This is a genomic window from Streptomyces sp. NPDC059989 (genome assembly GCF_042736975.1).
GTDB lineage: Bacteria > Actinomycetota > Actinomycetes > Streptomycetales > Streptomycetaceae > Streptomyces.
In genome coordinates, this window is sequence record NZ_JBHWUO010000009.1 from 56,458 (window position 1) to 105,022 (window position 48,565).

Below are 48,565 nucleotides of genomic sequence, written 5' to 3' on the forward strand. Positions count from 1 at the left end.
CCAGGAGGGAACGGCGCGGACGGTCGAGGTGGCGATGGGGAAGTCGAGCGGAGTGCCCGAGGCCAGGTTGGCCGCCCGGCGGCGGCGCTCCTTGAAGAGCTCCAGCCGGCGCTCGCCGAAGGCGGCGTCGAGACGGCCGATGAACTCCAGCGCCTCGGGGGTGAGGATCTCCTCGTGACGGTCGCCCGGTGCGCCGAGGACCTGGACACGGCGGGTCAGTGCGTGGGTGGACATGCGGTCTCCTGAGGGAGAGGGCGGTCGCGGAAGGGGCGGGGGCCGGACCGGGACGGTGGTCCGGCCCCCGCCGGGTCGGTACCGGTGGACGGCGCCCGTGCTAGTGGAACTGCTCCTCCTCGGTGGAGCCGGCGAGCGCGGTGGTGGAGGAGGCGGGGTTGACGGCGGTGGAGACGAGGTCGAAGTAGCCGGTGCCGACCTCGCGCTGGTGCTTGACTGCGGTGAACCCGTGCTCCTGGGCGGCGAACTCGCGCTCCTGGAGGTCGACGTACGCGGTCATGCCGTGCTCGGCGTAGCCGCGGGCGAGGTCGAACATGCCGTGGTTGAGGGAGTGGAAGCCGGCCAGGGTGATGAACTGGAAGCGGTAGCCCATCGCGCTCAGCTCGCGCTGGAACTTGGCGATCTGGTCGTCGTCCAGGGCGGCCTTCCAGTTGAAGGAGGGCGAGCAGTTGTAGGCGAGCATCTGGTCGGGGTACCGCGCGTGGATCGCCTCGGCGAACTCGCGGGCCTGGTCGAGGTCCGGGGTGCCGGTCTCCACCCAGATGAGGTCGGCGTACGGGGCGTAGGCGAGGCCGCGGGCGATGACCGGGGCCATGCCGTTCTCGACGCGGTAGAAGCCTTCGGCGGTGCGCTCGCCGGTCACGAACCGCGCGTCGCGCTCGTCCACGTCGCTGGTGATCAGGTTGGCGGCGAGGGCGTCCGTCCGCGCGATGATCAGGGTCGGGACGTCGGCGATGTCCGCGGCCAGGCGGGCCGCGTTGAGGGTGCGCACGTGCTGGGAGGTGGGGACGAGGACCTTGCCGCCGAGGTGGCCGCACTTCTTCTCGGAGGCGAGCTGGTCCTCGTAGTGGATGCCGGCCGCGCCCGCCGCGATCATGGCCTTGGTGAGCTCGAAGGCGTTGAGCGGGCCGCCGAAACCGGCCTCGGCGTCCGCGACGATCGGCGCCAGCCAGTCCGTCCCCCCATCGATCGAACCTGTCGTGCCGCCCTCGGCGGTGGCGATCTGGTCGGCGCGCAGCAGGGCGTTGTTGATCCGGCGGACCACCTGGGGGACGGAGTTGACCGGGTAGAGGCTCTGGTCCGGGTAGGTGTGGCCCGCCTGGTTGGCATCGGCGGCGACCTGCCAGCCGGAGAGGTAGATGGCCTGGAGGCCGGCCCGTACCTGCTGCACGGCCTGGCCGCCGGTCAGCGCGCCGAGGGCGTGGATGTAGTCCTGCTCGTGCAGCTGCCGCCACAGCCGCTCGGCGCCGCGCCGGGCCAGGGTGTGCTCCTCACGGACGCTGCCGGAGAGCCGCACCACGTCGTCGGCGCCGTGGGTCCGCTCGATGCCCGCCCAGCGGGGATCGGTCGCCCACCGCTGCGCGAGGTCCGCCGCTGCTGCCGTCGTCTCTGCCTGAGCCATGACGTCACCGTCTCCAAGAGTCGTAAAAGGTGCCAACGAATGGCACTTCGTGCCGTGGAATGGGGTGCGGCCGCCGGATCCCGCCCGCTTCGGTCGCCGGTTCCGGCGGCCCGCAGCACGACTCTCCCAGCGGCACCCAGTGCCAACAACCGTGGACGGATGCCAACTTCTGCGAATCTTCGGAAGCGGTTTTGCCAATCTTGCCAAGGCCGGAGCGGCGGGATCCTCGCGTAGGCTGACGGCTGTCCGGACGGGCAGGGGCGAAGCGGCGAGGGGGCGAGGGGCGCGGTGAGCAAGACCTACGCGGGAGCGCGGCTGCGGCGGCTGCGCGAGGAGCGGCGGATGAGCCAGGCGGACCTGGCCCGGGTGCTCGCCATCTCCCCCAGCTACCTCAACCAGATGGAGCACGACTCGCGGCCGCTGACCGTGCCGGTGCTGCTGCGGCTGACGGAGGCCTTCGGCGTCGACCCCGGCTTCTTCTCGGAGCGCGACGCGAGCCGGCTGGTGGCGGACCTGCGCGAAGCCCTCGCCGGAGAGGTCGCCGAGGCCCGGGTGTCCCCCTCCGACCTCGCCGAACTCGCCTCCCGGATGCCCGCCGTGGCCCAGGTGCTGCTCGACCTGGGCCGTCGGAGCCAGCTGCTCGCCGAGCGGCTGTCGGACGCCGCGGAGAGCCGGGACGCCCTCGCGGGCGCGCCCCGCTCGCCCCACGAGGAGATCCGCGAGTTCTTCTACCGCCGCCAGAACTACCTGCACGAGGTCGACCTCGCCGCCGAGGAGCTCGCGCGCGGGATCGGCATCCGGCCGGGCGATGTCCTGCACGCCCTCTCCCGGCGGCTGACGGAGCGCCATCAGGTGCGGATCACCTCCGACACCGAACGGCTCCACCACTACGATCCCGCTGCCCGGGTCCTGCACCTCTCGGCCCGGCTGCGACCGGGCCAGCAGGCGTTCCGGATGGCCACCCAGCTGGCCCTCCTGGAGTACGGCGACGAGCTGGACCGGCTGGCCGCGGAGGACTTCCCGGCCGGCTCCACCGCGCACTCCCTGGCCCGGATCGGGATCGCCAACTACTTCGCCGCCGCGCTGATCCTCCCGTACCGCGCCTTCCACACGGCCGCCGAGGAGTACCGGTACGACATCGAGCGCCTCACCGACCACTTCGGCCTCGGCTACGAGACCGTCTGCCACCGCCTGAGCACCCTCCAGCGGCCCCGGCTGCGCGGGGTCCCGTTCTCCTTCGTCCGCGTGGACCGGGCCGGGAACATGTCCAAGCGGCAGTCGGCCACCGGATTCCACTTCTCCCGGGCCGGCGGCACCTGCCCGCTCTGGAACGTGTACGAGGCCTTCGCCGCGCCCGGCCGGATCCACGTCCAGGTCGCCTCCATGCCCGACGGGCAGCGGTACCTGTGGACCGCCCGCGCCGTCACCCGCCATCGCGGCGGCTGGGGCGAACCGGGCAAGACCTTCGCCATCGGCCTCGGGTGCGAGATCCGGCACGCCGCGCGCCTCGTCTACTCCGACGGCCTCGACCTCGACAACACCGCCGCCGCCACCCCCATCGGCATGGGCTGCCGGCTGTGCGAGCGCCTCGACTGCCCGCAGCGCGCGGTGCCCCCGCTGGGCCTGCCCCTGGCCGTCGACGAGAACTCCAGCACCTTCGTCCCGTACCGGATCGACGGCCAAGCGCGGTAACCCGACTGCCTGTTGAATGGGGTGATCACCTCTCTGACCAGAGACGAAGGAGTCACCGCTCGTGATCGTGATCGCCCACCTCAGCGATGTCCATCTCGACGGCGGCACGCGGGCCGCCGACCGCACCCGCGCCGTCATGGAGTACCTCGACAGCCTGCCCCACGACCTGGACGCCGTACTGGTGAGCGGGGACATAGCCGACCACGCCGCCCCCGCCGAATACGAGGAGGCCGCCAAACTGCTGCGCTCGCGGCACCCGTTGGTCGTCTGCCCCGGCAACCACGACGAGCGGACCGCCTTCCGGCAGGGGCTGCTCGGGGAGGGGGCCGCCGCGACCGCCGCGCCGGTCGACCAGGTGCTGCGCGGGGACGGCTTCGTCCTCGCGGTGTGCGACTCGTCCGTCCCCGGCCAGGACCACGGACTGCTGGAGGAATCCACCCTCGACTGGCTGGACGGCGTACTGGCCGACACTCCGCGGGAGACCCCCGTCCTGGTCGCCTTCCACCACCCACCGGTCCCGCTGCACACCCCGTACGTGGACGAGATCCGGCAGTTCGGCGAGGAGCGGCTGGCGGCCCTGGCCGAGCGCCACCCGCACCTCACGGCCTTCCTGTGCGGGCACGCCCACACCGCGGCCGCGACCACCTTCGCGGGTCGGCCGCTGCTGGTGGCGCCGGGCGTGGTCTCCACCCTGCGGCTCCCGTGGGAGATCCAGTCGGCGCCCGACCACCACGTCCACCTCGACGAGCCGCCCGCCATTGCCTTCCATGTCCTGGGCGAGGACGGCCGGTTGACGACCCACTACCGGGTGGTCGTCGCCCCCCGGTAGCCGCTGCCGTCCCGGATCCGGGCGGCCCCTCGGTCTCGGAAAAGTGACGGTCGTTCATCTTACTGAGTGGTAGTTCCCGCCAGTACCCTCCCCGTGACCGGTTCCTGCCCCCCACGGAGGAGCACGCATGCGACGTCCCACCGCACGTATGAGAACCGTTGTGGCCGCCGGGATCCTCGCCCTCGGCGCCGCGCTGCTTTCCCCCCTCGCCCCCGCGGCCGTCGCCGCGGACCCCGTACCGCTCCCCATCGCCGACTACTGCGGCGGCCGGTGCTCGGACATCCTGCCGCCCGGCCAGAACGGCAACGCCACCCTCGCCCAGATCCTGCTGCACAAGGCCTTCGGCACGATGCCCGCGCACGCCTCCGACCAACTCGCCCGCTACGACTCCCTGGTGGCCGGCTACCCCGGCCTCACCGACGCCAAGGTCAACGACTTCTTCAACGACGCCTCCTTCGGCGTCCCCGGCGACCAGGTCGAATCCACCGCCAGCCCGCGCCCCGACGTCACCATCACCCGCGACAAGAAGACCGGCGTCCCCCACATCAAGGGCACCACCCGCTACGGCACTTCCTTCGGCGCGGGCTACGCCGCCGCCCAGGACCGCCTCTGGCAGATGGACCTCTTCCGGCACGTCGGCCGCGGAGACCTGACCCCCTTCGCGGGCGGCGCCCTCGCCAACCAGGGCCTGGAGCAGCAGTTCTGGCCGCAGGCCCCGTACACCGAGGCCGACCTCCAGGCCCAGGTGGACCGGATCCGCACCACCGAGGGCGAGCGCGGCCGCCTCGCGATGGAGGACGCGCAGGCCTACGTCGACGGCATCAACCTCTACCGCACCCAGTCCAAGAACGGCCGCTACTTCCCCGGCGAGTACGTCCTCACCGGCCACATCGACTCGATCACCAACGCGGGCGAGATCCAGCCCTTCAAGATCACCGACCTGATCGCCCTCGCCTCCGTGGTCGGCGGCCTGTTCGGCGGCGGAGGCGGCGGCGAGGTGCAGGCCGCGCTGTCCCTGCTGTCCGCGCAGCAGAAGTACGGCCTGGAGGAGGGCACCCGGGTCTGGGAGTCCTTCCGTCAGCGCAACGACGCCGAGGCCGTGCTCACAGTCCACGACGGCACGGGCTTCCCGTACGCCCAGAAGCCCGCGAACCCGCAGGGCACCGCCCTCCCGGACGCCGGTTCCGTCGTCCCCGAGCAGCTCGTGTACGACCGTACGGGCGCGGCGACGGCCAAGGAGGCCCTCGACCCGCCCAAACCCGTCAAGCAGAGCATGTCCAACGCCCTGCTCGTCTCCGGAGCCCACACCGCGAACGGCCACCCGGTCGCCGTCTTCGGCCCGCAGACCGGCTACCTCGCCCCTCAACTCCTCATGCTCCAGGAGCTCCAGGGCCCGGGCATCAGCGCCCGCGGCGCCTCCTTCGCGGGCGTCAGCATGTACGTCCAGCTCGGCCGCGGCCAGGACTACGCCTGGAGCGCCACCTCCGCCGGCCAGGACATCACCGACACCTTCGCCGTCGAGCTCTGCGAGCCGGGCGGCGGGGCGCCCACCACCTCCAGTTCCGCGTACCTCTACCGCGGGACCTGCACCCCGATGGAGAAGCTGGAGCACACCAACGCCTGGAAGAAGTCCGTCGCCGACCCGACCCCCGACGGCTCCTACCGCATGCAGGTCTGGCGCACGCACTACGGAATCGTCACCCACCGGGCCACCGTCGCCGGCAAACCCGTCGCCTACACCGCGCTGCGCTCCACCTACCGCCACGAGGCCGACTCGATCATCGGCTTCCAGATGCTGAACGACCCCTCGTACGTCAAGGACGCCCGCACCTTCCAGCAGGCGGTGCAGCACATCGGCTACGCCTTCAACTGGTTCTACGCCGACGCGCGCGAAGCGGCGTACTACAACAGCGGGTTGAACCCGGTCCGCGCGGCGGGGGTCGACGCGGCCCTGCCCGTGCACGCCCGGCAGAGCCACGAGTGGCAGGGCTTCGACCCGACCGCGAACACCGCCGCCTACACCCCGCCCGCCGAACACCCGCAGTCCATCGGGCAGGACTACTACATCAGTTGGAACAACAAGCAGGCCAAGGACTACAGCGCCGCCGGCTTCGGGATGGGCGCCGTCCACCGCGGCGACCTCCTCGACCGGCGCGTCAAGCCGCTCGTCGCGGCCGGCGGGGTCACCCGGGCCAAGCTCACCCAGGCGATGGCCGAGGCCGCGGTCACCGACCTGCGCGCCGAGAACCTGCTGCCCGAGCTGCTGGCCGTCCTGCGCAGCGCACCGGCCGGCGATCCGGCGGTGAGCGCGGCGATCGACAAGCTGGCCGCGTGGCAGGCGAGCGGCGTGCAGCGCAAGGAGACCGCCAAGGGGTCGAAGACGTACGCGCACGCGGACGCCGTCCGGATCATGGACGCCTGGTGGCCGCTGCTGGTCGAGGCCGAGTTCAAGCCCGGCCTCGGCGCCCCGCTCTACGACGCCCTGCGGGCCTCGCTGACCGTCGACGAAGCGCCCAACGCGGGCCACGGGCCCACTGGTTCGCATGCCGGGTCGGCCTTCCAGTACGGCTGGTGGAGCTACGTGGACGAGGACCTGCGCATGGTGCTGGGGCAGCCGGTGGCCGATCCGCCGGCCCGCGTGTACTGCGGCGGCGGCTCCCTCGCCGCCTGCCGTGACGCGATGGCCGCCACCCTGAAGCAGGCCGCGGCCGCCACCCCCGCGGCCGTGTACCCGGCCGACGGGATCTGCGCGGCCGGCAACCAGTGGTGCGCGGACGCGATCGTCCAGCGGCCCGTCGGCGGCCTCGCCCATCCGCAGATCAACTGGCAGAACCGGCCCACCTACCAGCAGGTGGTGGAGTTCCCGGCCCACCGCTGACGGCGCCGTGGGCACACCGGCGGCCCGCCGCTCCGGACACGCTCCGGGGCGGCGGGCCGCTCGTACGCGGGGTCAGGGCCCTACGGTGATCTGCTGCGCCGGATCGGTCGAATCGGCGACGAGGTAGACCGCGTTGAAGACGGACGAGGTCGCGCTCGTCGGGCAGCCGAACCCGCCGGTCACCTTGACCGGCACGGAGGCGTTGGTGAAGGTCAGGCTCGACGGCGCGCCGTTGGCCCAGGTGCCGCCCACGTTCGCCGCGGCCGTGGGCGCCGCGGTGACGGTGCAGGAGGCGAGCCCGGTCGTCTTGAGCACCAGCCCGCCGACCGGCACGGTCATCGTCGCGGTGATCGGGGAGCCGTCCTGCATCGACACCGACCAGGCGCCGCTGGTGGTGACCGTGGGGGTCACGCCCGGCAGGCTGGCGGTACAGGAGCTGTACGTCGGCGGCGAGATCGGCGAGGAGACCGGGCCGGCGGCGTTGTGGTTGCCGGGAGCGGCCGGCACCGTGCCGGTGGAGACGGAGACCGAGCAGGTCACCGTCACCGAACCGGCCTTGAGGGTGGCCTTCCCGCTGAGGGTGGCCTTGAAGGAGTGCCCGGCCGGGGTGACGGTGGTCGACCCGGCCAGGGGCGAGGGCGCGGCGGAGGCGGTGACCGAGGCCACCGACAGGGCTCCGGCGGCGGCCATCCCGAGGGCGAGCGCGGTGCGCGTACGGCTCATGGCTGTGCTCCTTGGGGATCCTGGTGCAGGGTGGGGGAGGAGCTGGGGAGCGGGGCGGCGTAGGGCTGCCAGGCGAACATCAGGCCGCCGCCGAGAATCCCGAGCAGGGTGCCGATCAGGAACCCGCCCAGGTTCGACATGACCAGGGCGGCGGTGGCGATCAGCGTGGTGAGGACACCGGCCAGGTTCCGCTGCGGGGGCGAGAACCAGGCGGTGAGCCCGAGCACGATCATGACGATGCCCATCAGCACGGAGGGGATGCCCGCCACCCCCTGCTGGAGCATGACCTTCAGCGGTGCGAGGGGCAGGAGGCAGATCTCGGTCCCGGCGAGGACGGCGAGGAGCCCGCCCCAGAACGGCCTGCTGCGCCGCCACCGCCGCCAGCGGGTCAGAAGCATTCCTTCTTGCCCTTGCTGATGTTCATGCTGAGCCCCGACAGCTTGAAGGTGCCGGCGTTGGTCGCCCACGCCGTCTGCTGGAGGTTGGTGATGCTGACCCTGTCCGCCTGCTGGGCGAAGAGGTCCTGCATCCCCTGCGCGTCGGCCGGCCCCTTGTCGAGGGTGGAGGCGTCGCGCCCGATCTCGATGTTGCTGAAGACGGCATCGCCGGAGAGCTGCGTCGCGTCGACGAACAGATTGCTCGCCTCGACCGGGGTCTTCTGGCCCGCGGTGAGGTTGAGCGAGATGTCCCCGATCACCGGGAGGGTGGTGACCACCGACTGGCAGAGGCTGTTCAGCTTCGCCTCCCTGATGGCGGTGACCGCCACCGGGATGAGCTCCTCGCGGGCGTTGACGTCGACGCTGCCGTACTGGGCGAAGCCCTCGCCCTCCAGGCTCTTCGCCGACACCTTGAACTGCTGCCCCGACACGGCGAAGGAGGCGGCGAGAACGCCCTGCGCGAGGGCGATGCCGAGGCCGGCGGTGACGGCGACGGCGGGGACGGTCAGGACGGCGAACCGGCGCCAGCGGACGTGGCCGTCGCCTGAGGGGGGTGCGGGGGGTGCGGGGGGCGCGGGAGGGCCGGGAGGGCCGGGAGGCTCGGGTAACTCGGGGGAATCTGCCATGAGATCGTCCCTTATTTCGGCTGTGCACCGTTGTTACCGACGAGTTGAATGTAAGAGTGCCAATGGTGGTTGGCAAGGTTGTGCGAGCGCGCCCTTTCGGCCGACTCCTACTGCTCCGTACGCAGCAGTTCGGCGACCTCCGCGTCCACCCGCAGGGCCATCGCCCGCGCGAACTCCGTGGCCACCACCTCACCGGCCACCGGCCGCAGCGCCGTCACCGCCGCCGTGATGTGCTGGAGCTGCGTGGCCGAAAGTCGCTCCAGCCCTTGCGCACCGATCACATGCCGCCGGAACAGCCCGACGAACCGGTCCGCGAGCGCGGCCGCCTGCGCCTGTACGAACTCTCCGGCGTCCAGGATCTCCGCGAGCGGCACGCCCTCGCGCACCAGCGCGAGCGTCGCGTCCAGCAGCCGGGGGCTCCGGTGGGTGACGAGGTCCCCGTCGACCGTGACGTAGCCCAGCTCGGCCGCCCGCCGGGTGTCCTCGGCCGTGGCCGTCGGGCCGAACAGCTCCCGCAGCTCGGCCCGGGACATCGTGACCGGCTCCTCCTGCACCCAGTCCCGGGTCATCTCCCGTTCCAGGCCCAGCAGTTGCGACAGGCCGCCGCCGTCCTCCCAGGCGTGCAGGAGCTCGGCGATGCCGTTGACCGTGTAGCCGCGCCCCAGCAGGTCGCTGATCAGGCGCAGCCGGGTCAGGTGGTCGTCGGAGTACCAGGCGATCCGGCCCTCCCGGCGCGGCGGCGGCAGCAGCCCGCGCTCCTGGTAGTAGCGCAGGTTGCGCACCTTGACGCCGGCCGCCCGGGCCACGTCCTCGCGGCGGTAGCGCCCGCCGCCGATCCCGTCCTCCACCTGGCTGCTCACGCGGCCGAGTGTAGGACGTACCGGCAGGTCACAAGGCTGCGTACCGGCAGGTCACATGGGCCGGGGGCGATCCTGCTTGACCGCGCGCAGAACCACGAACTTCGGCTCGCTCGCGACGACTTCGCTGTTGCCGAACAGCCGGCGCAGGTGGGTGTGGTAGCCCATGTGCCGGTTGGCGACGATCCACAGCTCGCCGCCGGGCCGCAGCACCTTGCGCGACTGCGCGAACATCCGCAGCGCCGTCGCGTCCGTCGTGGCCTGGTGGGAGTGGAACGGCGGATTGCTCAGCACCAGGTCGACGGAGGAGGGGTCCAGCATGGCCACCCCGTCGCCGACGTGGAACTCGGCGGTCCGCAGGCCCTCGCGAACGTTCGCCCGGTACGTCGCCCGCGCCGAGGCGACCGCCTGGTAGGACTCGTCGGTGAAGACGACCTGGGCGTCGGGATCGTGGACCTGCACCGCCGTACCGACGACGCCGTTGCCGCAGCCCAGGTCCACGACCGTGGCCCCGTCGGTGTTGGTCGGCAGGTTCTGGAGGAAGAAGCGGGTGCCGACGTCGAGCCGGTCCGCGCAGAAGATCCCGGCGTGGTTGACGACGGTCAGCCCGGAGGCCGAGCCGGCCTCCTCGTCCACCGTGTACGTCAGCGGCCACGGGTCGGCGGCCGTGGGACGGATGGCACCCGGGGTGCCCGGCGTGCAGAAGATCAGCCGGGCCTTCTTCTCCGCGAGGGAGGTCTTCGTCGGGCCGAGGATCTTCTCGAAGAGCCGCAGGGTGGAGGTGTGGATCTCCTTGACCATGCCGGCGCCGACGACCACGGTGCCCGCGTGCACGTGCGGGGCCAGCCGGTACAGCTGGTCCTCCAGCAGCGCCAGGCTCTTGGGCACGCGCACCAGCAGGACGTCGATCTTCTCGGGCGGCGGGTCCTGCGTGGTCAGCAGCGTCACCGTCGCCTTGGACGTCCCGATGCCGGCCCGGTCCAGATTGGCCGCGGTGGCGGAACGGGAGAGGGAGGAGTCGGTGATCTGCGTCGGGCGGTACGCGGCGAGCGCCGTCGTCAGCGTTCCCCAGCGGTCCCCGAGCACGGCGATCCGGCCGGCGGCGGCGGCCAGGTCCACCGGACCGCGCTCACCGGTACCGGAGTCGAGGTGGCGCAGCAGGTACTCGTCGGCGGCGTCCCAGGCGCGGAGCCGGTCGCGCGGATCCTCGGGGAAGCGGGTGAGCTCGTAGGAGCCGAAGGGCGTGGTCAGGCGGTTCATATGCGACCCAGGCTAACCGAGCCGGAGCCCCGCCCCCGCACGGACGGGCCCCGGCCCGCCCGCGAGGAGGGCCGATCGGCCCTATTCGGGGAGATCCCCGGCCATCGCGGCGGCCGTCCGCAGGTACGGACGGGCCTCGTCGGCCCTGCCCAGCCGCTCCAGGGTGCGACCGAGCATCAGCTGCGCGTAGTCCTCCACCGGCCAGCGCTCCAGGATGGCGCGCAGCTCGTGCTCGGCACGGGAGAGCTGGGCGGAGTGGTAGTAGGCGCGGGCCAGCAGCAGCCGGGGCGCCAGCTGCTCGGGGACCTCGCCCGCCAGGGTGTCGAGGACGCGGGCGGCGGTCGCATACTCCCTCGCCTCGAAGAAGAGCAGGGCCCGGTCCCAGCGCTCGGCTGCCGTCCCGTGCTCGAGGTACGTCGTAGGCCCGTTCATCGAGTCCCTTCCTTACGCCCGGTGTCCCCCGCTCGAACACGCCCGTACGGTGGAACATTCCACCCGCCGCAGCCTCCCCCTCGGGACTAGGTTGTCCGCATGAGCAATCTCGATCGCCAGCCCGCTCTCTCCGCCTGCGGCGGCCGCGGTTTCGTCGTGGCCGAACCGGTACGCGAGCTCCTCAGCCCGCGCACCGTCAAGCTCGGGGAGTCCACCGAGGTACGCCGACTCCTGCCGAACCTGGGCCGCCGCATGGTGGGCGCCTGGTGCTTCGTGGACCACTACGGCCCGGACGACATCGCCGACGAGCCCGGCATGCAGGTCGCTCCCCACCCCCACTCCGGACTCCAGACGGTGAGCTGGCTGCACGAGGGCGAGGTGCTGCACCGCGACAGCGTGGGCAGCCTCGCCACGATCCGCCCGCGCGAGCTGGGCCTGATGACCTCCGGCCGCGGCATCAGCCACTCGGAGGAGAGCCCGCGCCCGCACGCCCGCTTCCTGCACGGCGCCCAGCTCTGGGTCGCCCTCCCGGACGCCCACCGCGACGTGGAACCCCACTTCCAGCACCACGCCGACCTCCCCCACGTGACGGCCCCGGGCCTGACGGCGACGGTCATCCTGGGCACCCTGGACACCGCCACCTCGCCCGGCACGGCGTACACCCCGATCGTCGGCGCCGACCTGGCCCTGACGGCAAGCACCGAGACCCGCCTCCCGCTCGACCCGGACTTCGAGTACGCGGTCCTGTCGATGTCGGGCGAAGCCCACGTCGACGGCGTCCCGGTCCTCCCGGGCTCGATGCTCTACTTGGGCTGCGGCCGCACCGAACTCCCCCTGCGCGCAACCTCGGACGCGGGCCTGATGCTCCTGGGCGGCGAGCCGTTCGAGGAGGAGATCGTCATGTTTTGGAACTGGATCGGGCGCAGCAACGAGGAGATCGTCCAGTTCCGCAAGGACTGGATGGAGGGCACCCGCTACGGCGAAGTGAAGGGCTACGACGGCCCTCCGATCCCCGCGCCGCAACTCCCGCCGGTGCCGCTGAAGGCACGTGGGCGGGTGCGCTGAATGTTGACTTTGGTGACAGTTCGTGAGGTCCGCTGGTGTCCCGCCACGCCTCGGCGGGGTTCGTTCCATGGCGCGCACCCGTACCGGTGCGTTTGACAGTCTCGGGGGTGCGGCGCCTACTGAGAGTGAGGCCCCGGCCCGGCATTTTCTGTTGCCGCCTGCTTGCGGTGGCGGTGCCGCTGATGGGCCGTCGCTGCCCGTCCGTCCGGCGGGCGCCCTCACCCTGGCCTCGGTTGTGCAGCGGCCGGTCCGGCCGTGGAATACCTCGCGAAGGGTGCGCAAGATGATGCGTAATGTGCGTATGCGCGGCTGGATCGAGGCGATCGCCGCCGCGATCAGCGGAATCCTTCTCATCGTGACCCTGCTCTGGCGCGACTGGATCGAAGAGGTCTTCGGGGTCGACCCCGACCAGCACAGCGGGGCGCTCGAATGGGTCATCGTCGCCCTCGCCGTCTGCGCCACGCTCACGTTCTCGCTTCTCGCGCGCGGTGAATGGCGCAGGGCCAAGGCGCTGCAGCCGCGCACGGAGTGAGCTGATCAGCAGGAACCGGAGGCTGTCAGATGTCGAACGAGAAGCGGACCGAGGGTCCCCCGTACGTGGCGCAGGAAGCGAATGTGGGGCATGCCCGCAAGCCGAAGTCCCTGGCGAAGACCGGAAAGCGGGCCCGGGCGCTGGCCGAGTCGGCGGAAGGTACGCCGACACCCGAGGAGCTCGACGCCCGCGAGGAGAAGGTCAGCCGACGTCGCAAGCCGATGGGCCCCGCTCAGGACCAGGTGCCCGAAACCATTCCCCAGGAGCTGGACGAGCCCGAGGAACAGTGACGGAGGACAGCAGTCATGGCCCAAGTCCGCCTCATCAAGAACATCGGCCTCGACGACAACGCCACCGGCGTCCAGACCGGCACCATCCACGAGCCGACCGTCGCGACATCCCACGACAACATCTTCATCACCGGCAACTGGTTCGCCGGCCGCAGCACCGACAACGGCGCGGGATGGACCCTGGTCGATCCGTTCACCACGCTGCCCTCTGCGGCGGGCGGCTTCTGCTGCGACCAGATCGTCCTCTACGAACCCAGCCGGGACCTCTGGATCTGGATCCTCCAGTACAGCGCCAAGGCGGGCAGCAACGTCTTCCGTGTGGCCTACGCCCCTGGTGACGACCCGACCGCATGGAAGTGGCAGGACTTCAGTCCGCGGGACCTGGACCACTCGTGGACGGACATGTGGTTCGACTACCCGGACGCGGCGGTGAGTTCGAACCACCTCTACATCACCTTCAACGCCTTCAACGCGGCAGGGAACTGGCAGCGCGCCTTCGCCTTCAAGGTGCCCCTCGATGCGCTCAAGGCCGCGACCGAGCTGACGTACCAGTGGTGGACAACGACGCAGAACGGTTCCCTGCGGCTCACCCAGGGCGCGGTCGGCAGCATGTTCTTCGCCAGCCACAACGGCGGCCGGACCTTGAGGGTGTACGGCTGGCCCGACGCCTCGAACACGGTGGGCTCGTTCGATGTGCAGGTGAGCCAGTGGACCCGCGATCCGTTCTCCGCTCCCGGACCCGGCGGCGTCGAGTGGCTCACCCGTACCGACTCGCGCATCACCGGCGGCTGGGTGAGCGGCACCCGCGCGGGATTCCTGTGGACGGCCGGGCCCCGGTCCGGACGGCCCATGCCGTACGTCAAGGGCGCGGTCGTCGACGTGACCACGCAGGCTCTGGTGGAGGAGCCCGACATCTGGAGCCAGGAGTCCGCGTACGCCCAGCCGGCGGCCTGCCCGAACGCCCAGGGAATCGTCGGCGTCACGCTGTTCCTCGGCGGTGGTCCGAGGCATCCCTCGCACGTGGTGGGCTTCCGCGACGGCGGCGAATGGCGGCTGGCCATCACCAGTACGAGCACACACGGCCCCCTGGGGGGAAAGTGGGGTGACTACCTCACCTGTCACCGCCATGATCCGAATTCCTCGGATTGGGTGGCCTCCGGCTACACCCTCCAGGGCGGCTTCGACCGCCGCAACGTGGAACCGCGGTACGTGCACTTCGGCATCGGCAGCTGATCCGGCGTGTGCGCAGCACTCCGGCGGCGCACACGCCGCGCCGCTCGGCTTCCCGGACGCATGCCGGCCCGTCACCGGCAGGGGATAGGCGAAGTCGTCGACGGCATCGATCCGGGTCTTGCCCCGCATGTGGTCCAGGAGGGGCGACTACGTGGACGCGGAGAGAAGGTCGTGGAGGGTCGCCTTCCGGCTGGCCCAGAGCAGGAGGGCACTCCTGTCGATGGTCGGAATTCGGTGGCGCCGCGCGAAGGAGCGGGCCTCCTTCGTGAAACCGCCGTTGGTCACGACCAACGCCGCCGTGGCGCCGTGTTCGGCAAGGGCTGTGCCGTTCACCTGGTACATGGTGGGTGCACCGACATTGCTGCCCCTGCCGGTGCTGGTGTGCTTGCACTGGACGGCGACGTAGACACCCTCCCGATCCACAGCCAGGACGTCCGCCGCGCGGTCGTTCGAGTGCCCGCCTCGCCGCACGATGCTCCAGTCGCTGTATTCGAGGAGTGAGGCCACAAACAGCTCGAAGTCGGCCGGCGAGAGTTCGTCGATCTGGTCGGCGGTCAAGAGCAGCGAGTCGTAGGTGGGGAAGCGGAAGCCGGCCGGAGCCAAGGCTCGCGGCGCAGTGTTCGCCTGGTCGCGAAGCCGGTCGAATTCGGTGGCCTCGGGGACGAGGAAGAAGTGGGCGTAGTCCAGATATACCGGCGCCCGGCTGATGGCGTGGAGTCGGTAACCGCGGGTGAGCGGAGTGCACTCGTGCACGACGTGTGGCCGGCCGTCCGGACCCAGGATGTGGTCTCCCTTGGACAGGGCGACGAGGGTTACGGGCCTGGGGACGATGCCGGGGACGCAGGTGGTGGTGTCGCTCGTGAGGTGCCATGCCAGAGGCCAGCCGTGTTGCGAGCCCAACGTGACGAAGCGATGCCGGCTGGGGATCAGGGGTTTGCCGCACAGCGAGCAGTCAGTGGTGAACTTCTTCGGCGGCGTTGCCGGGTCGTCCGTGACGGGCTTGACACCCGCGTGGAAGGTGGCTGGTATGTCGGACACGAATTTCCTTGGTGTTGAAGAGACTTGTGATGAGTGAACCATCTCGCGGAGCAACCGCCGGTTCGGCCGGCAGGCGTGAGTCGGAGCCGGATCAGTGCCGCAGGTAGTAGGGGCGGTTGTGGGCGGCGACCGGGGATGACTGGTAGGTCCAGGCTCCCGCCGGGGCGGTGCCGTTCAGCAGCCGGGTGAGGTCCTGGCCGACGTCGGCGGTCGGGTCGAGGACGGCGAGGTGGGCCCGGTCGGCCGCGATGTCGGCAGGGGCGTACCAGAGGTAGGGCTGGTACACGTTCATGGGGCCGGCCAGGGGGCGGCCGGTGTCGTCGGTGCCGTAGCCCGTGATGGGGGTGTTGTTCACGGGGGTACCGGTGAGGCCTGTGAGGTCGGCGGCGAGGGTGAAGAGGCCGGTGGGGTGGCGCTCGATATCGCCCTCGGGTGTGAGGCCGGCCGCCTTGCAGGTCACGTGCCAGCTGTTGCCGGCCGGTCCGTTGAGGGACGGCATGGCCGCCTCGAACCATCCGGGGTGCTTGGGTTCGGCGTAGAGCTTGCGGCCGGCGTCGATCGCGAGCGGATTGTCGCACAGCACGTGGATGCGGGCGATGCCGAGGAGTTTGGTCTGGTCGTAGCCCTGCGCGTACTGCTCGTACGACAGGTCGGGCAGGCGGTCGGCCGCGTCCGTGGGGAACGCGATGACGTTCACCTCGACCTCCTGGGTGATTCCCGCGCCGAACTGGTATTGGGCGAAGTACAGCTGGAAGTTCACCGACACCAGGGCTCGTCCGCCGAACTCCGCGGCGCTCAGGGCGGGATGGTGTTTGGCGAGGACGTCCCGAGCCACGGCGGGATCGACCAGGAAGTCCAGGCCGAGGTTGTGGAGAGCGCCGTAGTGGAAGGGGAGTTGGTACGGGGCCGGTACGGGCGGCAGGGGCATCGGGCTCACGAGGCGTCTCCGGTGATCGTGGCGGGTTCGGTGCGGTGCAGGGCGACGGGCCGGTCTCGCTCGGTCAGTTCGCCTTCCACGCGTTCGGCGCTGCGCAGGACGAGCGCGGCCATCGTCAGCGTGGGGTTGGAGGTGGCGACCGAGGGCAGGCTGCCGCAGCCGATCGCGTACAGCCCCGGGTGGTCCCAGCAGCGCTGCCACTCGTCGACGACCGAGGTCGTGGGCGAGTCGCCCATGATGTGGGTGCCGGCGCCGTGCCCCGCCCCGCGGAAGGCGTAGGAGCGGCCGTGATGGACGAAATGGCCGGGCTGGCCGGGGCCGGGTGCGTAGTCGCTGTGGTCCTCCGCGCCCAGCAGCGCGAAGATCTGGTCGGAGACTTCCTTTGCCGCCGCGATGCCGTCCCTGACGTGTGCGGAGAGGTTGTACGTGGCGACGGGGCGCGGCAGCCCGAGGGCATCGCTGCGATGGGGGTCGAGGGTGATGCGGTTGGCCGGATCGGCACCCTGTTCCATCTCGAACTGCAGGGCGAACTGCCTGCCCACCCGGTCCGCTACGGAGGCTCGCAGTGTGGCGCCGCGCAGGCCGCCGCCCCCCTGTCGGCCGGCGGGCCCCAGGAGCGCGGCGAGGTCCGAGTCGGGGCCTCCCGTGGCCCAGACCCAGCCCCAGTTGCCGATCTCGATGCGGAACGGTGCCCGTCGGCGGCGGGCCCGGCCGAAGCGGAAGCCCTCGATGCCCGAGGTGGAGCCGGGGCCCCGGTACGGACCCACCTGTTCCGGCATGAGGCCCCAGGCGAGCAGCACCGGGTGGTCCATCAGGTTCCGGCCGACCTGCCCGCTGCGGTTCGCGAGACCCGAGAGCAGCAGCAGTTTGGCGTTCTCCACGGCGTGGGCGGCCAGGACGACGACGTCCGCGGCAACGCGATGCCGGGTGACCCCGTCCGCGTCCCCGCCCCCGTCCCCGCCCCCGTCCCCGTCCCCGTCCCCGTACGAGAGGTACTCGACTCCCGTGGCGCGGCCGGTGCCGTCCACCAGCACGCGGCTCACGACCGCCCGGTCGACGAGCTCCACCGTGGGGCTCCAGCGTGCCTGGGTCTTCAGGGGCGTGTACTTGGCCTGGGAGGGGCAGACCGGGATGCAACTGGCGTGACCAACACAGCGGTTGTGCGGGTCGGACCGTCCTTCGGCGCCCACGGGCACGTACCCGGCGCCGCCGTCGTACGAGGGGTGCGGAACCCCGTTGCGGGCGTGCGGAGTTCCTGCGACCCGCAGCTCCACCGGATCGTCGGCGCCCGGGTCCTTCACACACCGGCCGTCCAGCCGTCCCGCCATCAGGCGGTCCAGGTGGCTGGGCGGCAGCGCGCGCATGGGGAAGACGTAGCCGTGGGGCAGGGGCAGCCCGACGTGGGCGCGTTGCTCGTCGGCGTCGGCCGCGACGCCGATCTCCCGCTCGGCGGCCCGGTAGTACGGCTCCAGGTCGGCGTAACCGATGGGCCAGGCACGGCCGTAGCCGAAGAGGTCGGTACGGAAGTCCTCCGGGTGCATCCGCGGGGTGAGCCCGGTCCACACGTTGCCGGTTCCGCCGTTCGCGCGCACGTATCCGCTGGCGTAGGGGAGTTCGCCCCGCTGGATCAGGTAGCCGTCGGATCGGTACCCCCCGCCGGCCAGGCCGGTCAGGTCGGTGACCTCGGGCCGGGGCGTCGCCGGATGCGGCGGGTACGGAGATCCCGGGACCTTGGCCGAGGCGGCGAGGTAGGTGTCCACCGCCTGTCGATGCCCCTGCGCGGCGTCGACCGCCCGCAGCCCCGCCTCCAGGACCAGCACGCGCCGGCCGCGCTCACCGAGCCGGTGCGCCATCAACGTCCCGGCGAAGCCCCCGCCGACTACGATCACGTCGTACTCCTGCGGGCGACCAGGGCGACCCGGGCTCACCGCGCGACTCCGGCCCCTGCGGCGACGTCGACGGGAGCCTCGGCCCAGCTTCCGAAGCCGCTGGGCCCGACACCTGGCGGCTCCCCGCCGAAGGCGCGCCAGACGAGCCCCGCTGCGTAGGCGCGGGCGGAGACGGTGAAGGGCGCCGTACCGTCGAGTCCGGGCCAACTCCCCGTGTACCAGAGGCGAATCACGGCATCGGCGAGCTCTGCCCGGCCCTCGTCGGACCTACGATCTCCGTCGGCCCGGTCAGGGAGCTGTTCCTCTTCGACCAGGAGCTTGTAGCGATCGGCCCCGACCTGTTCCCGTACGACGGCCCGGTACTCTTCCGACATTCCCGTGGCTCGCAGCTCCTCCTCGCTGAATCCGGTCAGAGCCGCGGACGTCGCGATGAATGCATCGCCCCCGTCCACGTCCTCCATGACGTGCGGCACCATGACGTCTCCCCCTACGAGCGCGGTTCTGGGCGCCGGTTGCCGACGAGCACAGCCGCGCGGCAACGGACGATCACGATCCGTTCCCCGCCGCAGGTCCCGTCATGCGGGGGCGCCGACGCCGGAGGGGACGGTCGGCGTGATCCGGCCATCCCCAGGAGAAGACGGGCCCCAAGCCCCAGGATCTCCGTCGTGGGTTGTGGGCCCGGCGGCCGGTCGTATGATCGCCGCACCGTCTGAGTACGATCACCCATCCCGGTCCGAGTACGCGAACGGGTGCCCGCCGCGCGCGGCGCCGGAAGGGTGGACACATGCGCCGACTGCTGCTGCTCGCCCCGCTGTTGCTGTTCACCGTTGGCTGCGGGGTGGTGCAGTCCTCTGAGGACGAGGCGACGGACGCCGCACGGGAGGTGGCCAGGAAGACGGGCGAGCGGCTCTACGGACAGCGTCCGCGCACGGCGGAGGAGGTAGGGCGCTCCGCTTCCGGCATCGACGGGGTGGAGGTACTGCGGGTGACGGGTACCTCGACACACGACGGGAACGGCGTCGACGTGGTCGTCCGCACGTCCGGTTCGGCGTACAACGCATGGTTCGACCCCGAGGAGGTGGCCGTGCGGCGCTGTTTCGCGGTGCGGGTGTCGCCCAAGTCGGAGTGGCGTGAGGATCCCCGCGACGTGGACTGCCCGGATGGCCCTCCGCTGACCTTCGCCCCGCCACCCGAACCGCCCCGGCTGCCGTACGAGGAGCTCCGCGCGACACTTCCCCGGGTGCCGGAGGGAGGCCGGGTGGACGAGGCCGACGTGCGCCGTGCGCTCGCCGCACTGGACCTGGATCCGGCGATCCGTACCGAGGTGAAGGCGGACGGCGGCCGGGTCGGCGTTCTCCTGTCGGTGAAGGGCAACAGCTTCGAGGCGCAGGACTGTCTTCTCGCCCGCGTGGGACCCGGCGCCACCGAAGTGTGGGTGCCGCCCCGGATCCAGCGGATGCCCGGAGAGGGCGGCTGCACCGTCGGCAACGCCCTGGACCCGCAACCGGCACCGCACTGAACGGGGCTGTCAGGCGAGGGGCAGGTTCTGTTCGGACCAGACGGTCTTGCCTCCCCTGCTGTAGCGGCTGCCCCAGCGGTGCGAGAGCTGGGCGACGATGTACAGGCCGCGACCGCCTTCCTCGGAGCTCCTCGCACGCCGCATCCTGGGCTGCGTGTTACTGGAGTCCGACACCTCGCACGTCAGGGTGTCCGCCCGGATCAGCCGGAGCCGGACCGGGCCACCGGCGTGGCGAATGGCGTTGGTGACCAGCTCGCTGACGATGAGCTCCGTGCTGAAGGCGAGCTCGTCGAGGTGCCAGGCGGTCAGCTGAGCCAGGACGAGATGGCGCGCGTCGCCGACGATCGCCGGGTCTGCGTCGAGATGCCATGTCGCGATGGAACCGGCATCCACCACACGGGTACGGGCCAGCAGGAGGGTGACGTCGTCCTTCAGCCTGCCCGGCGGCAGCCCTTCCACGATGTCGTGCCGGGCCTGACGCAGCGGCCGACCGAGTACGTCGGCGCGCAGCAGCCGGTCCGCCAGGTCGCGCATGCCCTGGTCGATGTCCCCCTCGCCGCGTTCGATCAGGCCGTCGCTGTACAGGGCGAGCACGCTCCCCGGCGGAAGATCGCGTTCGACCGGCTCGAAGGGCCAGCCGCCGACCCCCAGGGGCGGGCCGGGGCTCAGCTCGACGTACTCCACGGTTCCGTCCGGGCTGACCACGGCGGGAGGCGGGTGTCCGGCGCTCGCCATGACGCAACTTCGGGTCACCGGGTCGTAGACGGCGTACAGGCAGGTCGCCCCGGCCGGTCCGGTGGGGACCGGCATGCCCGCGTCGCCGTCTTCCGAGTCCTCGCTCTCCGCCTCGGCGACGACCTGCAGGACCATGTCGTCCACGTGCGCCAGCAGTTCCTCGGGTTCCAGTTCCAAGTCCGCCATCGCGCGTACGGCGCTGCGCAGGCGCCCCATCATGGCCGTGGCGTACAGCCCGTGACCGGCGACATCCCCGACCACCAGGGCGACACGGGCCGACGACAGGGGGATGACGTCGAACCAGTCGCCACCCACTCCGCTGTCCGCGTCGGCGGGCAGGTAGACGCTGGCGGCTTCCAGTGCGGGCGTTTCCGAGGTCGCCGGCGGCAGAAGGCTGCGCTGCAGGCCCACAGCGGTGCGGCGTTCCTTCGTATACCTCCGCGCGTTGTCCACGGCGACGGCCGCACGGGCGGCGATCTCCTCCAGAAGCGCCAGGTCGTCCTCCTCCAGCGGGGCAGCGTCCCCCGTGCGCCAGAGCGTGAGCCTTCCGAACCCGATGCCCCGCGCGCACAGCGGCGCCGTCATCGCCGAATGCGCACCCGGGACGGCCGTGGCCCACTCCGGGGCCGCGTCGTTCCCGGGTCCCGTGGGCCGGGTCCCGAGGCCGGTGATCAGCTCTCCCCGGCGCTCCCGCGCCCCGGGCGCGGCCGGTTCGGGCCCGTCCGCGGCGAGAGGGGCCGTGAACTGGGCCGTACCCGTACGCAGCCCGTCCGCTTCCGCTCCGGCGACGGCCATCCGGATCAGGGGCAGCGTGAGGTGCCCGTCAGCGGGTGGCTCTCCACCGGTGAGAACGGTCTCCGCGACATCCGCCGCGGCGCAGTCGCCGAACGTGGGCGCCAGGACTTTGACGAGGTCCTCGACGGCGCGCAGGACGGACAGCGAACCGCCCAGCGCTTCGGTCGCCCGGTAGAGCAGGTCCAGGCGCCCACGCGACCGTTCGTGGTCGGTGACGTCGGTGAACACCGTCGCCACACCCATCGGATGACCGTCGGGTTCCTGCAGCCGGAACGCCTGGATGTTCACGACCCGGCCCCCTCTCGGGTCGTCCAGGGTGCGCGCGGTCGCGTTGAAACCGATCAGGGGTTCCCCGCTGTGCATGACCTCCCGCAGCCGGTCGTCGATGATCCGCGCGTCCTCGGCCCACAGGAAGTCGGCCAGGCGCCGGCCCTTCAGCTCGACGGGCACTCCGGTGTACGGCAGCAGGTGCGTGTTCGTCCGCAGCAGGCGCAGGTCCGCGTCGAAGACGGCCAGGCCCACTCGGCCCTGCAGGAACAGTTCATGGGTGAAGGCGTGGTCCTGCCGCCACTGGGCGACCAGCTCCAGGGGTGCGCCGAGTACGAGGCAGCGGGCCGCGTCGCCGCGCGTGCCGCCGTTCAGCGGGATGACGCGGAAGCCGATCTCCAGCTCGCGCCCCGAGCCGTGCCGCAGGGTGGCCCGGCCCTCCCAGCCCTCCCGCTCCGCGTGCCTGCCCTGAGCCAGAACCGCTTCCCAGCGGTCCGCGTCCGCCAGGAGGTCCCTGGCCGATCGGCCGCACACGTCTGCGGACCGGCGCTCCAGGAGGGCTTCGGCCGCCGGTGTCCAGGCGACGACCGTCCCGGCATCGTCCAGCAGTGCCGCGGCCGTGTTCGTGACAGCGAAGGGATAGTCCTGGTTGCTCTCAGTGGCGCGCATGCGTGCCCATCTCGTCCGCCGGTCCCGCTGTCCTCATGCTGGTCGATGTCCGGATAGAGAGCCAGAGGCGTTGCGCCATCCGGTACGGCTCCAGGCGCCGCACCGCAGAAACCGGGCCCCGCTCGGGCGACCCGGGCTCGGGACCGCCTGGACCGGGCCGTCGGCGGCCCGGTGATCGCCGCCGTTCCCCGGGACGACTGACCGGGATGGGCCGCCGGCCTGGTCAGGCCGGGGCGAGGACGCAGAACTCGTTGCCCTCCGGGTCCGCGAGGCAGGTCCACGGCACGTCGCCCTGGCCGAAGTCGATGTCGGTGGCGCCGAGGGCCCGCAGCCGGGCCGCCTCCGCCGCCGCGTCGCCACCTCGGTAGGGGCGGATGTCGAGATGGACGCGGTCCTGCACGGTCTTCGCGTCGGGCGTGCGGAGGAACTCCAGGTACGGGCCGACACCCTTGGCGGAGCGCAGCACCGCCTGATGGGCCTCGGAGGTGGTGGCGAGATCGAGGTGCACGCGGTTCTTCACCGTTTTGGGTTCCGGGACGCGGCAGATGTCGATGCAGACGGCGACCGGGTCGGGATAGGTGAAGTCCTGGGGTTCGAGGTTCGTCACGCCGGGCTCCTCGATGGAAGCGCTCCAGCCGAGCGCCTCCGCCCAGAACCGGCCGAGCGCGGAATCGTCCTGAGCCTTCATGTTGATCTGAACAAGCCGCGTCGTCATGCGGCCGATTCTATGCACACCGTCCTGGCACGACATGCGGAGAAACCGTCGCCCAACGGATCGACTCGCTCGCCAACCGCACTGCTCAGCCCGCCCATTGACGTGCCAGGTCGTGGTGTTGCCTCAGGCCTTCGGCTTGGCGTCGATCTCGGCGATCAGGCCTTCGACGAGGCCCTTGATCTCGTCGCGGATGGGGCGGACGGCCTCGACGCCCTGGCCCGCACCGACCGCCTCCGCTTCGCACCCGTCGCCGTGGCCTCCTACATCGGCGCCGCGTACTGGTTCACCTCCTCCACCTCCTTCGCCAACCCGGCCGTCACCATCGGCCGCGCCTTCACCGACACCTTCGCCGGCATCGGGGGAGGAGCGCACAGGACTGGGCCTGTCCGACGGGATCGCGTACTGCCGGACAGGCCCGGGCCGGAAGGGCTCAGCGCCCTTCGGTGATCAGTCGCACCGGCTGCACACGTATCCGCGGCGCACGGCGGGCCGAGGCCCGGCCAGCACCGGCACGGGCGCCCACCGGCCGCGGTGCGCCCGGTGCGGCGGCGGACCGTACGGCGACTGCCAGGCCGGCCGCTCGGTTCGACCCGAGCCGCCCCTGTTTCGGAGCTCGGGTCGTACGGAACGCAGGTTCACCGGCTCCGGGATGTGGCAGCGGCGGAGAACGATGGACAGGCAGGTGGGCACGTCCACCCAGGTTTTGGACACAGAGATACACCGGTTCCAGTGAGAAGACCGCAGCGAAAAGGGGCGCGGCGCACAGGTGCGACGCGCGACGGTTCAGCGCTCGGGGGATCTCACTTGGTGTACAACGGCGCGTCCTTGACAGGGTGACTGCGGGCGGGAGAACGGTATCGGCACGCGGGAGTGCGGCTCCACCGATTTTCGGTCGCCGCCGCCATCCTGATCGTCATGTCCCGGCGGCGCGGGAGAGGAGCCGGCCCATGGCGGCGTCGGGGCCGGCGCCCCGGCCCGCTCCGGCGGCTGCTGACCCCTTGACCGACCTTCACTGCGGCGGGGTACGCGCACCCGGGCATGTGAACCGTAGATCACCAGGCAGTAAGGTCGATCCGCAACACGACGCGAAGGGGAGATCGGTGGCGCGGGTTGCAATCATCGGTGGGGGTATCAGCGGGCTGGGGGCGGCGCTCATGCTCGGCCGACGGGGCCATACGGTCACCGTGTGCGAGCAGGACGAGCGGCAGGCCGGAGAGGACCTGAACCGGGACTTCTTCCACTGGAACAGGCCCCGCATCCCGCAGGCCACCCAGCCCCACTCGCTCCTCGCGCCCGTGCGCACCGTATTGCGCGCCGAGACCCCCGATGTCTACGCGGACCTGCTGGCACGCGGAGCGCGGGAGTACCACGAGTTCGACTGGTTCGGTGAGCATCCACCGCATCGGGCCGGCGACGAGGACCTGGTGACCCTGCGTACCCGCCGCATCGTCCTGGAGGCCGCCTTGGCCGCGGCCGTGCGGCGGGAACGCACCGTTGACGTGCGGCAAGGCCGCCGGGTGCGCGCCCTCGCCATCGAGGAGGGCCGCCCTGCCCGGGTCACCGGCGTGCAGGTCGGCGCGGAAACGCACCGGGCCGACCTCGTAGTCGATGCGTCCGGTCGTCGCTCGCCGGTTCCCGCCTGGCTGATCGCGGCCGGCTGCCGCCCGCCCGTGGTCGAAAGCCACCGCACCGGGATCGCCTACCTGTGCCGCTGGTACCGCCTGCGGGCCGACGGGCCGCGTGACCCCGGGCGGGTGAAGACCGGCTCGGCCGCACCGTTCGCGCTCGCCGGCGTCTTCCCTTCCGACAACGACACCTTCGCGGTGAACCTGGTGCTCTCCACGGGCGATCCGACCCGCGGCGCGCTCACCGACCCCGCCGTGTTCGAGGCCGCCGCCCGCCGCTTCCCCGCCACCGCAGCCTGGCTCGACCTGGCCCCCGAACCGCAGTCGGCCGTCCTGGCGATGGCCGGCCTGGACAACCGCTGGACCACCCTCGCCGACGATGACGGACCTGTCGTCACCGGCCTGGTCAACGCGGGGGACAGCCTCATCCACACCAACCCCACTTCGGGCCACGGCGTATCCCTCGGCCTGCTCGCGGCCCAGTACCTCGCCACCCATGCCGACCGGATAGCCGCTGACCCCACCGCCTATCACAGCTGGACGGCGCAGGCCCTGCGCCCGCGGTTCGACGCGCAGGTGACGGCCGACCGCACCACCGGGCAGCGCCTCGCCGAGAGCACACCGCCTTCGGACCGGCGGGCTGCCGCCCTGGCCGCCTGCGCCTTTGACGATCCCGTCGTCATGAGGGCCCGGGCCCAGGTACGCCATCTCCTGCGACCCGCCGATGAGGCCTACGGCACCGACGAAGTGGACCACCGCGTCACCGCCTGGCTGGATGCCCGCCCGGACTTCTCGCCACAGCACGACGGTCCGACCCGGGACCAGTGGGACGCGCTCATCCCGAACTGAGCACGTTGCACGCCGAACGCCAGGTCGGATTCTCGCCAGCGCCGACGATCACCCTCTCGTTTCATTGAATCAGCAACCAATGAAGAGGAGAGCGCATGAACGGCAAGGCGGTTCTGGTCACAGGTGGCAGCCGGGGCATCGGCGCGGCGATCGCGCTGGCGATGGCCGAGGCGGGAGCCGATGTGGCCATCACCTACACGGCCAACGAGGCGGCGGCCAAGGAAGTGGTCCGCAGGATCGAGGCGATCGGCCGCCGGGGAGTCGCCGTCAAGGCGGACGCGGGCGACATCGGTGACGCGGCGGGTGCCGTGGACTGGGCGGTGCAGACACTCGGCCGGCTCGACGTACTGGTCAACAACGCGGGCGCGGGCGTCCTGGGCCCGCTCGACGGGCTGACCCTGGCCGACGTCGACCGCGTGCTCGCGGTCAACGTACGAGGCACCTTCCTCGCCTCGCAGGCCGCGGCCGCCCACATGGGCCGGGGCGGCCGGATCATCACCATCGGCACCTGCATGACCCAGCGGGTACCGGGCCCCGGCGGCACGCTCTACGCGATGAGCAAGTCGGCGCTGATTGGGCTCACCAAGGCCCTGGCCCGGGAGCTCGGCGGACGGGGCATCACCGCCAACATCGTCCACCCCGGGCCGGTCGACACCGACATGAACCCGGCCGACGGACCGTACGCGGACCCCCAGGCCGCGATGACGGCCCTCGGCCGGTTCGGCCGTCCCGAGGAGATCGCGGCCACGGTCGCCTTCCTCGCCGGGGACGGGGCCGCCTACGTCACCGGCGCCGAGTTCTCCGTCGACGGCGGCCACGCCGCCTGACGGAGCCGGACCGCGCCCTGCCCCTCGTCGCCGTGCTTCCGGCGACGAGGGGCAGGGCAGCTTCGACCGCAGAAAGCCGCTCGCGACGAAGGAGACTTGATGGAGACCGGACACGAAACCGCGCTGATCGTGCGGCCCGAGGAAGCCGAGTACGTGGCGCTGCCCCACGGCGGAGGCTTCCGACTGCTGGCCGACGCGGCCGACACCGGCGGCGCGCTGGGCGCCAACCACCTCGCCCTCGGCAAGGGCGCCGACGGCGCACGGCCGCACTACCACGCACTGTCGACCGAACTCTTCTACGTACTGGACGGGACGGTGGAGTTCCTCGTCGGCGAGGAGAGGGCGACCGTGGGGCGGGGCGGCATGGTCGTCGTGCCGCCGAAGGCGCCTCACGCCTTCGGTGCCGCCGCCGGCTGCACCGCCGAGCTCCTGGCGGTCCTGACACCCGGTGTCGACCGCTTCGGATACTTCCGGGCGCTGGGCCGCATCCAGCACGGCCTGGACTCCTTCGACAGTCTGCTGCCCGAACAGGACCGCTACGACGTGCACTTCCTCGATGCGACCGCCTGGCGCTCCGCCCGCCTCAGCCCGGCAGCGCGTCCTCGAGCCGCGTCAGTTCCTCCGCGCTCAGCGTGAGCTCCGCGGCATGTGCCGAGTCGGTGATGGAGGCCGGGCGGCCGGCACCCGGTACCGGGATCACGGCCGGGGAGCGGGCGAGCAGCCAGGCCAGGGCGATCTGCTGCGGGCTGACGCCGCGCTCGGCCGCGATGCGGTGGAAGGCGGTGGCGGCCGAGGCGGTGCCGGAGGGGCCGTCGAGGGAGCTGCGGGAGATGCCGCCGAGCGGGCTCCAGGGCAGGAAGGCCAGGCCCAGCTCCGTGCTCAGCCGCAGCTCGGGCTCGCTGTCGCGGACGGCGGGCGAGTACCGGTTCTGTACGGAGACGAGTCCGTCGCCGAGGATCCGATGCGCCCGGCGGATCTGGTCGGTGGTGACGTTGGAGATCCCGGCGGCGCGGATCGTGCCGGCGTCGAGCAGGTCGCGCAGGGCGCCGACGGACTCCGCCCAGGGCACGTCCGGGTCCGGCTTGTGCAGCTGGTACAGGCCGATCGCGTCGACGCCCAGGCGCCTGGCGGAGGCCTCCGCCGCCTGCTTGAGGTGGGAGGGGGTGGCGGTGACGGTCCAGCTGCCGTCGCCGGGGCGGCCGCGGCCGCCCTTGGTGGCGACCAGGACGCCGGAGGTGTCGCCGCCGTAGCGGGCCAGGGCGCGGGCGATCAGGAGCTCGTTGTGGCCCGCCTCGTCGGCGTGCCAGTGGTAGCTGTCGGCGGTGTCGATGAGCGTGACGCCGGCGTCGAGGGCGGCGTGGACGGTGGCGATGGCCCGCGCCTCGTCCGGGCGGTGCTCGATGGACAGCGGCATGGCGCCCAGGCCGATGGCGCTGACGGCGGTGCCTGCGATGGTGCGGTTCTGCATGGTGGCCCGGTTCCTCAGGTGGTGGGTGACGGCTCGGTGGTGAGGGCTTCGGCGACGGCGCCGGGCAGCCAGTCGGTGGTGCGGGAGAAGGAGAAGCCAAGCTCCTTCGCGCGGGCGTTGCTCATGGCGTAGTGGCGGTCGACGGAGAACGGCGAAGCCTCCTCGCCCGCCGGAACGGTCCGGTAGACGGGCTCCCGGCCGGCCTGCGCGGCGATGATCGCGGCGAGGCCGCGTACGTCGAGCGGCCCGTCGGAACAGGCGTTGACCGGACCGGTGAAGTCGGCCGTGGTCGCCCACTGCAGCAGGTCTGCCAGCTCCTCGTAGTGGATGAAGACCGTGGGCAGCGTCTTCGTGTGCACGGTGATCGCCCCGCCCCGGGCGATGCGCTCGGCGTAGTGCGCCAGCCGGCCGGTGAACTCCCGTGCGCCGCCGCCCAGTACGTGGGCGCTGCGCACGGAGGCGAACTCGAAGCCGCCGGCGCGGGTGAAGACGGCCTCCGCCTGGCGCTTGCCCTCGGCGTAGTGCGCCTCCAGGTACGCGTCGTCCTGCCAGGGAAGGTCCATGGCCACCGGCCAGGCGGCCGGGTCCACGGTCTCCTCCGGCACAGGCGTGCCTGCCGGCACGGCCGGCAGCGCGGCGGTCGCGGGGTCGTAGACCTCGATCGTGGAGGTCATGACGTAGCGCAGGGTGCGGCCGGCGAAGGCGCGGGCCGCGATGGCGGCCTGCACCGGGGTGTAGCAGACCTGGTCCACCACTACGTCGAAGGTGCGGGAGTCGAGCGCGGCCGTCAGGGCGGCCTCGTCGTTCCGGTCGACAACGAGGTGGTCGACACCGGCGGGCGGCGGAGTGGAGCCGCGGTTGATCACAGTGACCTGGTGGCCCGCGGCATGCAGGCGCTCCACCAGGAGCTTTCCGAAGTACCGACTTCCGCCGATGACGCAGATCCTTTGCATGCCCCCATCCTGGGAACCCGTCGCCATCAGCAGAAGTCCTGACTTGCTGGATGCGCATGAAGCAAAACTGTTGACCGATGTGCGGCGGTTCCGCGTCCTGCGGGTGATACGGCGAGTCGACCGCCAGTTGTCGAACTGACGGGCCCTCACGAGGAGGTTTCTGAAAGACTCGGGTACGGCACTATCCGACAGGGGCGCAGGGACGTCCGAGGGGCAGGGGGCCCAGTGTGCAGCCGATAGTCATCGTGCTGATCTTGCTCGGGCTGTTCCTGTTCATAGCCGTGATCAAGGCCATTCACGTCGTTCCGGAGGCCAGCGTGGCCATCGTGGAGCGGTTCGGACGCTACAAGCGCACCCTCCGCGCGGGCCCGAACATCGTCGTGCCGTTCATCGACTCCATCCGCCGCCGGATCGACCTGCGTGAACAGGTCGTCCCCTTCCCGCCGCAGACGGTGATCACGCAGGACAATCTGGATGTCGTCATCGACACCGTCGTCTACTACGAGGTGGCCGACCCCCGTGCGGCGACCTACGACGTGTCCAGCTACATCCAGGCGATCGAGCAGCTCGCCACCACCACCCTGCGCAACATCGTCGCCGGCATGGACCTGGAGCGGACCCTCACCTCGCGAACGGAAATCAACGCAACCCTCCGCGGTGTCGTGGAAGGGGCGGCCGGCAAGTGGGGCATCCGCGTGAACCGCGTGGAGCTCAAGGCCATCGAGCCACCGCGCGCCATCATGGAGTCGATAGGGAAGCAGATGCGCGCCGACCGGGAGAAGCGCGCAGCGATCCTGCACGCCCAAGGCGTGCGAGAGGCGGCGCTGCTGGAGGCCGAGACGGAGCGGGACGTGGCCGCGATACTCGCCCGCAAGGACCCGGCGACCCGCGTCGCACCGCCGGCGCCGGTCGAGGCGGCTCCGCGGCTCACGCACCAGCCGCTGCGGGAGGACGACCCCCGCCGCATCGGCCGGTACCAGCTGACCGCGCGGCTGGGCCAGGGAGGGATGGGGACGGTGTTCCTCGGTCGATCCCCTGGAGAACGCCTGGTCGCGGTCAAGGTCATCCACACCGAGTTCGCCGCCGACCCGACCTTCCGGCAACGGTTCGCCCGCGAGATCGCAGCCGCACGCCGGGTCGGCGGATTCCACACGGCTGCCGTCGTCGACGCGGACGCCGACGGCGAACACCCCTGGCTCGTCACCGAGTACATCCCCGGCCCATCACTCCACGACGTCATCAAGCAGCACGGCGCACTGCCCCCGAGGACCCTTCATGTCCTCGCTCTCGGAATCGCCGAGGCGCTCGGGGGAATCCACTCCTGCGGCATCATCCATCGCGACCTCAAGCCCAGCAACATCATCGTGTCCACCACGGGCCCGCGTGTCATCGACTTCGGTATCGCGCGAGCCTTTGACAGCACTGCGCTCACCAGCACCAACGTCGTTGTAGGCACAAAGGGGTTCCTCGCTCCGGAGCAACTCGCCGGCTTGGTGAGCACCCCCGCCACGGACCTCTACGCCTACGGCATGGTGCTGTGCCACGCCGCCGGAGCCGTTCCCTTCCCGGACGGCGAAACCCTTGAGTCAGCCCTCGAACTCCTGCCGTCGACCCTCGTCGACGTCATCACCGGCTGCCTCAATTACAACCCCGCTCGCCGCCCGACCTGCACAGAGGTACTGGAACAGCTCGCCCGGATCCACCAACAGTCCGAGGGCTGGCTGCCACCCCCCATCCGCACGATGGTTGATCTCCACAACGCCCCCACCGCCTGAACTCACGCATCTCAGACCATGATGAGCAGACGCGTCTTCGGCTTGAGCTTCCTGTTCACCGAACGGCTCTGCACGTACACCTCCAACTTGGGATTGTGTCCCGCCTTCACGGAGACGGTTCCCGTGACACCCGTGCCGAACAGAAGGCTGCGCGCCGCGTCGCCCGTGTAGGCCCGGTCGGTGTCCTTCTCGACCACGATGACCTCCTTGTCGGGCTGGATCTGAACCCGGGTGCCCAGCTGGTAGTAACAAGACCCGCGTTCGTACGTCACGCCCGGATGCGAGTCGACGAAGGATCGGATCTCGACCTCCGTGTCGACCTTCAGGAGGCGGTACTTGTCGGCCGGGACCGGTTCGAGGTTCGCCCGCACGTCGTCGACCGAGATGTCCTGGCCGACCGCGAACAGGTTCTTCGTGCCGCGCACGCCCTTCTCGCGGCCGCGGAGGAAGCTGGTGGCGGCAGCGCGCACGGTACCGATCGCCTTGTCGACGCCCTCCTGGGAATCCGCATCCCAGATGGCGATGTTTCCGGCCGGGAAGCCGTAGTTCTGTGCGGTTCGCTTCGCGAGGGAGTTCGGAACGAGGATCGCGGAAGTCCAGTGGCCCGGGAGCGCACCCATCTTCGCCGCGATCTTGTCGAGCCAGGGGCCGAGGACGGACATGTCGCCGTCGTGCCGCCTGTTCCCGCCGGAGGCGTTCTCCTCGCCGTCCGTCACCACGATCTGGAGGAAGCTGTGCTCGCCGTACTCCTCCCAGATGTGGCCCAGGTCGTCCAGGGACTTCAGAGAGGCCTCGATGAGGGCCGTGGCGCCGTTGTTGACCTTGTACAGACCCCGCATGGACGGCAGGTGCTTCACGTCCATGTCCCAGACCAGGTTCTCCACCCTGTGGTCGAAGGAGTAGAGGCTGATCCGGGTCTCATGACCGAGGCTGTCCGACTCGGCCTTCAGACCGGCCACGAACTCGTCGACGACGCGGATGAGCTGACTCTGGTGCTGCCGCATGGAACCCGAACAGTCCACTACCAGCGCGACGTGGTTCACCTTGTGCTGGATCTTGTTTGCGGACATGATTCTGCTCCTTCTCCGATGCTCCCCGAGTGATGTCTCCACACTAGGAGGAGGCACTGACAACGGAGCCTGACGGACGATCACGCCCGGTCCGTTGTCAGTGGCGGGTGCCACCATCGCGGTCATGATGCGATTCGAGTGGCGCCCTTTCCTCGAGCGGTGGGGCGGGGAGTGGGCCGACGCGTACGACCCGGAACGCGACGGCAGGCCGGGCGCGGAGGAGCGGCGTGCGGCCCGCCGGCTGGGCCGCGAGCCGGCGGACGAGGTCCGTATCGCCGCGGCCGAGGCCCGCCTCGGCGTCACTCTTCCCCCGTCGCTGCGGTCCTTCCTCGCGGTCACCGACGGCTGGCACATGGCGGGCAACTTCGTGTGGCGGCTGGCCGGTTGCGAGGACATCGCCTGGTGCGGCGATCCGCACGGCCTGCGGGAGACATGGCTGGAGGGCGCCGGGGACGACCCCGACGACGACACCGTCCGCGAAGCGGGCATATGGTCCCGCTCGCTCCAACTGGCCGCCGAGTCCGACATGGTGGACGTCCTGCTGGATCCGGAGGACGTGGACGCCCGGGGGGAGTGGGCCGTGTACACCTGGGCGCCCTGGCGCGGGAGCGGCCCCGAACGCCATCCGTCCTTCCGCCACTTCATGGACGCCATGTACCGGCAGTTCCACTCCATGGCCGCGGACCGGCCGGCATTCGCGAACGAGACCACCGGGGCCCTGGACGCCCAGGTCGAGCAGGCCCGGCTGGCCGCCCTGCGCGGCGAGTACGAGGCGGCGCAGGAGGCATTGGCCGAGGCGGTCGCGTTCGGCCGGCCGAGGGCGGCCCGGCTCCTGGGGCAGATCGGCGCGCTGTGCGGCACGGACACCGGAGCCGAGGCGGGGGCCTCACTGCTCGATCCGTACGTCGCGTACGAAGCGGTACCGCTGACCTGCCGGGCGGAGTACGGGCGCAGGCCCGGCGCCCGGCCGGACGAATCGCTGACGGCCAGGTATCCCGAGGAGGACCGGCCGGCGGTGGCCGCGACCCTGCATGCGGTCCACGAGGCAACCTTCCGGTACCGGGCGGAAGGAGCCTTCGGGGAGGCCGTGGAGGCGGCACGCGAATCGGCCCGGCGGGCAGAGCCGGAGGCGGCCTGGCGGACGCTGGCCGCAGCGCTGCCCGCGTGGACGCCCCGTACCGCCGACCACATCGCCCCGGTGGGCCTGCTCGCGGATCCGTATCTGGGTCCGGTCCTCACCCCGGAGCGGGGCAGGGTCTTGCTGGCCACCCCACGCGGCCCCGGCGCTTCGGCGCCCGCCCTGCCCACCTCCGCGCCTGCTCCGGTGGACGGGCTGGGCTGGCTCGCGGACGATCCCCGCGAGGGCTTCCGGATGGTGCTGATCGCCGGCGTGGAACCGTCCGAGGTCCCGCACCGGCTCGGCACCGGCGACGCGCCCGTACGGCCCGCCCTGACGGTATGGGACGCGAGACGGGCCGAGCGACCGGGCGGAGAGCCGTGGGAGGACCGGACAACGGCCCGGTTCGGCGCGGCGGGCGAGGGCTGGGTCTTCGCCCACTCCGGCAGGGGTGTGGACGCCGCCCAGGAGCGCTTCTCGTCACCCGCCGTAGAGGCCTCCCGCGGCACGCGGGCCCTGACGCTGACCTACGAACCGGAGCGCGGCACCGGGCATCCCGCCGGCTTCCACCTCTCCTGCACGGAGAACGGAGAGCCGCGCTACGGGCTGACGGTCCGGGGAGGGGCACCGACGACGAGCGGGGAGATACCGGAAGAGCTCACCCCGGCCCGCCTCTTCGCGGGCCGCACCACGTCCGAGGGACTCCGTGCGGCGCTGGACTCGATCGCCGCACACTTCGGGATCACCGTGTCACGGGAGGCCGTACGCCACGGCCGCCTGGACGGCTTCGAGACCCGCAGCTGGCTGCGCGAGCCCCGCTCCGGTGAGGGTTGGGCCTACTGGGCCCGCTCCTGACCCGCCGCACCGGCGGCCGCGGGCCGTCCCCAGGAGGGCAGTGGAGGCCTCACGGGGCGCCGTAGAGCGTCCGTTCGGGTGGTGTCGTCCCTTCGCGGACGGCAAGTGCCGCTGGAAGCAGGTCGGTCCGTGCTGTGCTGTGGCCACGAGCCGAAGACGGTCGTAAGCGGGCCCGCCCGCTGTTCGCGGCAGGCCTGCCCCAACAGCGAAGGAGGACTGATGTCGAGCCACCGGAAGGACCGCCGAAGCCGGAGTGTGATCGGCCAACTGCTCGCCTCTGTAGTGTTGTTGACGGTGACCCTATTGGACGTCTCCGGGGCTCACGCCGCTGTGGTCCACTCCAAACCGAAGCCCGATTGGGACGCCATCGCCCGGTGTGAATCCGGCGGGAACTGGCGGGCGAACACCGGCAACGGCCATTACGGCGGATTGCAGTTCACCCAGTCGAGCTGGAACGCGGCAGGAGGCCGCAAGTACGCACCGCGCGCCGACCTCGCCACGAAGGCGGAGCAGATCGCGACGGCGAGGAGACTCGCCAGGATCCAGGGCATGGGGGCCTGGACCTGCGCACGACGCCGCTGAGGGGCCACGCCCTCCAGCGCGGCGGGGCCGCGCTGGAGGGGACGTCCCGATCGGACGGCCTGCCCCCAACAGGGAGCCGTGTCAGGTTCATTGACAGAAAACGAACGCAGCCCGAGGCTGAGAGCGCTCTCAGAATCAAAGCGTTCGCTCCGCCCGCCCCTTCCTCCCCCCAGGGCGCGGGAGCGCCGCACCTCCCACCGTCAGGTTTCCCCCCACAAGGAGGAAGAGCGTGTTCCGCATATCGAAAGTGCTTGCATCCGGGGCCTCGGCGCTGGTTGTCGCCGCCGGCCTGATGCTCCTCGGTCCGCCGACATCCGCGGAAGCCGTACCGGCGACCATCCCGCTCACGATCAAGAACAACTCGGGACGCAGCGAGCCGGTCTACGTCTACAACCTGGGCACCCTGCTCACGACCGGCCAACAGGGCTGGGCCGACGCCAACGGCACGTTCCACCCTTGGCCCGTGGGAGGCAATCCCCCCACCCCCGCGCCCGACGCGTCGATCGCGGGTCCGGCCGACGGGCAGACCAAGACGATCCGGATGCCCAAGTTCTCCGGACGCGTCTACTTTTCCATCGGTCAGAAGATCGTCTTCAAGCTCAGCACGGGCGGCCTGGTCCAGCCCGCCGTGCAGAACCCCTCCGACCCCAACCGCAACATCCTGTTCAGCTGGTCCGAATACACGCTCAACGACGCCGGCCTGTGGATCAACAGCACCCAGGTCGACATGTTCTCGGCTCCGTACGCGGTGGGAGTGAAGGCGGCCAACGGCACGGTCGCCAACACCGGTCGCCTCACGCCGGGCGGGTACAACGCCGTTTTCAGTCGGCTGCGTTCGGCCGGGTGGGGTGGATTGATCCAGAACCGCCCGGACGGCACACCGCTGCGGGCGCTCTCGCCCGGTCACGGCATCGAGGCGGGCGGAATCCCGGCCGGCGTCATGAACGACTACGTCGACCGGGTCTGGAGCAAGTACGGCTCCTCCACGCTCACCGTGACTCCGTTCGTGAACCAACCGAACACCAAGTACTACGGCCGGGTCTCGGGCAACGTCATGCACTTCACCAACGCCTCAGGGGCGGTGGTCACGAGCTTCCAGAAGCCGGACTCCGACAGCGTCTTCGGCTGCTACAAGCTCCTGGACGCACCCAACGACCTGGTCCGCGGCCCGATCTCCCGCACCCTGTGCGCGGGCTTCAACCGGTCGACGCTCCTGACCAACCCCACTCAACCCGATGCGAACGGCACCGGTTTCTACCGCGACGCCGTCACCAACCACTACTCCCGCGTCATCCACGAACAGATGGCGGACGGGAAGGCGTACGGCTTCGCCTTCGACGACGTCGGCGCCCATGAGTCGCTGGTGCACGACGGCAACCCGCAAGAGGCCTTCATGACGCTGGAACCGTTCAACTAGGCCCGGAGCAGACCCGGGGCGCCCCCCGCTCCGGGCGCTGCGAAACTCGTCGCGCAGAGATGACGGTAGGTCACAAACCGCTGGTCACAGCCTCGTTGTCAGTGGGTCGCGGTAGCGTCGTGGGTGTGGAAGAACCGCCTCTCGATGGGAGTGTCATGACCATGGACCGTGTGCAATCGCCGCTCAGGGTAGTGCTGACCGACATCAACCCACAGGTGGTGGAGGCGTGGCGGGCGGCGTTCGCCGACACCCCCGGGATCGAGATCCGCAAGGGGTCGATCCTCGACGAGGATGTCGATGCCTGGGTCACCCCGACCAACTCCCAGGGCCGGATGGACGGCGGGGTCGACGCCGCGATCAAGCGGTACCTCGGAGCAGGCATACAACTGCGCGTGCAGCGGGCGATCCGCGACCAGTTCGCGGGACGCCTCCCCATTGGAAGCGCGGTGTGCGTTCCGTCCGGGGCGACCAACCCGAAGTTCCTGATCTCGACACCGACGATGGAACAGTCCGCGCAGAAGGTGAGCGAAACCCTGAATGTGGCGCTGGCGTGCGCCGCCTCGTTCCAGGCGATCCATCGGCAGAACGAGGAAGTCCCCGGCAGCGTCCGCTCGGTGGCCCTGGTCGGCATGGGCGCCCGAACAGGCGGGGTGCCGGCACGGGTGTGCGCCAACCTGATGTGGACGGGCTACACGTTGTTCACCGACCACCACTTCGAGGACTACGACGACCTGCGCAGCACGATCGTCGCCCAACTCGACGACATCGAGAACGCGCCCGAGGAGGAGCCGGTTCGCATCGCGCCGCCCAAGCGCCGTACGTCCCGTCGCTGACCCGGCCCCGCTCACGCCGTCGATCACGTCCACATCAGCAAGAAGATCCTGCCCTACGGAGTTCCTTCAGAATGAGCGATGCCACCACCCCGGCCGAGCCACACCCGACTGACCAGACGGACCCGAACGACCCGCTGGCCCTGGCCGAACTGTTCAAAGGCGGCGGTGAACCGTGGCTTCCCCTGCTGAAGCCGGTCATCGAGGCGCAGCCGGACGCGGCCTCGTTCATCGGCCCGGGCCGGGCTTCGGATGTCGTTCCTGTCCGCGAACTGACCTTCCAGGCGCTCAAGCCGAACCCACCGCACAAGTGGAAGGTCGTCGTCTTCGGCCAGAACCCGTATCCACGGCCGGAGAGCGCCACCGGCATCGCCATGTTCGACAACACCTTCCACGACTGGACGGACAGCCAGTTCGGCAGGGTCGTCAGCATCCGCTGCATCATCAAGGCAGCGGCGATGTGGAAGTACGGCATACCCAAGAAGACCCCGATCGCCGATGTCCGTGCGCTGTTGAAGCGAGAGGACACCGTCCAACCGCCGGAATGGTTCCAGGCGATGCTCACGCAGGGTGTGCTGCTGCTGAACGCGGCACTCACCGCCGGCAGTGACGGGACCGCCGGGCCCGCACGGCACGCTGCCTTCTGGCGTCCGGTCGCCGAGCGGATCGTCGAGGACATCCTCAAGGCCAAGCAGCACGCCGACGAAGAAGACCGTGGAGTCGTCTTCGCGTGGTGGGGCGCTCACGCGCGCAGCCTGAAGAAGGTCGTCCTGCGACTCGAGAAGAAGTACCCCGAGGTCGAGGTCCGGCACATCGACCACCCCAACCCCGCGGCGCAGGGCGACATCTTCTGCGAAGGCGACCACTTCGGGATGGTGAATGCCGCTCTCGCATCGGTGGGCGCCGATGAGATCGACTGGCTGCCGAGCAAGGGATGGAACAAGCCCGGGCCGGAAGGCGGCGGGACGGACACGCAGGACGTCGCCGAGCGCATGGGCGCCTTCATCGCGTCCACCATGGAGCTGCACCAGCTGTACCTGGAACGACTCGCGAGCGTCAAGGACGAGGGGCTCGTCCTCCCCGCGATCACGGGGGTGTTCGACACCCCGCTCTGGGGCTTCCAGGACGCCGTCAGTCCCGTGGCCGACCTGCTCTCGGGTCTCGACCGGCATGTGCAGCGCTCGCACGAGTTCGGCAAGCAGCGGGCGGACGAAGCGGCCGAGGGCCTGTCCGCAGACGCGATCGCCGCCCTCTACCTCTACACCTGCGAGTCCGCGTTCTACCGGGAGATCAACGCAGTGCTGCGCTCCCCGGACCGGGCCAAACTCGTCCCGTACCTCCCGTATCTACGGCTGCTGTTCTCGGCGGTCTCGCAGCTTCCCGCCCGAAAGGAGCCGTTGTGGCGCGGGGTGTCGCTGGACCTGCGCGCGCAGTACCCGCTCGGTCGCACCGTGACCTGGTGGGGCGTGTCCTCGTGCACGCCCGATCTCGGCGTGGCACGAGCCTTCCTCGGCAGCCGCGGCAAGCGGACGCTCTTCGAGGTGGTACCGCTCCGGGCGGTGGGCATCCGCAGGTTCTCCGCGTTCACCGGCGAGGACGAGTTCATCCTCTCGCCGGGCACGCAGCTCAAGGTGACGGACGTCAAGGCCGAGCGCGGTGGCCTGTGCACCGTGAGGCTGACCGAACTGGAGGAGCAGCCCCTCGTGTCCTGAGCGGCTGCCCCCGGGGGGAGAGGTCAGTGGTTGTGGCGCGCGCCGTGTTCCAGCCACTGGGCTCGGCCCGCGCCGGCATCGTGGCCGGGCAGAAGCAGGGGTGCTTCTTCGCCGGGTCCGGTTGCGGTGAGGGGGATACCGAGGCTCTGGCACATCCGGTGGGCGCGGGCCAGCGCACTGAAGGTCATGGCGGAGGGGGTGCGGCTCGGCAGCTCGATCCTGACCCGGGAGGGGCGGTGCGCGTGGACGAGGGATTCGATCTGCAGGGCGGCCGCGGCCCGATTGGTGACGTTCAGCTCCTGCAGGATCTTCACGTGCAGGGTGTCTTCGGTGATGTGGTGACTGATGACCATGCTGCGCCTCCCGCACACCGGGATCCGGACGGCACCAGCGGTGTGGGGTGCCCCGGTACCAGTGTGGGGCAGGTGCCCCGCACGGACGAGTCCGCCCGACCGCCCGGTCCGCGCTTGCGGGCTTCCGCGCGCCGGGGGCCGGGGCCGGACGGGCCACGGCGGCCGGCGCGCTGCCGTGTCGCCGCCGCCATGGGTACGGCTCCTGCCATCGTGGGCCAGCGCGCTCCGTCTTCCCCGGGAGGTACCTCCGTGTCCCCACGCCCGTACGGCCACGGCCGCCGGATCCGCCCGGCGCTGCGCCTGGCCGCCGCCACCGCCGTGTGCGGCGCCCTGCTCGGCGCCACCGTGCAGCCCGCGCAGGCCGGGGCGGACCGCAACCCGCCGACCGGAGCCTCCCTCCACCAGGAGCTGCGGGAGCTGGTGCAGAGCCCCGACGGACCCCCCGGCGTCATCGCCGTCCTGCGCGCCGGCGACCGTACGGAGGTCTACCGGGCGGGCGTGGCCGACGTGGAGAGCGGTCGGCCGCCCAGGGCGACCGACCACATGCGGATCGCCAGTGTCGCCAAGGCCTTCAGCGGAGCGGTGGCCCTGGGGCTCGTCGACCGCGGCCGGCTCCACCTGGACGACACGATCGGCGAGGTGCTGCCCGGTCAGCCGACGGCCTGGCACCAGGTCACGTTGCGTCAACTCCTCAACCACACCAGCGGATTGCCCGACTACTCCGCATCCCCGGGGTTCATCGACATCATCTCCGAGAACCCCCGCCACCACTTCGACTCCCGGCGCCTGCTGGAGTTCGTCGCAGACGAGGACCTCGCATTCCCGCCGGGCAGCCGCTACGAGTACTCCAACTCCGACAACATCGCCATCGCGCTGATGGCCGAAGCCGCCACCGGACGCCGCTACGAAGCACTGCTGCGCGAGCTCGTCTACGAGCCGCTGGGCCTGGACGCCACGAGCCTGCCGCAGGGCTACCGGCTGCCCGTGCCCTTCCTCCACGGCTACCAGATCGACCCGGAGGCCGGGCCCGTCGACGTCAGTGAGGCCGTGAGCGCCTCGGGGGCCTGGGCGGCAGGGGGCATCGTCTCGACGCCGAAGGACCTGACCGCTTTCATCCGGGGCTACGCGGGCGGCGCCCTCGTCTCGGACCGCACCCGCCGGCAGCAGTTCAGGTTCATCCCCGGCGCGCTGTCCCAGCCCCCGGGACCCGGCCGGACCGAGGCGGGCCTGGCCATCTTCCGCTACACCACCCGCTGCGGAGCGGTGTACGGCCACACCGGCAATACGGCCGGCTACACCCAGCTGGTGGCGGCCACGGCGGACGGCCGGCGCTCGCTGACCTTCTCGATCACCACGCAGACGTCCCTCACCGTCAACCCCGACCTGCTCGCACGAGTCCGGGAGGTCCAGGAGGACTTCGTCTGCGCCCTGCTGCGCGGATGATCCCGGCGGGCCTGGAGGGCCGTCACCTTCCGCACCCGCCCGCTCACCGGATCGTGCTCGCGCGGGGCGCCGCCACGAAGGCGGCGTAACCTGGTCGAATCGCCACAGAGCGCGCGTACGAGAGGCCCGGTGCGCGCCGCAGACCCAGCCCTGCCGCGCACGATCCAGGGAGGCGGCGCGTGACCGATCCGTTCGGCTTCCTCAGGATCCCCCGCGAGGCCGTCCCCGCCCGCCCCGTGGAGGAAAGGCTCGGCGACTGGCGCGAGGTCCACGCGGGCCAGGTGCTGCTGCCGCTCGTCTCCCGGCAGGCCGACCGCTGCATGGACTGCGGTATTCCGTTCTGCCACTCCGGCTGCCCCCTGGGAAACCTCATACCCGAGTGGAACGCGTACGCCGCCCGCGGCGACTGGCGCGCGGCGTACGAGCGGCTGCACGCGACCAACAACTTCCCGGAGGTCACGGGCAGGCTCTGCCCGGCCCCCTGCGAGGACGCCTGTGTCCTCGCGATCAACGCGGACCCGGTGACCATAAAGAACGTCGAGCAGGCGATCGCGGACGAGGGCCTGCGGCGCGGCTACATGGAGCCGAGGCCGCCGGAGAGGCGCAGCGGCAAGACGGTGGCCGTCATAGGCTCCGGTCCGGCCGGACTGGCCGCGGCGCAGCAGCTGACCCGGGCCGGGCATCGCGTCACGGTCCACGAGCGGGCCGACCGGATCGGCGGTCTGCTGCGCTACGGCATCCCCGAGTTCAAGATGGAGAAGGCGCACCTGGACCGCAGGATCGAGCAGATGCGGGCTGAGGGCACCGTGTTCGTCACGGATGCGGACGTCGGCGGCGCGGCGGGCGCCGACGCGGCCGGGCTGCGGAGCCGGTGCGACGCCGTCGTCGTCGCGATCGGGGCCGGCGAACGCCGCGAACTGCCGGTCCCCGGCCGCGCACTGCACGGCATCCACCAGGCCATGGACTACCTGACCTGGGCCAACCGGGTACAGGAGGGCGACTGCGCCGCGTCGCCCATCACCGCCGAGGGTAGACGCGTGGTCGTCGTGGGCGGCGGCGACACCGGCTCCGACTGTGTCGGTACGGCCCTGCGGCAGGGCGCGATCTCCGTGGTCCAGCTCGACATCAACCCCGAGCCCGGCGCGGTCCGGCCCGACGGCGAGCCGTGGCCGGTGTACCCGAGGACGTACCGGATCTCCCACGCCCACGAGGAGGCCCGCGGGCGCGAGGGCCGCGACCCCCGGCTGTTCTCCAGCGCCACCCTGCGCTTCGAGGGGGACGCCTCGGGCCGGGTACGGGCGCTGCACCTGACCGCCGTGGAGCCGGTGGCCCGCGGCCCCCTGGCCGGTACCGAGCGGGTCATTCCGACGGGCCTGGTCCTGCTGGCCCTCGGCTTCTCGGGCCCCGAACGGGCCGGCGGCCTGCGCGAGCAGCTGGGGCTCGAGCTCGACGAGCGCGGCAACTTCGCGCGGGACGCCGGCTTCGCGGCGGGCGGCGGGCGGGCGCCGGGGGTGTTCGTCGCGGGCGACGCGGGCCGGGGGCAGTCGCTGGTGGTGTGGGCCATCGCCGAGGGTCGGGCGGCAGCCGCGGCCGTGGACCGCTACCTGACCGGCTCCACGTGCCTCCCGGCTCCGGTCGCCGCCCATGACCGGCCGATGACGGCCTTGGGGCGCATGCGCTACGGGGACTTCTAGCGGAGCCCACCGGACCGAGTACCTTATTGCAAGCAGATTGCAGTTGCAGTCAAGGTGCGAAAGGGGTTGTGGTGGGCTCTCCTGTGGTGCTGGGCATCGAGTCTTCTTGTGACGAGACCGGGGCCGGGATCGTGTCCGGGGGCCGGCTGCTCGCGCACGTGGTCGCGTCGAGCATGGACGAGCACGCGCGGTTCGGCGGGGTGGTGCCGGAGATCGCCGCCCGCGCGCACGTGCAGGCCTTCAACCCGGTCGTACAGGAGGCGCTGGACCAGGCGGGGCTGCGGATCTCGGACATCGACGCCGTCGCGGTGACGACCGGACCGGGTCTGTCGGGCGCGCTCCAGGTGGGGCTGGCCGGGGCGAAGGCGCTGGCCTACGCGGCCGGCGCGCCGCTCTACGGGGTGCACCACCTGGCCGGGCACGTCGCCGCCGACACCCTGGAGCACGGTCCGCTGCCCAACCCCTGCATGGTGCTGATCGTCTCCGGCGGGCACACCTCGCTGCTGTTCGTACGGGACCTCGTACGCGATCCGATCCTGCATCTCGGCGACACGGTGGACGACGCGGCCGGGGAGTGCTTCGACAAGGTGGCGAGGGTCTTCGGCCTGCCCTATCCGGGCGGGCCGGCCATCGACCGGGCGGCGCGCGGGGGGAACGGCTGCGCGGTGGCCTTTCCGCGGCCGCTGACACGTCCGGGTGACGCCCCGTACGCCTTCTCCTTCTCCGGACTGAAGACCGCCGCCGCCCGCTGGGCCGAGCAGCACCGCGTCCGGGGTGAGGAACTTCCGCTGGCGGACGGCGCCGCTTCGCTCCAGGAGGCCGTCGCGGACGTCCTGACCCGCAAGGCGCTGGCGGCCTGCCGCGAGTACGGGGTGCGGACGCTCGTCGTGGTCGGCGGCGTGGCCGCGAACTCGCGGGTGCGGGCGCTGGCCGAGGAGCGGTGCGCCGCCGCCGGTGTCGAACTGCGGGTGCCTCCGCTGACGTTGTGCACCGACAACGGGGCGATGATCGCCGCCGTCGGAGACCTCCTGGTACGGGCCGGCTCGGCTCCGGCGCGGCTCGACGTCTCGATCGACCCGTCCGCGCCGCTGGAGTACGCGGCCCTGCACCCTGTTGCCCCACCCCGTGCGTGCCGTTCCCTGGACCACGACCCGAACGTGCGGCAGCCGGCGCGGGCTGCTCGGGCCCGCGCCGGCTGCGTCGCCCCATCGGGCTAGGCCGGCGGGAGCGGGACGTCCCAACGCTGCCAGGCGGCGCCCGTGCAGTTGCGGAGGTTGATCCCGGCGCCCTGGCTCGGGTCCCCGGCGTTCTGGATGCTCAGGCACTGGCCGTTGACCTGGGTGGCGAGCTGACGGCCGACGACGTCCCACCGCTGGTTGGCCAGCCCGTGGCAGTCGCCCACGACCTGGGCGGCGGCGTTGAGTTCGCCGTTCCGGACGTCCAGGCAGTGGCGTTCGGCGAGGTTCCGCAGCTTGCGGCCCTCCCAGAACCACAGCTGGCTCCCGACCCCGCCCGCGCAGTTGCGGACTTCCACGTTGTCGCCGTTGGAGGTCAGACAGCGGTTGTCCAGGTCGGTGTGGATCTCGAAGAAGTCGGCTGCCCCCGCGGGCGACGCCATCCCCGGGGCGACCGCGCCCGCCAGAGCGAGCACCATGGCGGAAGCGGCGAGTCGAATGCGCATGTATGTGGTTCCCGTTCGTCCTGTGCGTCTGCCGCACTCCACGGCAGATTGATCACGGACGGACACTACCCATGTACGCACGGTAGTCAATCCAGAGGATTTGAGACTTCCGGAGCAAGATCGCCTGCCCGCGCGGGCGGCCGGCCCGGGCTCAGCTGCGGGCCGGGGCGAGGAGGACGAAGTCGGCGTTCGACCGGTCGAGGCAGACGGCGAGCCGGCCTACGCCTTCCGCGTCCTCCGGTCCCATCTGCACGCTGCCGCCGTTCTCGGTGACCTTGGCGACCGCGGCGTCGCAGTCGGCGACGGCGAAGACGGGGTGCCAGTACGGCCGTCCGTTCGCGAGGGCGAGGTTCTCCTCGGGCAGTTCCATGAGGCCGCCGTGCATGCGCTCCTCGGGAAGTCCGGCGGGGGTGATGAGGGTGTACGCGCCTCCGCCGCCGGGCAGCTCCATCTCGCTGAACTGCCAGCCGAAGACGCCGCCGTAGAACTCCTTGGCGGCCGCGGCGTCGCTGGTGTACAGCTCGGTCCAGGACAGTGAGCCGGGCTCGTCCACCAGCTCGACGCCGGAGTCCTTTCCCGGTTGCCAGACGGCGAACTGGCCCCCCAGCGGGTCGCTGTACTGGGCCATCCGGCCCCACTCGTCGAGGTCCCGCGGCGCCAGCCGTACCGTGCCGCCCGCGCGCTCGACGGCCTGGGTCGTGGCGTCCGCGTCGGTGACGCTGTAGTAGATCATCCAGGCCGAGCGCGCGCCCTGCTCGGTGAGCTTGCCGAGCCCGGCGACGATCTTTCCGTCCTTGCGGAACATCCCGCCTTCCATGTCCTCGCTCTCGCCCATGGACTCGTAATCCCATCCGAGGACGGCGCCGTAGAAGGCCGCGGCGGCCGGGACGTCGGGGGCGCCGAGGTCGAGCCAACAGGGGGAGCCGGGTGCGAAGTCAGTGGTGATCATGGCGATTGCCTTTCGCTGGTCCTGTATGACCTCAGCGTGGCACCCGGCGTCGACCGTCGCCCGTTGGCCGACGGCGCCCATCCGGGTGGTCGCGCCCCGGCTGCCGCCCGTGCGGAATGCGCGGGCAGGGCGCCGCCAGGTCCTGCCGATCCGCGAACACCGGCCCGTGCTGCCCGGCGCTACCGTCCCTCGGCCAGGGTCAGGCGGGCTGCCACAGCTCGATCCGATGGCCCTCGGGGTCCGTGACCCAGCCGAAGCGGCCGACACCCTCCATGTCCTGCGTTTCCTCGGCCACGTCCGCACCCTTGGCGCGCAATTGCGCGAGCATCGCATCGAGGTCGCGGACTCGGAAGTTGAGCATGGTCTGCTGGGTGCGGGAGCCGAAGTAGTCGGTCCCGGACTCGAACGCCGCGAACACCGTCGGCCCGGCTTCCTGCTGCCACAGGCCGTGTTCATCGGTGTCCAGGCCCAGGCAATCGCGGTACCACGCGCTCAGGGCCGCCGGGTCGGTTGCCCGCAGGAAGTAGCCGCCGATTCCAAGTACACGTTCCATGCCGGCATCTTGTCAGGGCGGGGATCGGGTGGGCCGGCGCCACACCATCCGCCCGCTTCCTCCCCCGTCTCAGTCGCGGGGGGACTCGTAAGCCTGCGTGTGCGAGGCCCAGCGGACCCATGCGTCGAGGAGGGCCCCGAGTGTTGCCGCGCCGGCCTCGCCGCTCTCCAGGTGCTCGGTGTACGCGTGGAAACGGTGGGGGCCTCGTGGCCAGCAGGGATCTGCCGCGGCCAGGCGGGCGAGTTCACCGACGGGGGTGTCTGCGCTCTCGAAGTGCTCGAGCCAGGTGCTGAAGTCGCCCATCGGCCTGCGTGATATCACTCGCGCTGTTCCCCACTCGCTTCCCAACCTCCTGAAGGATTGCTTCCGTTTCATACGGCCGCGATCGGTCCGTGTCCAGGGGGTGGGGCCACCTTCGGCCAACCCATCGGCAGGGGCGCGGGCGCAGTGGGGCCCGCCTACTTGCTCTGCATCTTCCCCAGCGGGTGCGGGTCGTCCTCCAGCTCCGCGCACGCCGCCCGCCAGCCGGCGTCCTCGGGGTGCAGGGCACTGCGCAGATAGGCCCAGGTGAGCTGCTGGACCAGCGCGACGCGATCGGGGCTCTCGTCCGTCGTTTCCGCGACCTCGTACCCGGCGATGCCGCCGAGCGAGTGCTCTGCCCCGAACAGCGTGAGCAGGCTCTTGCTTCCCGGGCTGAGGAAGTAGGGGTCGGTGAACCAGTCGGGACCGCGAGTGGACAGCGCGGACTGGTCCCGGTCCCCGGCGACGACGAGAGCCGGCGCGGTCATGCCGTCGAACGACGGGTTCATGAAGGGGAGGTGCTCGACGGCGAAGGGAGTCAGATCGTCGCCGGCCCGTCCGGGCAGGGCGAGCAGCACGCCTGCGGCGACTCGCGGGTCGGACAGGTCCTCCCCGGGTACGCCGTCGGCGTCGAGGATGCGCGCGCCCAGCAGCATGCTCGCGGTCTGGGCCCCCCACGAATGGCCGGCCACGGCGATGCGGCTGCGGTCCAGGCGCCCGCTGAGGCCCGGCACGGAAGCTTCCAGGACTTTGAGTTCGTCGAGGACCCGCTTGAGGTCCTCGACCCGGAAGCGCCAGATCCGCGGCGTACGGGGGTCCTCGGCGGGGAGGCCGAGCGTCCTGGAGTCGAGATGGGTCGGCTGCAGGACCACGAAGCCGTGGGCGGCCCAGAAGTCCGCCAGCGGGGCGTAGCCGTCCATCGACCAGCCGAAGCCGTGCGAGAAGACGATGACGGGCAGGTCGCTGCCCGTCGCGGGCGCGGACACGCGGACCTGGAGGTCCTGGCCGCGGCCGGGGGCGGACAGGGCGACCGGCTTTGCGGACACGATCGCGGTGGGCGTGGGCGTGGGCGTGGGCGTGGGCGTGGGCGTGGGCGCGCTCGCGAACTTCTGTGTGTGCGCGATGGTCGAGTCGGACATGGAAGTGCCTCTCGTTCGGTTTCCCTGCGCGGTAGGTGCGGTGGGTGCGGCGGGTCCCGGTGGTCGGCGGCGCCGCACGGCGGCGTGGTCGCCCGGCCCCGGTTCTGGCATCATGAGCAAAGCGGAACCCCGCTCCGCTTACGATATGGAGCAGTGTTCCGCTTCGCAAGGTCCAGTCACGGAAGGAGTGCCGCGGTGAACGACATCGGTCAGGGCGCGGGCAGCGCAGCCGGGTCCAAGCGCAAGGACGCCCGGCGCAACCAGCAGGCCCTGCTGGATGCGGCCGCCGCGGTCTTCGTCACCTCGGGCGTGGAAGCGCCGGTACGCGACATCGCGGCCAGGGCCGGCGTCGGAATGGGCACGATCTACCGGCACTTCCCCACGCGGGCGGACCTCGTCATCGCCGTCTACCGCCACCAGGTCGACGCCTGCGCCGAGGCGGGCCCGGCCCTGCTGGCAGCCGGACCGACGGCTCACGCCGCCCTCGGACGGTGGGTCGACCTGTTCGTCGATTTCCTGGTCACCAAGCACGGCCTCGCGGCCGCGCTGCAGACGGACAACGCCGGCTTCGAAGCGCTGCACGCCTACTTCCTGGACCGGCTCCTGCCGGTGTGCACCCAGCTCCTCGACGCCGCCGTCGCCTCCGGTGAGATCCGTTCCGACCTCGACCTCAGCGCCTACCAGCTCATGCGCGGCGTCGGAAACCTCTGCGTGGGCGCCGACGGCGATCCCCGCTACGACGCACGCCGCATGGTCGAACTCCTCGTCGCGGGGCTTCGCCAACCGCGCTGACAGGGCGCCCGTGAACCTACGCGATGCCGGGGAAGTGGCTGGCCTCGCACCCTGCGGAGGGCCGGCAGTCCTGGCGGTCCCGGCTCTGTGCCGTGGCGCTGGAGGCCCCGGCGATGAGGGAGACGAAAGCCGCGGCGGCGGCCGCCACGGTGACGAGGGCGCGCCGCGCGCGACGACGGGCGGACGTGGCCAGGGCCGGGGTCGAGGCCGAGGTCGTGTGAGGGGTGGTCATGCGGTGTTCCGTTCGGGGTGTGACGCGTAGCGGGCCGATCCTTGTTCCCGGCCCGCCCCGATCATGGTCGAGGCCGGTGAACGCGTGGTGCACGCGCGGGATGGGCAAAGCTGCCGGCGCCTGTCCGGTGGCCGGCGGCCGGCGGTCGTGCCTACCGGGACCACACCGTGCCGCGCGCCTCGTACTCCAGCATGGCCTCGACGCCGTTCGCCGCGTCGGGGCCCAGCTCGCGCCGGAGGAGCCACAGGGCGAGCTCCAAGCCCGAGGTGATGCCTCCGGCCGTCACCAGATCGCCGTCGTCCACGACGCGCGCGTTCTTCAGTACGCCGCCCTGGCGCTCCAGGTCCGGGCGGGCCTTGTGGTGGGTGGTGCAGGGTCGGCCCCGGGTCAGCCCGGCGGCGGACAGCAGCATGACCCCCGTGCACAGCGCGGCGATGGTGAGCCCGGGGCGGGGCGCCGCTTCCAGTGCGCGCGGGAGGGTGCCGCGCCGGATCTCGGCCCATACCCCGGGGTCCTCGCGGCGGGCGTAGCCGCCGCCCGGCACCACGATGATGTCGGCTTGCTCCGGGGTCCAGCCGTGCTCGACGCCGACCCGTGTTCCGTACGACGCCCGGACCGCACCGGGGCGGGAGGTGGTGACGTAGCGGACATCGACCGCCCGGTCCGTGAAGAAGCGGGAGGCCGAGAAGACCTCGTACGGGGCGGCGAAGTCGAGTTCTTCCACCCCGTCGAACATGACGATGTGCACCCTCAACGGCGCACCGGCACCGGCGCCGGTACCGGTACCGGCGCCGGCAGTGCGGCTCTCGGCCGCGGAAGCGGCGGCCGGGCCGGCACCGAGTCCGGCGACTCCCGCGACCGCGCCGGTGGCGCCGAGGGCGGTCGAAGCCCGGAGCAAGTCCCGTCGGTTCAGGCCCATTTCAGATCTCCTCCATGCGGGTCGGACGGATCGGTGGTGGAGCGTAGAAGAGGTCGACGGTGCCAACGCGCGAGTTCCCCACGGACCTTGTGGCGTGCCCCACAACGGGCCGCGCGTCACTGGCCTTCGGGATCGCCGTCGGTCATCTCGCGGACCGACACGGAGCGCGCCGGCACCACTCGCCGTCCGCTGGGCACAACGCCACCGGCACGCCTCGCGGACGCCTGCCTTCGGCGGGGTGCCGGGGCGGTGAGGTGGGGGTGGTGGGGTCGGGGGGCGGGGCCCACGGGGGGGGGGGGGGCCCCCCCCCCGGGGAGGGCGCCCGGGCGGGGGGGGGGGTTCGCCGGGCCGGGTGGGCCGCCCCCCCGGCCACCGA

45 protein-coding genes and 4 pseudogenes (1 of these 49 cut by a window edge) are annotated in these 48,565 nt (G+C 71.4%); 23 read left to right on the forward strand and 26 right to left on the reverse strand.

Annotated elements, in window-relative coordinates; translation table 11 throughout:
* Positions 1-234, reverse strand: the start of a protein-coding gene (gene aceB, locus ACFWBN_RS10385) for a malate synthase A (RefSeq protein WP_385173638.1). Its footprint begins 1,359 nt before the window's first position; the window shows 234 of its 1,593 coding nt (coding positions 1-234); its start codon is at positions 232-234; its stop codon lies off the left edge, out of view.
* Between the two features lie 100 nt (positions 235-334).
* The gene (aceA, locus tag ACFWBN_RS10390) at positions 335-1,636 is read right to left on the reverse strand and encodes an isocitrate lyase (protein WP_385173641.1); all 1,302 of its coding nucleotides are present in this window, start codon (positions 1,634-1,636) and stop codon (positions 335-337) included.
* 288 nt (positions 1,637-1,924) lie between these two features.
* Between aceA and ACFWBN_RS10395 the strand changes: the two genes are divergently transcribed.
* The 3 genes from ACFWBN_RS10395 (at position 1,925) to ACFWBN_RS10405 (ending at position 7,035) form a co-directional block, all read left to right on the forward strand.
* Positions 1,925-3,328, forward strand: coding sequence for a short-chain fatty acyl-CoA regulator family protein (locus ACFWBN_RS10395; RefSeq protein ID WP_385173644.1), 1,404 nt, complete (start codon positions 1,925-1,927; stop codon positions 3,326-3,328).
* Positions 3,329-3,389: 61 nt separating this feature from the next.
* Positions 3,390-4,157, forward strand: a complete 768-nt coding sequence (locus ACFWBN_RS10400; RefSeq protein ID WP_385173646.1) for a metallophosphoesterase — start codon at positions 3,390-3,392, stop codon at positions 4,155-4,157.
* Between the two features lie 127 nt (positions 4,158-4,284).
* A complete protein-coding gene (locus tag ACFWBN_RS10405) occupies positions 4,285-7,035 on the forward strand; it encodes a penicillin acylase family protein (protein ID WP_385173649.1) in 2,751 nt (916 codons plus the stop codon).
* A gap of 72 nt (positions 7,036-7,107) precedes the next feature.
* Here the strand turns inward: ACFWBN_RS10405 and ACFWBN_RS10410 are convergent, their stop codons facing one another.
* From ACFWBN_RS10410 to ACFWBN_RS10435, 6 genes are all read right to left on the reverse strand, one after another.
* Positions 7,108-7,758 (reverse strand): hypothetical protein, encoded by a 651-nt coding sequence (locus tag ACFWBN_RS10410; protein ID WP_385173652.1) that lies wholly within the window; start codon positions 7,756-7,758, stop codon positions 7,108-7,110.
* The gene (locus ACFWBN_RS10415) at positions 7,755-8,156 is read right to left on the reverse strand and encodes a DUF6114 domain-containing protein (RefSeq protein WP_385173654.1); all 402 of its coding nucleotides are present in this window, start codon (positions 8,154-8,156) and stop codon (positions 7,755-7,757) included. Before ACFWBN_RS10415 ends, ACFWBN_RS10410 begins: the two co-directional genes overlap by 4 nt.
* Complete coding sequence (locus ACFWBN_RS10420) at positions 8,147-8,704, reverse strand: DUF6230 family protein (protein ID WP_385174058.1); 558 nt, start codon at positions 8,702-8,704, stop codon at positions 8,147-8,149. Before ACFWBN_RS10420 ends, ACFWBN_RS10415 begins: the two co-directional genes overlap by 10 nt.
* Before the next feature lie 224 nt (positions 8,705-8,928).
* On the reverse strand, positions 8,929-9,681 hold the full coding sequence (locus ACFWBN_RS10425; protein WP_385173656.1) for a MerR family transcriptional regulator: 753 nt from the start codon (positions 9,679-9,681) through the stop codon (positions 8,929-8,931).
* 51 nt (positions 9,682-9,732) lie between these two features.
* A complete protein-coding gene (locus ACFWBN_RS10430) occupies positions 9,733-10,929 on the reverse strand; it encodes a methyltransferase (RefSeq protein ID WP_385174061.1) in 1,197 nt (398 codons plus the stop codon).
* A gap of 90 nt (positions 10,930-11,019) precedes the next feature.
* Positions 11,020-11,370 (reverse strand): tetratricopeptide repeat protein, encoded by a 351-nt coding sequence (locus ACFWBN_RS10435; protein ID WP_385173659.1) that lies wholly within the window; start codon positions 11,368-11,370, stop codon positions 11,020-11,022.
* A gap of 99 nt (positions 11,371-11,469) precedes the next feature.
* Between ACFWBN_RS10435 and ACFWBN_RS10440 the strand changes: the two genes are divergently transcribed.
* From ACFWBN_RS10440 to ACFWBN_RS10455, 4 genes are all read left to right on the forward strand, one after another.
* Entirely contained in the window at positions 11,470-12,435 is a 966-nt protein-coding gene (locus ACFWBN_RS10440) for a pirin family protein (protein ID WP_385173662.1), read from the forward strand.
* A gap of 283 nt (positions 12,436-12,718) precedes the next feature.
* Positions 12,719-12,967 carry an ABC transporter permease gene (locus ACFWBN_RS10445; RefSeq protein WP_385174063.1) on the forward strand — a complete coding sequence of 83 codons (249 nt, stop codon included), beginning with the start codon at positions 12,719-12,721 and terminating at the stop codon, positions 12,965-12,967.
* A gap of 29 nt (positions 12,968-12,996) precedes the next feature.
* Positions 12,997-13,257 carry a hypothetical protein gene (locus ACFWBN_RS10450; protein WP_385173665.1) on the forward strand — a complete coding sequence of 87 codons (261 nt, stop codon included), beginning with the start codon at positions 12,997-12,999 and terminating at the stop codon, positions 13,255-13,257.
* Between the two features lie 15 nt (positions 13,258-13,272).
* Positions 13,273-14,490 carry a hypothetical protein gene (locus tag ACFWBN_RS10455; protein WP_385173668.1) on the forward strand — a complete coding sequence of 406 codons (1,218 nt, stop codon included), beginning with the start codon at positions 13,273-13,275 and terminating at the stop codon, positions 14,488-14,490.
* A gap of 147 nt (positions 14,491-14,637) precedes the next feature.
* Here the strand turns inward: ACFWBN_RS10455 and ACFWBN_RS10460 are convergent, their stop codons facing one another.
* The 4 genes from ACFWBN_RS10460 to ACFWBN_RS10475 all read right to left on the reverse strand — a co-directional run bounded on the left by ACFWBN_RS10460 (position 14,638) and on the right by ACFWBN_RS10475 (position 18,830).
* Complete coding sequence (locus ACFWBN_RS10460) at positions 14,638-15,528, reverse strand: restriction endonuclease (RefSeq protein ID WP_385173671.1); 891 nt, start codon at positions 15,526-15,528, stop codon at positions 14,638-14,640.
* 91 nt (positions 15,529-15,619) lie between these two features.
* Positions 15,620-16,456 carry a hypothetical protein gene (locus ACFWBN_RS10465; RefSeq protein ID WP_385174066.1) on the reverse strand — a complete coding sequence of 279 codons (837 nt, stop codon included), beginning with the start codon at positions 16,454-16,456 and terminating at the stop codon, positions 15,620-15,622.
* 5 nt (positions 16,457-16,461) lie between these two features.
* A complete protein-coding gene (locus ACFWBN_RS10470) occupies positions 16,462-18,354 on the reverse strand; it encodes a GMC oxidoreductase (RefSeq protein WP_385173674.1) in 1,893 nt (630 codons plus the stop codon).
* Between the two features lie 35 nt (positions 18,355-18,389).
* Positions 18,390-18,830 (reverse strand): hypothetical protein, encoded by a 441-nt coding sequence (locus tag ACFWBN_RS10475; RefSeq protein ID WP_385173677.1) that lies wholly within the window; start codon positions 18,828-18,830, stop codon positions 18,390-18,392.
* A 308-nt stretch (positions 18,831-19,138) separates the two neighbouring features.
* On the opposite strand from ACFWBN_RS10475, the gene ACFWBN_RS10480 reads away from it, so the two are divergent.
* On the forward strand, positions 19,139-19,873 hold the full coding sequence (locus ACFWBN_RS10480) for a translation initiation factor IF-2 (RefSeq protein WP_385173680.1): 735 nt from the start codon (positions 19,139-19,141) through the stop codon (positions 19,871-19,873).
* A gap of 9 nt (positions 19,874-19,882) precedes the next feature.
* On the opposite strand, the gene ACFWBN_RS10485 is transcribed toward ACFWBN_RS10480, so the two are convergent.
* From ACFWBN_RS10485 to ACFWBN_RS10495, 3 genes and pseudogenes are all read right to left on the reverse strand, one after another.
* Complete coding sequence (locus tag ACFWBN_RS10485) at positions 19,883-22,339, reverse strand: SpoIIE family protein phosphatase (RefSeq protein ID WP_385173683.1); 2,457 nt, start codon at positions 22,337-22,339, stop codon at positions 19,883-19,885.
* Between the two features lie 223 nt (positions 22,340-22,562).
* Positions 22,563-23,054 (reverse strand): VOC family protein, encoded by a 492-nt coding sequence (locus tag ACFWBN_RS10490; RefSeq protein WP_385173686.1) that lies wholly within the window; start codon positions 23,052-23,054, stop codon positions 22,563-22,565.
* A gap of 123 nt (positions 23,055-23,177) precedes the next feature.
* A pseudogene (locus ACFWBN_RS10495) lies at positions 23,178-23,276 on the reverse strand (phosphotyrosine protein phosphatase); the annotation flags it as partial.
* On the opposite strand from ACFWBN_RS10495, the pseudogene ACFWBN_RS10500 reads away from it, so the two are divergent.
* The 4 genes and pseudogenes from ACFWBN_RS10500 to ACFWBN_RS10515 all read left to right on the forward strand — a co-directional run.
* Positions 23,268-23,423 (forward strand): annotated as a pseudogene (locus ACFWBN_RS10500) (aquaporin family protein); the annotation flags it as partial. The pseudogenes ACFWBN_RS10495 and ACFWBN_RS10500 sit on opposite strands and share 9 nt — an antisense overlap.
* Before the next feature lie 731 nt (positions 23,424-24,154).
* Positions 24,155-25,528: an NAD(P)/FAD-dependent oxidoreductase gene (locus ACFWBN_RS10505; RefSeq protein ID WP_385173689.1), complete on the forward strand. Its 1,374-nt coding sequence runs from the start codon at positions 24,155-24,157 to the stop codon at positions 25,526-25,528.
* Positions 25,529-25,623: 95 nt separating this feature from the next.
* Positions 25,624-26,355 (forward strand): SDR family oxidoreductase, encoded by a 732-nt coding sequence (locus ACFWBN_RS10510; RefSeq protein ID WP_385173692.1) that lies wholly within the window; start codon positions 25,624-25,626, stop codon positions 26,353-26,355.
* Positions 26,356-26,454: 99 nt separating this feature from the next.
* The gene (locus ACFWBN_RS10515; protein ID WP_385173695.1) at positions 26,455-26,991 is read left to right on the forward strand and encodes a cupin domain-containing protein; all 537 of its coding nucleotides are present in this window, start codon (positions 26,455-26,457) and stop codon (positions 26,989-26,991) included.
* Here ACFWBN_RS10515 and ACFWBN_RS10520 read toward each other — a convergent pair.
* Together ACFWBN_RS10520 and ACFWBN_RS10525 are read right to left on the reverse strand one after the other, a co-directional pair.
* Positions 26,939-27,823, reverse strand: a complete 885-nt coding sequence (locus ACFWBN_RS10520) for an aldo/keto reductase (protein WP_385173698.1) — start codon at positions 27,821-27,823, stop codon at positions 26,939-26,941. The two genes, ACFWBN_RS10515 and ACFWBN_RS10520, sit on opposite strands and share 53 nt — an antisense overlap.
* A gap of 14 nt (positions 27,824-27,837) precedes the next feature.
* Positions 27,838-28,776, reverse strand: a complete 939-nt coding sequence (locus ACFWBN_RS10525) for an NAD-dependent epimerase/dehydratase family protein (RefSeq protein WP_385173700.1) — start codon at positions 28,774-28,776, stop codon at positions 27,838-27,840.
* 227 nt (positions 28,777-29,003) lie between these two features.
* Here ACFWBN_RS10525 and ACFWBN_RS10530 point away from each other — a divergent pair.
* Positions 29,004-29,735, forward strand: a pseudogene (locus ACFWBN_RS10530) (SPFH domain-containing protein); the annotation flags it as partial.
* A 75-nt stretch (positions 29,736-29,810) separates the two neighbouring features.
* A pseudogene (locus ACFWBN_RS10535) lies at positions 29,811-30,551 on the forward strand (serine/threonine-protein kinase); the annotation flags it as partial.
* 11 nt (positions 30,552-30,562) lie between these two features.
* Here the strand turns inward: ACFWBN_RS10535 and ACFWBN_RS10540 are convergent.
* Positions 30,563-31,621, reverse strand: coding sequence for a VWA domain-containing protein (locus ACFWBN_RS10540; RefSeq protein ID WP_385173703.1), 1,059 nt, complete (start codon positions 31,619-31,621; stop codon positions 30,563-30,565).
* A gap of 124 nt (positions 31,622-31,745) precedes the next feature.
* Here ACFWBN_RS10540 and ACFWBN_RS10545 point away from each other — a divergent pair, with 124 nt between their 5' ends.
* The 5 genes from ACFWBN_RS10545 (at position 31,746) to ACFWBN_RS10565 (ending at position 38,134) form a co-directional block, all read left to right on the forward strand.
* Positions 31,746-33,593 (forward strand): SMI1/KNR4 family protein, encoded by a 1,848-nt coding sequence (locus ACFWBN_RS10545; protein WP_385173706.1) that lies wholly within the window; start codon positions 31,746-31,748, stop codon positions 33,591-33,593.
* A gap of 219 nt (positions 33,594-33,812) precedes the next feature.
* The gene (locus ACFWBN_RS10550; protein ID WP_385173709.1) at positions 33,813-34,175 is read left to right on the forward strand and encodes a transglycosylase family protein; all 363 of its coding nucleotides are present in this window, start codon (positions 33,813-33,815) and stop codon (positions 34,173-34,175) included.
* Positions 34,176-34,446: 271 nt separating this feature from the next.
* Positions 34,447-35,592, forward strand: a complete 1,146-nt coding sequence (locus ACFWBN_RS10555) for a glycoside hydrolase family 64 protein (RefSeq protein WP_385174069.1) — start codon at positions 34,447-34,449, stop codon at positions 35,590-35,592.
* 161 nt (positions 35,593-35,753) lie between these two features.
* Positions 35,754-36,425 (forward strand): macro domain-containing protein, encoded by a 672-nt coding sequence (locus tag ACFWBN_RS10560; protein ID WP_385173712.1) that lies wholly within the window; start codon positions 35,754-35,756, stop codon positions 36,423-36,425.
* Between the two features lie 71 nt (positions 36,426-36,496).
* Positions 36,497-38,134 carry an ADP-ribosyltransferase domain-containing protein gene (locus ACFWBN_RS10565; protein WP_385173716.1) on the forward strand — a complete coding sequence of 546 codons (1,638 nt, stop codon included), beginning with the start codon at positions 36,497-36,499 and terminating at the stop codon, positions 38,132-38,134.
* A gap of 23 nt (positions 38,135-38,157) precedes the next feature.
* Here the strand turns inward: ACFWBN_RS10565 and ACFWBN_RS10570 are convergent, their stop codons facing one another.
* Positions 38,158-38,487: a hypothetical protein gene (locus ACFWBN_RS10570; RefSeq protein WP_385173719.1), complete on the reverse strand. Its 330-nt coding sequence runs from the start codon at positions 38,485-38,487 to the stop codon at positions 38,158-38,160.
* Positions 38,488-38,736: 249 nt separating this feature from the next.
* Here ACFWBN_RS10570 and ACFWBN_RS10575 point away from each other — a divergent pair, with 249 nt between their 5' ends.
* The 3 genes from ACFWBN_RS10575 (at position 38,737) to tsaD (ending at position 42,841) form a co-directional block, all read left to right on the forward strand.
* Positions 38,737-39,930, forward strand: coding sequence for a serine hydrolase domain-containing protein (locus ACFWBN_RS10575; protein ID WP_385173722.1), 1,194 nt, complete (start codon positions 38,737-38,739; stop codon positions 39,928-39,930).
* Positions 39,931-40,109: 179 nt separating this feature from the next.
* Entirely contained in the window at positions 40,110-41,624 is a 1,515-nt protein-coding gene (locus ACFWBN_RS10580; RefSeq protein WP_385173725.1) for a glutamate synthase subunit beta, read from the forward strand.
* An 83-nt stretch (positions 41,625-41,707) separates the two neighbouring features.
* The gene (tsaD, locus tag ACFWBN_RS10585; protein WP_385174072.1) at positions 41,708-42,841 is read left to right on the forward strand and encodes a tRNA (adenosine(37)-N6)-threonylcarbamoyltransferase complex transferase subunit TsaD; all 1,134 of its coding nucleotides are present in this window, start codon (positions 41,708-41,710) and stop codon (positions 42,839-42,841) included.
* Here tsaD and ACFWBN_RS10590 read toward each other — a convergent pair.
* The 5 genes from ACFWBN_RS10590 to ACFWBN_RS10610 form a co-directional block, all read right to left on the reverse strand.
* A complete protein-coding gene (locus tag ACFWBN_RS10590; protein ID WP_385173728.1) occupies positions 42,838-43,305 on the reverse strand; it encodes an RICIN domain-containing protein in 468 nt (155 codons plus the stop codon). The two genes, tsaD and ACFWBN_RS10590, sit on opposite strands and share 4 nt — an antisense overlap.
* A 151-nt stretch (positions 43,306-43,456) precedes the next feature.
* The gene (locus tag ACFWBN_RS10595; RefSeq protein WP_385173731.1) at positions 43,457-44,254 is read right to left on the reverse strand and encodes a VOC family protein; all 798 of its coding nucleotides are present in this window, start codon (positions 44,252-44,254) and stop codon (positions 43,457-43,459) included.
* Positions 44,255-44,453: 199 nt separating this feature from the next.
* The gene (locus ACFWBN_RS10600) at positions 44,454-44,807 is read right to left on the reverse strand and encodes a VOC family protein (protein ID WP_385173734.1); all 354 of its coding nucleotides are present in this window, start codon (positions 44,805-44,807) and stop codon (positions 44,454-44,456) included.
* A gap of 69 nt (positions 44,808-44,876) precedes the next feature.
* Positions 44,877-45,110, reverse strand: a complete 234-nt coding sequence (locus ACFWBN_RS10605) for a YozE family protein (protein ID WP_385173737.1) — start codon at positions 45,108-45,110, stop codon at positions 44,877-44,879.
* 155 nt (positions 45,111-45,265) lie between these two features.
* A complete protein-coding gene (locus ACFWBN_RS10610; RefSeq protein ID WP_385173740.1) occupies positions 45,266-46,246 on the reverse strand; it encodes an alpha/beta hydrolase family protein in 981 nt (326 codons plus the stop codon).
* Between the two features lie 195 nt (positions 46,247-46,441).
* Here ACFWBN_RS10610 and ACFWBN_RS10615 point away from each other — a divergent pair, with 195 nt between their 5' ends.
* Positions 46,442-47,038, forward strand: coding sequence for a TetR/AcrR family transcriptional regulator (locus ACFWBN_RS10615; protein WP_385173742.1), 597 nt, complete (start codon positions 46,442-46,444; stop codon positions 47,036-47,038).
* A gap of 16 nt (positions 47,039-47,054) precedes the next feature.
* On the opposite strand, the gene ACFWBN_RS10620 is transcribed toward ACFWBN_RS10615, so the two are convergent.
* Together ACFWBN_RS10620 and ACFWBN_RS10625 are read right to left on the reverse strand one after the other, a co-directional pair.
* Entirely contained in the window at positions 47,055-47,270 is a 216-nt protein-coding gene (locus ACFWBN_RS10620) for a hypothetical protein (protein ID WP_385173745.1), read from the reverse strand.
* Positions 47,271-47,421: 151 nt separating this feature from the next.
* On the reverse strand, positions 47,422-48,183 hold the full coding sequence (locus tag ACFWBN_RS10625) for a DJ-1/PfpI family protein (protein ID WP_385174077.1): 762 nt from the start codon (positions 48,181-48,183) through the stop codon (positions 47,422-47,424).
* Between the last annotated feature and the right edge of the window lie 382 nt (positions 48,184-48,565).

What these genes read in the sequence shown, in the direction of transcription:
- aceA (WP_385173641.1), bottom strand. Translation starts at nt 1,636, where the DNA reads ATGGCTCAGGCAGAGACGACGGCAGCAGCGGCGGACCTCGCGCAGCGG.
- ACFWBN_RS10405 (WP_385173649.1), top strand. Translation starts at nt 4,285, where the DNA reads ATGCGACGTCCCACCGCACGTATGAGAACCGTTGTGGCCGCCGGGATC.
- ACFWBN_RS10410 (WP_385173652.1), bottom strand. Translation starts at nt 7,758, where the DNA reads ATGAGCCGTACGCGCACCGCGCTCGCCCTCGGGATGGCCGCCGCCGGA.
- ACFWBN_RS10415 (WP_385173654.1), bottom strand. Translation starts at nt 8,156, where the DNA reads ATGCTTCTGACCCGCTGGCGGCGGTGGCGGCGCAGCAGGCCGTTCTGG.
- ACFWBN_RS10435 (WP_385173659.1), bottom strand. Translation starts at nt 11,370, where the DNA reads ATGAACGGGCCTACGACGTACCTCGAGCACGGGACGGCAGCCGAGCGC.
- ACFWBN_RS10440 (WP_385173662.1), top strand. Translation starts at nt 11,470, where the DNA reads ATGAGCAATCTCGATCGCCAGCCCGCTCTCTCCGCCTGCGGCGGCCGC.
- ACFWBN_RS10445 (WP_385174063.1), top strand. Translation starts at nt 12,719, where the DNA reads ATGATGCGTAATGTGCGTATGCGCGGCTGGATCGAGGCGATCGCCGCC.
- ACFWBN_RS10450 (WP_385173665.1), top strand. Translation starts at nt 12,997, where the DNA reads ATGTCGAACGAGAAGCGGACCGAGGGTCCCCCGTACGTGGCGCAGGAA.
- ACFWBN_RS10455 (WP_385173668.1), top strand. Translation starts at nt 13,273, where the DNA reads ATGGCCCAAGTCCGCCTCATCAAGAACATCGGCCTCGACGACAACGCC.
- ACFWBN_RS10465 (WP_385174066.1), bottom strand. Translation starts at nt 16,456, where the DNA reads ATGCCCCTGCCGCCCGTACCGGCCCCGTACCAACTCCCCTTCCACTAC.
- ACFWBN_RS10475 (WP_385173677.1), bottom strand. Translation starts at nt 18,830, where the DNA reads ATGGTGCCGCACGTCATGGAGGACGTGGACGGGGGCGATGCATTCATC.
- ACFWBN_RS10480 (WP_385173680.1), top strand. Translation starts at nt 19,139, where the DNA reads ATGCGCCGACTGCTGCTGCTCGCCCCGCTGTTGCTGTTCACCGTTGGC.
- ACFWBN_RS10485 (WP_385173683.1), bottom strand. Translation starts at nt 22,339, where the DNA reads ATGCGCGCCACTGAGAGCAACCAGGACTATCCCTTCGCTGTCACGAAC.
- ACFWBN_RS10490 (WP_385173686.1), bottom strand. Translation starts at nt 23,054, where the DNA reads ATGACGACGCGGCTTGTTCAGATCAACATGAAGGCTCAGGACGATTCC.
- ACFWBN_RS10510 (WP_385173692.1), top strand. Translation starts at nt 25,624, where the DNA reads ATGAACGGCAAGGCGGTTCTGGTCACAGGTGGCAGCCGGGGCATCGGC.
- ACFWBN_RS10515 (WP_385173695.1), top strand. Translation starts at nt 26,455, where the DNA reads ATGGAGACCGGACACGAAACCGCGCTGATCGTGCGGCCCGAGGAAGCC.
- ACFWBN_RS10520 (WP_385173698.1), bottom strand. Translation starts at nt 27,823, where the DNA reads ATGCAGAACCGCACCATCGCAGGCACCGCCGTCAGCGCCATCGGCCTG.
- ACFWBN_RS10525 (WP_385173700.1), bottom strand. Translation starts at nt 28,776, where the DNA reads ATGCAAAGGATCTGCGTCATCGGCGGAAGTCGGTACTTCGGAAAGCTC.
- ACFWBN_RS10540 (WP_385173703.1), bottom strand. Translation starts at nt 31,621, where the DNA reads ATGTCCGCAAACAAGATCCAGCACAAGGTGAACCACGTCGCGCTGGTA.
- ACFWBN_RS10545 (WP_385173706.1), top strand. Translation starts at nt 31,746, where the DNA reads ATGATGCGATTCGAGTGGCGCCCTTTCCTCGAGCGGTGGGGCGGGGAG.
- ACFWBN_RS10550 (WP_385173709.1), top strand. Translation starts at nt 33,813, where the DNA reads ATGTCGAGCCACCGGAAGGACCGCCGAAGCCGGAGTGTGATCGGCCAA.
- ACFWBN_RS10560 (WP_385173712.1), top strand. Translation starts at nt 35,754, where the DNA reads ATGGACCGTGTGCAATCGCCGCTCAGGGTAGTGCTGACCGACATCAAC.
- ACFWBN_RS10565 (WP_385173716.1), top strand. Translation starts at nt 36,497, where the DNA reads ATGAGCGATGCCACCACCCCGGCCGAGCCACACCCGACTGACCAGACG.
- ACFWBN_RS10570 (WP_385173719.1), bottom strand. Translation starts at nt 38,487, where the DNA reads ATGGTCATCAGTCACCACATCACCGAAGACACCCTGCACGTGAAGATC.
- ACFWBN_RS10590 (WP_385173728.1), bottom strand. Translation starts at nt 43,305, where the DNA reads ATGCGCATTCGACTCGCCGCTTCCGCCATGGTGCTCGCTCTGGCGGGC.
- ACFWBN_RS10595 (WP_385173731.1), bottom strand. Translation starts at nt 44,254, where the DNA reads ATGATCACCACTGACTTCGCACCCGGCTCCCCCTGTTGGCTCGACCTC.
- ACFWBN_RS10600 (WP_385173734.1), bottom strand. Translation starts at nt 44,807, where the DNA reads ATGGAACGTGTACTTGGAATCGGCGGCTACTTCCTGCGGGCAACCGAC.
- ACFWBN_RS10605 (WP_385173737.1), bottom strand. Translation starts at nt 45,110, where the DNA reads ATGGGCGACTTCAGCACCTGGCTCGAGCACTTCGAGAGCGCAGACACC.
- ACFWBN_RS10610 (WP_385173740.1), bottom strand. Translation starts at nt 46,246, where the DNA reads ATGTCCGACTCGACCATCGCGCACACACAGAAGTTCGCGAGCGCGCCC.
- ACFWBN_RS10620 (WP_385173745.1), bottom strand. Translation starts at nt 47,270, where the DNA reads ATGACCACCCCTCACACGACCTCGGCCTCGACCCCGGCCCTGGCCACG.